Annotated in this window: 44 protein-coding genes (1 of these 44 running past the window's edge); 29 read left to right on the forward strand and 15 right to left on the reverse strand. The window is 70.5% G+C overall.

Annotated elements, in window-relative coordinates:
* Window positions 1-202: 202 nt before the first annotated feature.
* The gene (locus tag ACFYX4_RS26650; protein WP_389338360.1) at window positions 203-598 is read right to left on the reverse strand and encodes a winged helix-turn-helix transcriptional regulator; all 396 of its coding nucleotides are present in this window, start codon (window positions 596-598) and stop codon (window positions 203-205) included.
* A gap of 168 nt (window positions 599-766) precedes the next feature.
* Between ACFYX4_RS26650 and ACFYX4_RS26655 the strand changes: the two genes are divergently transcribed.
* From ACFYX4_RS26655 to ACFYX4_RS26665, 3 genes are all read left to right on the forward strand, one after another.
* Window positions 767-1,498 carry an alpha/beta fold hydrolase gene (locus ACFYX4_RS26655; protein WP_389338363.1) on the forward strand — a complete coding sequence of 244 codons (732 nt, stop codon included), beginning with the start codon at window positions 767-769 and terminating at the stop codon, window positions 1,496-1,498.
* A gap of 191 nt (window positions 1,499-1,689) precedes the next feature.
* Window positions 1,690-2,199: a hypothetical protein gene (locus ACFYX4_RS26660; RefSeq protein ID WP_389338366.1), complete on the forward strand. Its 510-nt coding sequence runs from the start codon at window positions 1,690-1,692 to the stop codon at window positions 2,197-2,199.
* 156 nt (window positions 2,200-2,355) lie between these two features.
* The gene (locus ACFYX4_RS26665) at window positions 2,356-2,664 is read left to right on the forward strand and encodes a peptidase M23 (protein ID WP_389338369.1); all 309 of its coding nucleotides are present in this window, start codon (window positions 2,356-2,358) and stop codon (window positions 2,662-2,664) included.
* 149 nt (window positions 2,665-2,813) lie between these two features.
* Here ACFYX4_RS26665 and ACFYX4_RS26670 read toward each other — a convergent pair whose 3' ends face one another.
* Both ACFYX4_RS26670 and ACFYX4_RS26675 read right to left on the reverse strand, forming a co-directional pair.
* Window positions 2,814-4,343 carry a helix-turn-helix domain-containing protein gene (locus tag ACFYX4_RS26670; RefSeq protein WP_389338372.1) on the reverse strand — a complete coding sequence of 510 codons (1,530 nt, stop codon included), beginning with the start codon at window positions 4,341-4,343 and terminating at the stop codon, window positions 2,814-2,816.
* 65 nt (window positions 4,344-4,408) lie between these two features.
* A complete protein-coding gene (locus ACFYX4_RS26675; protein WP_389338375.1) occupies window positions 4,409-4,609 on the reverse strand; it encodes a DUF4236 domain-containing protein in 201 nt (66 codons plus the stop codon).
* A 392-nt stretch (window positions 4,610-5,001) separates the two neighbouring features.
* Here ACFYX4_RS26675 and acnA point away from each other — a divergent pair, with 392 nt between their 5' ends.
* From acnA to ACFYX4_RS26695, 4 genes are all read left to right on the forward strand, one after another.
* A complete protein-coding gene (gene acnA, locus ACFYX4_RS26680) occupies window positions 5,002-7,719 on the forward strand; it encodes an aconitate hydratase AcnA (RefSeq protein WP_389338378.1) in 2,718 nt (905 codons plus the stop codon).
* Window positions 7,720-8,364: 645 nt separating this feature from the next.
* Window positions 8,365-8,724 (forward strand): hypothetical protein, encoded by a 360-nt coding sequence (locus ACFYX4_RS26685; protein ID WP_389338381.1) that lies wholly within the window; start codon window positions 8,365-8,367, stop codon window positions 8,722-8,724.
* A 232-nt stretch (window positions 8,725-8,956) separates the two neighbouring features.
* Entirely contained in the window at window positions 8,957-10,033 is a 1,077-nt protein-coding gene (locus tag ACFYX4_RS26690) for a lytic polysaccharide monooxygenase (RefSeq protein WP_389338384.1), read from the forward strand.
* A 278-nt stretch (window positions 10,034-10,311) separates the two neighbouring features.
* Window positions 10,312-12,066, forward strand: a complete 1,755-nt coding sequence (locus ACFYX4_RS26695; RefSeq protein WP_389338387.1) for a TlrC/CarA/OleB/SrmB family ABC-F type ribosomal protection protein — start codon at window positions 10,312-10,314, stop codon at window positions 12,064-12,066.
* Window positions 12,067-12,079: 13 nt separating this feature from the next.
* On the opposite strand, the gene ACFYX4_RS26700 is transcribed toward ACFYX4_RS26695, so the two are convergent.
* On the reverse strand, window positions 12,080-13,093 hold the full coding sequence (locus ACFYX4_RS26700) for an acetylxylan esterase (protein WP_389338390.1): 1,014 nt from the start codon (window positions 13,091-13,093) through the stop codon (window positions 12,080-12,082).
* 279 nt (window positions 13,094-13,372) lie between these two features.
* On the opposite strand from ACFYX4_RS26700, the gene ACFYX4_RS26705 reads away from it, so the two are divergent.
* The 6 genes from ACFYX4_RS26705 (at window position 13,373) to ACFYX4_RS26730 (ending at window position 21,232) form a co-directional block, all read left to right on the forward strand.
* Window positions 13,373-14,359 carry an ABC transporter permease gene (locus ACFYX4_RS26705; protein WP_389338393.1) on the forward strand — a complete coding sequence of 329 codons (987 nt, stop codon included), beginning with the start codon at window positions 13,373-13,375 and terminating at the stop codon, window positions 14,357-14,359.
* Entirely contained in the window at window positions 14,353-15,234 is an 882-nt protein-coding gene (locus ACFYX4_RS26710; protein ID WP_389338396.1) for a carbohydrate ABC transporter permease, read from the forward strand. Before ACFYX4_RS26705 ends, ACFYX4_RS26710 begins: the two co-directional genes overlap by 7 nt.
* Before the next feature lie 44 nt (window positions 15,235-15,278).
* Window positions 15,279-16,931, forward strand: coding sequence for an extracellular solute-binding protein (locus ACFYX4_RS26715; RefSeq protein WP_389338399.1), 1,653 nt, complete (start codon window positions 15,279-15,281; stop codon window positions 16,929-16,931).
* Window positions 16,928-18,439, forward strand: coding sequence for a glycosyl hydrolase (locus ACFYX4_RS26720; protein ID WP_389338402.1), 1,512 nt, complete (start codon window positions 16,928-16,930; stop codon window positions 18,437-18,439). Before ACFYX4_RS26715 ends, ACFYX4_RS26720 begins: the two co-directional genes overlap by 4 nt.
* Before the next feature lie 76 nt (window positions 18,440-18,515).
* Window positions 18,516-19,211, forward strand: a complete 696-nt coding sequence (locus ACFYX4_RS26725; protein WP_389338405.1) for a hypothetical protein — start codon at window positions 18,516-18,518, stop codon at window positions 19,209-19,211.
* The gene (locus ACFYX4_RS26730; RefSeq protein WP_389338409.1) at window positions 19,208-21,232 is read left to right on the forward strand and encodes a beta-galactosidase; all 2,025 of its coding nucleotides are present in this window, start codon (window positions 19,208-19,210) and stop codon (window positions 21,230-21,232) included. The genes ACFYX4_RS26725 and ACFYX4_RS26730 overlap by 4 nt, the downstream gene beginning before the upstream one ends.
* Here ACFYX4_RS26730 and ACFYX4_RS26735 read toward each other — a convergent pair.
* Entirely contained in the window at window positions 21,226-23,211 is a 1,986-nt protein-coding gene (locus ACFYX4_RS26735; RefSeq protein ID WP_389338412.1) for an alpha-glucuronidase, read from the reverse strand. The genes ACFYX4_RS26730 and ACFYX4_RS26735 overlap by 7 nt on opposite strands.
* Window positions 23,208-27,110: a GH92 family glycosyl hydrolase gene (locus ACFYX4_RS26740; RefSeq protein ID WP_389338416.1), complete on the reverse strand. Its 3,903-nt coding sequence runs from the start codon at window positions 27,108-27,110 to the stop codon at window positions 23,208-23,210. The genes ACFYX4_RS26735 and ACFYX4_RS26740 overlap by 4 nt, the downstream gene beginning before the upstream one ends.
* A gap of 349 nt (window positions 27,111-27,459) precedes the next feature.
* On the opposite strand from ACFYX4_RS26740, the gene ngcE reads away from it, so the two are divergent.
* From ngcE to ACFYX4_RS26785, 9 genes are all read left to right on the forward strand, one after another.
* Window positions 27,460-28,908, forward strand: coding sequence for an N-acetylglucosamine/diacetylchitobiose ABC transporter substrate-binding protein (ngcE, locus tag ACFYX4_RS26745; protein WP_389338419.1), 1,449 nt, complete (start codon window positions 27,460-27,462; stop codon window positions 28,906-28,908).
* 27 nt (window positions 28,909-28,935) lie between these two features.
* Window positions 28,936-29,862, forward strand: a complete 927-nt coding sequence (locus ACFYX4_RS26750) for a carbohydrate ABC transporter permease (RefSeq protein ID WP_389338422.1) — start codon at window positions 28,936-28,938, stop codon at window positions 29,860-29,862.
* A 2-nt stretch (window positions 29,863-29,864) separates the two neighbouring features.
* The gene (locus ACFYX4_RS26755; protein WP_389338426.1) at window positions 29,865-30,791 is read left to right on the forward strand and encodes a carbohydrate ABC transporter permease; all 927 of its coding nucleotides are present in this window, start codon (window positions 29,865-29,867) and stop codon (window positions 30,789-30,791) included.
* Window positions 30,792-31,098: 307 nt separating this feature from the next.
* Complete coding sequence (locus ACFYX4_RS26760; protein WP_389338999.1) at window positions 31,099-32,298, forward strand: ROK family transcriptional regulator; 1,200 nt, start codon at window positions 31,099-31,101, stop codon at window positions 32,296-32,298.
* Between the two features lie 123 nt (window positions 32,299-32,421).
* Entirely contained in the window at window positions 32,422-33,513 is a 1,092-nt protein-coding gene (locus ACFYX4_RS26765) for a sugar ABC transporter substrate-binding protein (protein ID WP_389338429.1), read from the forward strand.
* A gap of 316 nt (window positions 33,514-33,829) precedes the next feature.
* The gene (locus ACFYX4_RS26770; protein ID WP_389338432.1) at window positions 33,830-34,621 is read left to right on the forward strand and encodes an ATP-binding cassette domain-containing protein; all 792 of its coding nucleotides are present in this window, start codon (window positions 33,830-33,832) and stop codon (window positions 34,619-34,621) included.
* Entirely contained in the window at window positions 34,618-35,964 is a 1,347-nt protein-coding gene (locus tag ACFYX4_RS26775) for a sugar ABC transporter permease (RefSeq protein ID WP_389338435.1), read from the forward strand. Before ACFYX4_RS26770 ends, ACFYX4_RS26775 begins: the two co-directional genes overlap by 4 nt.
* A gap of 238 nt (window positions 35,965-36,202) precedes the next feature.
* Window positions 36,203-38,167 (forward strand): 1-deoxy-D-xylulose-5-phosphate synthase, encoded by a 1,965-nt coding sequence (dxs, locus tag ACFYX4_RS26780; RefSeq protein WP_389338438.1) that lies wholly within the window; start codon window positions 36,203-36,205, stop codon window positions 38,165-38,167.
* A 152-nt stretch (window positions 38,168-38,319) separates the two neighbouring features.
* Window positions 38,320-39,831 carry an amino acid permease gene (locus tag ACFYX4_RS26785; protein ID WP_389338441.1) on the forward strand — a complete coding sequence of 504 codons (1,512 nt, stop codon included), beginning with the start codon at window positions 38,320-38,322 and terminating at the stop codon, window positions 39,829-39,831.
* Window positions 39,832-39,880: 49 nt separating this feature from the next.
* Here the strand turns inward: ACFYX4_RS26785 and ACFYX4_RS26790 are convergent, their stop codons facing one another.
* A complete protein-coding gene (locus ACFYX4_RS26790) occupies window positions 39,881-40,252 on the reverse strand; it encodes an NTP pyrophosphohydrolase (RefSeq protein WP_389338444.1) in 372 nt (123 codons plus the stop codon).
* A gap of 50 nt (window positions 40,253-40,302) precedes the next feature.
* On the opposite strand from ACFYX4_RS26790, the gene ACFYX4_RS26795 reads away from it, so the two are divergent.
* The 3 genes from ACFYX4_RS26795 to ACFYX4_RS26805 all read left to right on the forward strand — a co-directional run bounded on the left by ACFYX4_RS26795 (window position 40,303) and on the right by ACFYX4_RS26805 (window position 42,308).
* A complete protein-coding gene (locus tag ACFYX4_RS26795; protein ID WP_389338447.1) occupies window positions 40,303-41,337 on the forward strand; it encodes a hypothetical protein in 1,035 nt (344 codons plus the stop codon).
* A 69-nt stretch (window positions 41,338-41,406) separates the two neighbouring features.
* The gene (locus ACFYX4_RS26800) at window positions 41,407-42,147 is read left to right on the forward strand and encodes a hyaluronoglucosaminidase (RefSeq protein ID WP_389338450.1); all 741 of its coding nucleotides are present in this window, start codon (window positions 41,407-41,409) and stop codon (window positions 42,145-42,147) included.
* Window positions 42,148-42,161: 14 nt separating this feature from the next.
* Window positions 42,162-42,308 (forward strand): hypothetical protein, encoded by a 147-nt coding sequence (locus ACFYX4_RS26805; protein ID WP_389338453.1) that lies wholly within the window; start codon window positions 42,162-42,164, stop codon window positions 42,306-42,308.
* A gap of 78 nt (window positions 42,309-42,386) precedes the next feature.
* Here the strand turns inward: ACFYX4_RS26805 and ACFYX4_RS26810 are convergent, their stop codons facing one another.
* The 4 genes from ACFYX4_RS26810 to ACFYX4_RS26825 all read right to left on the reverse strand — a co-directional run bounded on the left by ACFYX4_RS26810 (window position 42,387) and on the right by ACFYX4_RS26825 (window position 49,299).
* Window positions 42,387-44,519, reverse strand: coding sequence for a 3-hydroxyacyl-CoA dehydrogenase NAD-binding domain-containing protein (locus ACFYX4_RS26810; RefSeq protein ID WP_389338456.1), 2,133 nt, complete (start codon window positions 44,517-44,519; stop codon window positions 42,387-42,389).
* Complete coding sequence (locus tag ACFYX4_RS26815) at window positions 44,516-45,736, reverse strand: thiolase family protein (RefSeq protein WP_389338459.1); 1,221 nt, start codon at window positions 45,734-45,736, stop codon at window positions 44,516-44,518. The genes ACFYX4_RS26810 and ACFYX4_RS26815 overlap by 4 nt, the downstream gene beginning before the upstream one ends.
* Before the next feature lie 114 nt (window positions 45,737-45,850).
* Window positions 45,851-46,894 carry a LacI family DNA-binding transcriptional regulator gene (locus ACFYX4_RS26820; protein ID WP_389338463.1) on the reverse strand — a complete coding sequence of 348 codons (1,044 nt, stop codon included), beginning with the start codon at window positions 46,892-46,894 and terminating at the stop codon, window positions 45,851-45,853.
* Window positions 46,891-49,299 carry a glycoside hydrolase family 2 protein gene (locus ACFYX4_RS26825; protein WP_389338466.1) on the reverse strand — a complete coding sequence of 803 codons (2,409 nt, stop codon included), beginning with the start codon at window positions 49,297-49,299 and terminating at the stop codon, window positions 46,891-46,893. The genes ACFYX4_RS26820 and ACFYX4_RS26825 overlap by 4 nt, the downstream gene beginning before the upstream one ends.
* A 217-nt stretch (window positions 49,300-49,516) precedes the next feature.
* Here ACFYX4_RS26825 and ACFYX4_RS26830 point away from each other — a divergent pair, with 217 nt between their 5' ends.
* Genes ACFYX4_RS26830 through ACFYX4_RS26840 form a run of 3 tightly spaced genes read left to right on the forward strand, consistent with a single transcriptional unit; the run spans window position 49,517 to window position 52,607 of the window.
* Entirely contained in the window at window positions 49,517-50,830 is a 1,314-nt protein-coding gene (locus tag ACFYX4_RS26830; RefSeq protein ID WP_389338469.1) for an ABC transporter substrate-binding protein, read from the forward strand.
* Entirely contained in the window at window positions 50,830-51,780 is a 951-nt protein-coding gene (locus tag ACFYX4_RS26835) for a carbohydrate ABC transporter permease (protein WP_389338472.1), read from the forward strand. The genes ACFYX4_RS26830 and ACFYX4_RS26835 overlap by 1 nt, the downstream gene beginning before the upstream one ends.
* Window positions 51,777-52,607 carry a carbohydrate ABC transporter permease gene (locus ACFYX4_RS26840; RefSeq protein WP_389338475.1) on the forward strand — a complete coding sequence of 277 codons (831 nt, stop codon included), beginning with the start codon at window positions 51,777-51,779 and terminating at the stop codon, window positions 52,605-52,607. Before ACFYX4_RS26835 ends, ACFYX4_RS26840 begins: the two co-directional genes overlap by 4 nt.
* On the opposite strand, the gene ACFYX4_RS26845 is transcribed toward ACFYX4_RS26840, so the two are convergent.
* The 3 genes from ACFYX4_RS26845 to ACFYX4_RS26855 all read right to left on the reverse strand — a co-directional run bounded on the left by ACFYX4_RS26845 (window position 52,585) and on the right by ACFYX4_RS26855 (window position 55,646).
* Window positions 52,585-53,877: a ribonuclease D gene (locus ACFYX4_RS26845; protein ID WP_389338478.1), complete on the reverse strand. Its 1,293-nt coding sequence runs from the start codon at window positions 53,875-53,877 to the stop codon at window positions 52,585-52,587. The genes ACFYX4_RS26840 and ACFYX4_RS26845 overlap by 23 nt on opposite strands.
* Before the next feature lie 172 nt (window positions 53,878-54,049).
* Complete coding sequence (locus tag ACFYX4_RS26850; RefSeq protein ID WP_003972894.1) at window positions 54,050-54,712, reverse strand: response regulator transcription factor; 663 nt, start codon at window positions 54,710-54,712, stop codon at window positions 54,050-54,052.
* Between the two features lie 265 nt (window positions 54,713-54,977).
* On the reverse strand, window positions 54,978-55,646 hold the full coding sequence (locus tag ACFYX4_RS26855; protein ID WP_389338481.1) for a DUF3000 domain-containing protein: 669 nt from the start codon (window positions 55,644-55,646) through the stop codon (window positions 54,978-54,980).
* 186 nt (window positions 55,647-55,832) lie between these two features.
* Between ACFYX4_RS26855 and hemE the strand changes: the two genes are divergently transcribed.
* The gene (gene hemE / locus ACFYX4_RS26860) at window positions 55,833-56,900 is read left to right on the forward strand and encodes a uroporphyrinogen decarboxylase (RefSeq protein WP_389338484.1); all 1,068 of its coding nucleotides are present in this window, start codon (window positions 55,833-55,835) and stop codon (window positions 56,898-56,900) included.
* A 16-nt stretch (window positions 56,901-56,916) separates the two neighbouring features.
* Here the strand turns inward: hemE and ACFYX4_RS26865 are convergent, their stop codons facing one another.
* Window positions 56,917-57,671, reverse strand: the 3' portion of a protein-coding gene (locus tag ACFYX4_RS26865; RefSeq protein ID WP_389338487.1) for a rhomboid family intramembrane serine protease. 58 nt of this gene lie beyond the right edge of the window; the window shows 755 of its 813 coding nt (coding positions 59-813); its start codon lies beyond the right edge, outside the window; its stop codon occupies window positions 56,917-56,919.

Consider the following 57,671-nt stretch of genomic DNA (forward strand, 5'->3'; position numbering starts at 1 on the left):
AGGCCCGACCGTCTCGCCGACCCACTCACCCATCGCCACATGACGAGTCTGGCCCTGCCGCTGACGCGGCAGGGCCAGAACCCCAAGATCTTCATGAGCCTTCTAGGGCCTGTGTGCGGTCGTGATCAGTATGGGTATTTCGCTGCCCTGGTGAGGCTCATCGAGCCGTGCCTGCCGATGGGTGGGTACGGCCGGGCGGGGGTCAGGCGGGCGGGGTGTCGGGGCGAGCGTCGTACACGGCGCGGGCGGCGTCGATGTGCGCCAGGTGCGTGATGCTCCACTCCAACAGGGGTGCGGTGGCCTCGCGGAGGGTCCTGCCCATCGGAGTGAGTTCGTAACTGACGTGCGGCGGCATGACGTTGCGGACGGTCCGGGTGAGGATCCCGTCGCGTTCCAGGCCGCGCAGGGTGACGGTGAGCATACGCTGGCTGATCCCGTCGACGGCGCGCTTGAGTTCGGTGAAGCGGCGCGGCCCCTGGCTGAGGTTACGCACGATCAGCAGCGACCACTTGTCGCCGACGATGCCGAGGACTTCACGGGCCTGGCACGGGTCCTCCGGCCGGGCCGGCTGCGACTCGCCGCCCGCTGTGCCGCTCATGGTTACCTCCAGAGAACCGGGGCACCGAAATGTGCCTTATTGATCGGGGTGCGGCAGGTGCAGCACGATGAAATCGGTTCCTGAAGAGTACCGAGGCACGAACAGGAACCGTAATGGTCCCGCTCCTCCACGCCCCGCCACGCCCCGAAGAGAAAGAACGTTCCCCTCATGTCAACTTTTCTGCTGGTACACGGCGCCTGGCACAGCGGCCGGTGCTGGGAGCGGGTGGTCCCGCTGCTGGAGTCGGCCGGACACCGCGTGTTCGCACCCTCGCTGACCGGCTACGGCGACAAGGCACACCTGCTCGGTCCCGAGGTCGGGCTGGACACGCACGTCGCGGACGTCGTGCAGCTGATCCACGAGGAGGACCTGACCGAGGTGGTGCTCGTGGGTCACAGCTACGCGGGGCTGGTCGTCTCGTCCGTGGCCAACGAGGTACCGGAACGGATCGCGCACCTTGTGTACCTCGACGCGATGGTCCCGGAGCACGGCGAGACCGCCGTCGACGTGCAGCCCATGACCCAGAGCCTGATCGACCTGGCCGCCAGGTCCGACAACGGCTGGCGCATCCCGCCGTTGCCCGAGATGCCTCCGCCCCTCGGCCTGTTCGGGGTCACGGACCCGGCGGACGTCGCATGGCTGCGTGCGATGCTCTCCGACCATCCAGTGCGCTGCCTGCGGCAACCGGTCCGGCTGGACAACCCTGCCGTGGACTCGGTTCCGCGCACGCACATCCACTGCGTCGGCGCAGAGCCGGAAGGCATCGTGCGGAGGCCCGTCCCCGCAGCACAGCCCAACGGCTCCCCGGCACGGATACGGGAACTGCCGACCGGGCACGACTGCATGATCACCATGCCGGCAGACCTGAGCGAACTGCTGCTTGAATCCACCCTTCGGTAGCCACCGGACCGGGTAGGGGCCGTACTCGCAGCGAAATACGCATACTGATCACGACCGCACACAAGCCCTGGTCCGGCGAACCGGCGCCCCTCGTCGGCCGGCCGCGCTCATACGGACCCCGCTCACCGCCCGTCTCCCGGTCGGACAGCGCGGCACTCGCCGTCGCTGCCGCTTCGGGGAAGGAACCCACGATGACGCACACGGCACCGGTCACGATCGAGCAGGAACGTCACGAACTCGAGGCCGATGGGGGACAGGCGACCGGTCGGGGCGGCGAGCGCCGTCGGGGCGGTCTCGTCGGCAGGGCGCTGCGGACGTTCGCCGGCCTGCTGGCGGTCGTCGCGTCGATCCTCGTCGTCGGCGCGCAGCCGGCCGCCGCGCACCCGCCCACCGGATCGGTGTACGTGTGGGCCAGCGACGTGCGGGTGCGCACCTGCCAGAGCACCACCTGCTCCCTCGCCACCAACGAACGGCTGACCAGGGTCAGGGTCCAGGCGTACTGCCAGATGGACAACGGCGCGGCAGGCCGCGTGACGGACGGCCCGTACACCAACACCTACTGGGTGCAGGTCATCACGCCGGGCCGGACGCTGGGCTGGATCTCGGCGGTGTACGTCAGCGGCGGCTCCAACAACTCCCCGGTGCCCGGCGCCCCGGTCGACGGCCCGTCGGACCCCACCATCGACTGCGAGTTCATCTGACCGTCCCGGCAACCCACAGACGACCGAGGTCCCATGAACACGAGAAGTCCGGCCAGGGCGATCGCGACGGCCGCCGCGGTGGCCGCCACCCTCTTGACCATGTCCCCGGCGGCCTCAGCGGCCCCCGCAGCCCCCGCGGCGCCGGCGCCTGTCCCTGTGACCGCACGCGCCGCCCTGACCTCGGTCTACATCTGGGCCTCGAACGTGAACGTCCGCCACGACGGAGCCGACGCGGACTGCGTCTTCCACCCCTCCCGGGCCTCCTGCCCGACGGTCGTGGCCACCGTCTCGCGCACGACGGCACAGGGCCACTGCCAGCGGCAGGGCGAGACCATCCACGACAGCGGCTACAGCAACCGCTGGTGGACCCTGGTCGAGCTGGCCGACGGGAGGATCGGCTGGGTCAACAACATCTACATCCGGGGCGGCGAGAAGATCGCCGGAGTGCCCGACTGCTCCTGGTGACCCTCGGCAACCGCCCCGCACGGAGGTGCCGGCACCCGTACTGGACGGGTGCCGGCACCCAGCCCCAGTGACTGCCGGGGGGCTCGGGATACGTCCACCGGCTGCGGACATGAGCGGCCGTGGACGACAGGAGCGGCGGGGCCGGGGACTCAGATGTCCCGGAACGTCTCGATCTGTGCGCCGATCGAGTTCAGGCGTTCCGCCAGGTCCTCGTAACCCCGGTTGATGACGTACACGTTGCGCAGGACGGACGTTCCCTCCGCCGCCATCATCGCCAGCAGGACGACCACCGCGGGGCGCAGGGCGGGTGGGCACATCATCTCGGCGGCGCGCCAGCGGGTGGGGCCCTCGACCAGGACGCGGTGCGGGTCCAGCAACTGGAGCCGTCCGCCGAGGCGGTTGAGGTCGGTGAGGTAGATCGCGCGGTTGTCGTAGACCCAGTCGTGGATGAGGGTCTTGCCCTGGGCGACGGCCGCGATGGCCGCGAAGAAGGGCACGTTGTCGATGTTCAGGCCGGGGAACGGCATCGGGTGGATCTTGTCGATCGGCGCCTCCAGCTTGGAGGGCCGGACGGTGAGGTCCACCAGGCGGGTGCGGCCGTTGTCGGCGGGGTACTCCGGCGTGCGGTCGTGGTCGAGCCCCATCTCCTCCAGGACGGCCAGCTCGATCTCCAGGAACTCGATCGGCACCCGGCGCACCGTCAGCTCCGACTCCGTGACGACGGCGGCGGCCAGCAGGCTCATCGCCTCGACCGGGTCCTCGGAGGGGGAGTAGTCGACGTCGGCGTCGATGTCCGGCACGCCGTGCACGGTGAGCGTGGTCGTGCCGATGCCCTCGACCTTCACGCCGAGCGCCTCCAGGAAGAAACACAGGTCCTGGACCATGTAGTTGGAGGAGGCGTTGCGGATGACGGTGACGCCGTCGTGCCGGGCGGCGGCCAACAGCGCGTTCTCGGTGACCGTGTCGCCGCGCTCGGTCAGCACGATCGGACGGTCCGGGCGCACCGAGCGGTCGACCTGCGCGTGGTACTGCCCCTCCGTCGCCGCGATGTCCAGCCCGAACCGGCGCAGCGCGATCATGTGCGGCTCGATCGTCCGCGTCCCGAGGTCGCAGCCACCGGCGTACGGCAGCTTGAAGTGGTCCATGCGGTGCAGCAGCGGGCCGAAGAACATGATGATCGACCGGGTGCGGACGGCGGCGTCCGCGTCGATCGCGTCCATGTCCAGCTTGGCCGGCGGGACGATCTCCAGGTCCACGCCGTCGTTGACCCAACGCGTGCGTACGCCGATGGAGTTGAGGACCTCCAGGAGGCGGTAGACCTCCTCGATCCGGGCGACCCTGCGCAGCACCGTGCGTCCCCGGTTGAGCAGGGACGCGCAGAGCAGCGCCACGCAGGCGTTCTTGCTGGTCTTGACGTCGATGGCGCCGGACAGCCGCCGGCGCCCCACGACGCGCAGATGCATCGGCCCCGCGTAGCCCAGAGAGACGATCTCGCTGTCCAGCGCCTCGCCGATTCGAGCGATCATCTCAAGACTGATGTTCTGGTTTCCGCGCTCGATGCGGTTGACGGCGCTCTGGCTGGTTCCTAGCGCGTCGGCCAGCTGTGCCTGTGTCCAGCCCCGGTGCTGACGGGCGTCACGGATGAGCTTGCCGATGCGTACGAGGTAATCGTCTGCCATGGGGTTGAGGTTATCTCAGATATGAGATTGCACCTCGCTGGGGGGGCCATTCGGGTGATGGCGTGTCAGCGGCGTTTGGCGTTACGGGTCCGGCGCCAGCCGAACGGCCCCGGCAGATCCATGGACGTCGTACGGCGTCCGGTGCTGCTGTGGGTGTGGCGCGGGCCGTGCGAGCCGCCCCCGGTGGTGATGGACCAGGAGCGCCGGTTGATGTTCAGGCGCACGCCGGGCAGGATCCGGAAACTCTTGCGGAAGGTGAGGGGCATCGGGCCTCCTTGGTCGGGTCGAGCGGCGGTCGGGTCGCGCCGGGTCGCGCTGCTCGCGCTGGGTCGTGCAGCGGGAAGCGTTCTCGCTGTCGTCTACCCCGGGTCCGCCGTGACATGGCCACGCGTATCGCCCGTACTGCCGCGCGCGGGGGCCTCGCCCCGCCTCCGGGCCGCGCTCGCGCACGCCGTCGTAGGGGCATGGCGCGGCCCCGGGCATGACCAACCAGCCCTCATGTACTAGAGTTATCTCGACATCGAGATATCTGCCGAGGCGCACCGCAGCCGCCCACTCCAGTAAGGGTTACCTAACTTAGCCTGACCTTAGCGGATCGGCCAAGCTCGCGTGGCGGCAGGATGCGGTGGTACGCGCACATGGAATGAAGGAGACTGTCGTGTCGGCGAACAGCTTCGACGCCCGCAGCACGCTGCAGGTGGGCGACGAGTCGTACGAGATCTTCCGGCTGGACAAGGTGGAAGGCTCGGCTCGCCTTCCGTACAGCCTGAAGGTGCTGCTGGAGAACCTTCTCCGTACCGAGGACGGCGCGAACATCACCGCCGACCACATCCGGGCCCTCGGCAACTGGGACTCGCAGGCCCAGCCCAGCCAGGAGATCCAGTTCACGCCTGCCCGCGTGATCATGCAGGACTTCACCGGCGTCCCCTGTGTGGTGGACCTCGCCACCATGCGTGAGGCCGTCAAGGAGCTCGGCGGCGACCCGGCGAAGATCAACCCGCTGGCCCCGGCCGAGCTGGTCATCGACCACTCCGTCATCGCCGACAAGTTCGGCACGAACGACGCCTTCGCGCAGAACGTCGAGCTGGAGTACGGCCGCAACAAGGAGCGCTACCAGTTCCTGCGCTGGGGCCAGACCGCGTTCGACGAGTTCAAGGTCGTACCGCCCGGCACCGGCATCGTCCACCAGGTGAACATCGAGCACCTGGCCCGCACGGTCATGGTCCGCAACGGCCAGGCGTACCCCGACACCCTCGTCGGCACCGACTCGCACACCACCATGGTCAACGGCCTCGGCGTCCTCGGCTGGGGCGTCGGCGGCATCGAGGCCGAGGCCGCGATGCTCGGCCAGCCGGTCTCCATGCTCATCCCGCGTGTCGTCGGCTTCAAGCTCACCGGTGAGCTCACCCCCGGCACCACCGCCACCGACCTGGTGCTCACGATCACCGAGATGCTGCGCAAGCACGGCGTCGTCGGCAAGTTCGTCGAGTTCTACGGCGAGGGCGTGGCCGCCACCTCCCTCGCCAACCGCGCCACCATCGGCAACATGTCGCCGGAGTTCGGCTCCACCGCGGCGATCTTCCCGATCGACGGCGAGACGATCAACTACCTGAAGCTGACCGGCCGCAGCGAGCAGCAGGTCGCGCTCGTCGAGGCCTACGCCAAGGAGCAGGGCCTCTGGCTGGATCCGCAGGCCGAGCCGGACTTCTCCGAGAAGCTGGAGCTGGACCTGTCGACGGTCGTCCCGTCGATCGCCGGCCCGAAGCGTCCGCAGGACCGTATCGTCCTCGCCAACGCCGCCGAGCAGTTCAAGCAGGACGTCCTCAACTACGTCGACTCCGTGGACGAGTCCGGCAAGGAGTCCTTCCCGGCCTCCGACTCCCCGGCCGTCGCCCCGAACGGCTCCCCGTCCAACCCGGTCACCGTGACCGCCCCCGACGGCTCGACGTACGAGATCGACCACGGCGCGGTGACGGTCGCGGCCATCACCTCCTGCACCAACACCTCCAACCCGTACGTCATGGTCGCCGCCGCGCTCGTCGCGAAGAAGGCCGTGGAGAAGGGCCTGACCCGCAAGCCGTGGGTCAAGACCACCCTCGCCCCGGGTTCGAAGGTCGTGACGGACTACTTCGACAAGGCCGGTCTGACCCCGTACCTCGACAAGGTCGGCTTCAACCTGGTCGGTTACGGCTGCACCACCTGCATCGGCAACTCCGGCCCGCTGCCGGACGAGGTCTCCAAGGCCGTCAACGACCATGACCTGGCCGTGACTTCGGTCCTCTCCGGCAACCGCAACTTCGAGGGCCGGATCAACCCCGACGTCAAGATGAACTACCTGGCCTCCCCGCCGCTGGTCGTCGCGTACGCCCTCGCGGGCTCCATGAAGGTGGACATCACGCGCGACGCGCTCGGCACGGACCAGGAGGGCAAGCCGGTCTTCCTGTCCGACATCTGGCCCTCCGAGGCCGAGGTCAACGACGTCGTCGCGAACGCCATCGGCGAGGACATGTTCAACAAGTCCTACCAGGACGTCTTCGCGGGCGACGCCCAGTGGCAGGCGCTGCCGATCCCGAGCGGCAACACCTTCGAGTGGGACCCGCAGTCGACGTACGTCCGCAAGCCCCCGTACTTCGAGGGCATGACGATGGAGACCACCCCGGTCTCGGACATCGCCGGCGCCCGCGTCCTCGCCAAGCTGGGCGACTCGGTCACCACCGACCACATCTCCCCGGCCGGCGCGATCAAGGCCGACACCCCCGGAGGCAAGTACCTCACGGAGCACGGTGTCGAGCGTCGTGACTTCAACAGCTACGGCTCGCGCCGAGGCAACCACGAGGTCATGATCCGCGGCACGTTCGCCAACATCCGTCTGCGCAACCAGATCGCGCCGGGAACGGAAGGCGGCTACACTCGCGACTTCACCCAGGACGGCGGTCCGGTGTCGTTCATCTACGACGCCTCCCGCAACTACATCGAGCAGGGCATCCCGCTGGTCATCCTGGCCGGCAAGGAGTACGGCTCCGGCTCGTCCCGTGACTGGGCGGCCAAGGGCACGGCCCTCCTCGGCGTGAAGGCCGTCGTCGCCGAGTCCTACGAGCGCATCCACCGCTCGAACCTCATCGGCATGGGCGTCCTCCCGCTCCAGTTCCCCGAGGGCGCCTCCGCCCAGTCCCTCGGCCTGACCGGCGAGGAGACCTTCTCCATCGCGGGCGTCACCGAGCTGAACGAGGGCACCACGCCGCGCACGGTGAAGGTCACCACCGACACGGGCGTCGAGTTCGACGCGGTCGTCCGCATCGACACCCCCGGTGAGGCCGACTACTACCGCAACGGCGGCATCATGCAGTACGTGCTGCGCAGCCTGATCCGCAAGTAAGCGATCAACTGAGCGGTCAAGTAAGCGGTACGGAACGGCAGTTGAGGGCCGCATCCCCGAGGACGGGGGTGCGGCCCTTCGCCGTGTTCGTCCCGGGTCATCACCCACCCTCTGGCTGAGCACAGCATTCCCCCAGCCGACCGGGACACGATCGGGACATGACTGACACCACCGGGTCCCGAACCGGGCGTATCCGAGTGATCGAGGCGGAGGAGGGGAGATGAGCGCCGAACGTCACGGCCGACGGCTCGCGCACCGGCTACGCAACCACGCTTCCCGCAGCCGTGCTTCCCTCAGCCGCGCTGCCCGCAACAGCGCTTCCGGCAACGGCGCTCCCGGATACCGCCTTTCCAGCAACAGCGCTCCCGGATACCGCCTTTCCAGCAACAGCGCTCCCGGATACCGCCTTTCCAGCAACAGCTCTTCCGGCAGCCCCTCTCCCCTCAGTCGTCCCGGCCGCAGCCGCTCCCTGTGCCGTGGTGCCCCGCGTGACCGCGCCCCGGCGACGACCAGTCCCCCCGCTCCTCTGACCCGAACCGGGCCCGGGGCGACGCTTCACCCCGTCGAGTGAAGTGCCGTCGGTTCGCATGAGGCTGCGCAGGACTGCCGCTATCGTTCTCTCCCCGACAGCGAGGGGGGATCGTCGTGGCGCGAGCGAAATCGGATACTTCGGCCAACTCCATCTGGCCGCCCGCAGAGTTCCTGGAGGCGTTCAACAAGCTGGGCGAGGGTGACAAGGCGCTTGTCCTCGGCCTGATCGAGCAACAAGTGGCGGCCCGCGAGCGGGAAGACCGCCGCAGGGCGTGGCTCGCGGTCGTCCTCGGTCTCGCGTTCGCCTGCCTGGCCTTCTATCTGGAGACGAGGGGCGACCCGTACGTCAGCCTCGGAGTCGTCGCACTGGCGGTCATCCTCGTCTGGTGGCTGATGAACAGATCGAGCCGTGACGCCTCCGGCGGGGCGCCGCTCGCCCTGGTGCGCGGTATCTCCCAGCCCCCGCAGGTGTGAAGGCTCCGGCCGGCCCTTCCCCACTTTACAAGTCGGCCGCCTGGCGCTACCTTCCGCCTCAGGTGGGGTGGGAGCGCTCCCATTTCGGTGGACCGGAACCCGCCCCCGGGTTCGCTCCCGCTTCACGTCTCGCACTCCCTACATGCGCACCCTGCGACGGCAGTCGTGCCGTCCTGTAGCACCCGCACTCCCCCCACCCGCACGGTCCGTACACGGAAGGACGGACTCCCTCATGCGAAGTGTCATGATCATGGCAAAAACGGGGCTGAGCTTACGCACCAGGGCTCTTCTCCTCGTCTTCGTCTCGCTCCTGGCCACCGTCCCGGCCGTCGGCCTCATCGTCTCCGCCGGCGGCAGGGCCGAGGCCCACGGCACCCCCATGAAGCCCGGCAGCCGCACCTTCCTGTGCTGGCAGGACGGGCTCACCGACACCGGTGAGATCAAACCGATCAACCCGGCCTGCCGGAACGCCCAACAGGTCAGCGGCACCACGCCGTTCTACAACTGGTTCTCGGTGCTGCGCTCCGACGGAGCCGGCCGCACCCGCGGCTTCGTGCCCGACGGTCAGTTGTGCAGCGGCGGCAACACCAACTTCACCGGCTTCAACGCCCCCCGCAACGACTGGCCGCTGACCCACCTCACCGCCGGCGCCACAGTCGACTTCTCCTACAACGCCTGGGCCGCGCACCCGGGTTGGTTCTACGTCTACATCACCAAGGACGGCTTCGACCCGACCAGGACCCTCACCTGGAACGACATCGAGGACCGCCCCTTCCTCTCCGTCGACCACCCGCCGCTCAACGGCAGCCCCGGCACGGTCGAGGCCAACTACTCCTGGTCCGGCCGGCTTCCGGCCAACAAGTCGGGCCGCCACATCGTCTACGTGGTCTGGCAGCGCTCCGACAGCCAGGAGACCTTCTACTCCTGCTCCGACGTCGTCTTCGACGGCGGCAACGGCGAGGTCACCGGCATCCACGAGCCCGGCAACCCCACCGAGCCCGTCCCCGGCACCTGCACCGCCACCCGCAGGACGACCGGCTCCTGGAACGGCGGCTACCAGTCCGAGGTGACCGTCACCAACTCCGGGAACGTGCCCATGCTCGGCTGGATGGTCGACTGGTCACTGCCCGCGGGCCAGCGGATCGACAGCCTGTGGAGCGGCAACGCCACCTACAACGGCCAGGCGGTGATGGTCCACAACGCCAACTGGAACGGCTCGTTGAGTCCGGGCCAGAGTGCGACGTTCGGCTACGTCGTCGCCGGTTCCGGCGGTGACAGCACCACCAGCCTGCCCTGCCGCGTGGGTTAGCCGACCCGCTTCGGCGGATCACCGGACCCGGATCCGGTGGGCGGTGCGCCTCCCCGCCCACCGGATCCGCATGCGCGTCCGCAACCGGCCTCGCGTCCCGGTCGCCGTAAAACCCCTTGCACGGCCACCGCGCGCTCGCCTACATTCGCTCACATGGGAACTCTGTGATCGCCCCCCGCCCGACCGTGTAGAGCTCAGCTCCGCCGTCGTGGCGTGCCGATTCGTCCTCGAATCCGTTCTACCGGCCGTTCCGCGCGGCCGAGAACAGGGGCTTTCGCATGCGTGCGCCTTTTTCTGCTGTTCCCGGTACATCGCCGTCTTCGTCGTCGGCCTCCCCCTCGTCGTCCTCCTCCCCGTCCTCCTCCCCGTCTCCCTCCCAGCTCTCCCTGCACGGCGTCATCAAGCGCTACGACGACCGTGCCGTCCTCGACCAGGTCGCCTTCGCGCTCGCCCCCGGCGAGAAGGCGGGCGTGATCGGCGAGAACGGTGCCGGCAAGTCCACGCTGCTGCGACTCCTCGCCGGGGAGGAGCGGCCCGACGCCGGGGAGGTGAACGTCGTCGCGCCCGGCGGAACCGGTTACCTCGCCCAGAGCCTCGGTCTGCCGCCGGAGGCCACCGTCCAGGACGCCGTCGACCTGGCGCTCGCGGAGCTGCGCGGGCTGGAGGCGGCGCTGCGGCGCACGGAGGCCGCGCTGGCCGAGGCGTCCGAGGGCCCTGAGCTGACGGCCGCCCTCGACGCGTACGCGCGGCTCACCGAGCGGTACGAAGCCCGTGAGGGCTATGCCGCCGACGCCCGTGTCGACGCCGCCCTGCACGGCCTGGGTCTGCCCGACCTGTCCCGGGGCCGTCGCCTGGGCACCCTCTCCGGCGGCGAGCGCTCCCGGCTGGCGCTGGCCGCCACACTGGCATCGCGCCCCGAGTTGCTGCTGCTCGACGAGCCGACCAACGACCTCGACGACCGCGCCGTCCACTGGCTGGAGGAGCACCTGCGGGCCCACCGCGGGACCGTCGTCGCCGTCACCCACGACCGTGTGTTCCTGGAACGGCTCACCGCCACGGTCCTGGAGGTCGACGCCGGTCGCGTCACCCGCCACGGCGACGGCTACGTCGGCTACCTCGCCGCCAAGGCCGCCGAACGCCGGCGCAGGCAGCAGCAGTACGACGAGTGGCGTGCCGAACTCGACCGCAGCCGTCGGCTCGCAGCCTCCAACGTCGTACGACTGGACGCCATACCGCGCAACATGGCGAAAGCCGCCTTCGGACACGGCGGCTTCCGTCTGCGGGGGCGGGCGCACGGCGCGATGAGCCGCATCCGCAACGCCAAGGAACGGGTCGAACGGCTCACCGCCCACCCGGTGGCGCCGCCGGCGGAGCCGCTGACCTTCACGGCCCGCATCGCCACAGCCAAGGACGGGACGGGGACCGCGGGCGGTTCGGACGCGCCGCACGGAGCACCGGCCGTGCGGCTGGACGGTGTCGTCGTGGACGATCGTCTGCGGGTGCCGGAGTTGAGCATCGGCCCAGGGGAACGCGTGTTGGTCACCGGGCCCAACGGCGCGGGCAAGACAACCCTGTTGCGGGTTCTGGCCGGTGAACTGCGCCCGGACGAGGGCGCGTCGATCGTACTCGGCCGGGTGGGTCACCTCCGGCAGGAGGAGACGCCGTGGCCGCCGGGGCTGACCGTGCTGGAGGCCTACGCCCAGGGCCGCCCCGGCGACCGGGACGAGCACGCCGAACTGCTGCTGTCCACCGGCCTCTTCGCGCCGACGGAACTACGCCGGCGCGTGGGGGAGTCGTCGTACGGCCAGCGACGCCGCATCGAACTCGCCCGGCTGGTCCGCGGACCGGTGGACCTGCTCCTGCTGGACGAGCCCACCAACCATCTCTCCCCGGCGCTCGTCGAGGAGCTGGAGGCGGCGCTGGCCGGCTACGGGGGCGCGCTCGTGCTCGTCACCCACGACCGCCGGATGCGGGCCCGCTTCACCGGCAGGCGGCTCGAGATGCGCGAGGGGGCGGTGGTAGGCGACCGGTGAGGAGGGGCGCGCGTCACCCGTCCAACACGCCCCGCAACCAGCTCAGTTGCCGCCGCACATGCTCCGCCTCGCCCCCCTCGTGCCCGTTGTACGGATACGCGTGCAGCTCCTTGCGAGGGGCCTCGCCCCGCAGCTCCCCGTACCGGTTGAACGCCGCGTACACCCCGCTCGGCGGGCACACCGTGTCCCGCAGGCCCGTTCCGAAGTGGGCCGGGGCGTGGGCGCGGCGGGCGAAGGAGATCCCCTCGACGTAGGAGAGGGTGCGGTACGCGGGCCCCTCCGCGCCCCGGTGGACGGCGAGATACGCCGCGATCTCGCCGTAGGGACCGGCGTCGGTCAGTTCCAGGGCGCGGCGGATGCCGCACAGCAGGGGCGCGGTGACCAGGGCGGCGGCCAGGTCGGGGACCAGGCCCGCGACGGCCAGGGCGAGACCGCCGCCCTGGCTGTTGCCGACCGCGGCGATCCGCGTCCCGTCCACGCCCGGCAACGCCCGCACCGCGGTCACCGCGCGCACCGCGTCGGTGATCAGCCGGCGGTAGTGGTAGTCGTGCGGCGCGAGGAGCCCGCGGACGGCCGGACCGGGACCGCCGGGCGCGGCGGCGTACGGGTCGGGGGTGTCGCCCCCGTTGCCGTACTGGTCGCCCTGGCCGCGGTTGTCCATCAGCAGGTGCGCGTACCCGGCGTTCACCCAGGTCAGACGCTCGTGAGGGAGGCCGCGGCCACGGCCGTAGCCGACGTACTCGACGACCGCTGGGAGCGCGGGAGGCGCTTCGTGCGGCTCCGCGCCGGGCGTCCGCGCGGGCCGGCTGTACCAGGCCCGCACCGGTTCGCCCGCGAAGCCGCGGAACGTCACGTCCCAGGTCTCGGTCAGGCGCAGGCCGGTCTGCACGGGCCGGACCGCGACCAGCGGCTCGTGCTGCGCGGCGTCCTTCAGGGTGTCGCGCCAGAACGTGTCGAAGCCGGCGGGCTCGTCCAGGTCGGGACGGTGGCGTTCCAGCTCGGGCAGGGGCAGGTCGAACGCGGGCACGGGCGGCACCTCGCAGGTCGTGGGCGATCGATCGTTGCGTACGACGTCCAGAAATTTGCGGAGGACAGTACCACTCGACTCACCCGTTCTACCCCGCACTTCGACGTTTCCAACGCCCGTCCCGCCTCAACGGCCGCCCGTGCAGCACCCATTGACAGCGCTTTCCGTGTGCCCGTACGTTGCCGCAGAGTTACCGGTAAGGGCACGAAAGTTTCGAGGCGCGCCAGTCGGGGCGTCCGGAGATCGAGCGTTTCTGATGACGCCCCGGGAGGCCCGAGCATGAGCACCTCCACCACATCGGCCCCACCGCCGGGCACCCGGCAGCCGCCGAAGACCCGGCACGGTCCACCGGTTCCGCCCGCTCGGCGCGGCCTGCGGCGGGCCCTGCGCCGCGACTGGCAGCTGTACTCGCTGGTCGTGCTGCCGCTGCTGTTCTTCCTGGTCTTCCGCTATCTGCCGATGATCGGCAACGTGATCGCCTTCCGCCGCTTCGAGCCGGGCGGTTCGATCCTGGGGGAGCAGTGGGTCGGGCTGCGGTACGTGGAGATGTTCCTGAGCGACCCCACCTTCTGGCAGGTCTTCCGCAACACGCTGTGGCTCGGCGCGCTCACCCTCGTCTTCTGCTTCCCGATCCCGATCGTGCTGGCGCTGCTGCTCAACGAGGTGCGCCGCACCGCGCTCAAGCGGTTCGTGCAGTCGGTGTCGTATCTGCCGCACTTCCTGTCGATCGTGATCGTCGCCGGCATCACCATGCAGATGCTCGCCACGGACGGGCCGCTCAACCACGTGCTCGGCTGGTTCGGCCACGACCCGATCCGGTTCGTCCAGGAACCCGAGTGGTTCCGCACGATCTACGTCGGCTCCGAGATCTGGCAGACCGCCGGCTGGGGCACCATCCTCTACCTCGCCGCGCTCACCACGATCGACGACGACCTCTACGAGGCCGCCCGCATCGACGGCGCGAACCGCTGGCGGCAGATCTGGCACGTCACCCTGCCCGGCATCCGCCCCACGATGGTCACGCTGCTGATCCTCAACATCGGCACCTTCATGGCGGTCGGCTTCGAGAAGATCCTGCTGCTCTACAACCCGCTGACCTACCCGACGGCCGACGTGGTCTCCACGTACCTCTACCGGGCCGGCGTCGAGTCCAACAGCTTCAGCTACGCCGCGGCGATCGGTCTGTTCGAGGCGGTCATCGGACTGGTGCTGATCACCTCCGCGAACCAGCTGTCGCGCCGCACGGTGGGGACGAGCCTGTGGTGACCCGCGACCGGCCGACGCGCGGCTATCGCGTCTTCCAGGGCGTCAACGGCGTCGTCCTCACCTTCGTCGTGCTGGTGACCCTCTACCCCTTCGCCAACATCGTCGCCCGCTCCTTCAGCGGCGAACGCCAGATCCGGGCCGGTGAAGTGACGCTGTGGCCCAAGGGGTTCGACCTCACCACCTACGAGATCGTCCTCCGCGACTCGATGTTCTGGCGCAACTACGGCAACACCGTGCTGTACACGGTGCTGTCGACGGTCGTCGCCATGGTCCTGACGACCTGCTACGCCTACGTGCTGTCGAAGAAGCACCTGCGCGGACGCGGAGTCCTCGTCGGCGTCGCCGTGTTCACCATGTTCTTCTCCGGCGGACTCATCCCGCACTACGTCCTGATCACCAGCCTCGGCCTGAAGAACTCCGTGTGGGCGATCGCGCTGCCGAACGCGATCAGCGTCTTCAACCTGCTGGTGATGAAGGCCTTCTTCGAGAGCCTGCCGGCCGAGCTGGAGGAGGCCGCCGAGATCGACGGGCTGAGCACCTACGGCGTGCTGCTCAGGATCGTGCTGCCGCTGTCCAAGGCGGTCATCGCGACGATGGTGCTGTTCTACTCGGTGTCGTTCTGGAACTCCTGGTTCTCGGCCTACCTCTACATGGACCGCAACGACCTGATGCCGGTCACCGTCTATCTGCGCAACCTCATCGCGGGCGCCACCGGCGCCACCAACGCCGGCGCCACCACCGAGCAGGGCAGCCAGGTCGCGGCGAGCATCCAGGCCGTCACCATCGTGCTGACCTCCCTGCCCATCCTCTGCGTGTACCCGTTCGTCCAGCGCTACTTCGTCTCGGGCGTGATGCTCGGCGCGGTCAAGGGCTGAGCGCCGCCACCGGCCCAGGCGGCCTACGGAACAAAGGAGTGTCCGTGAAGAACCGAGGAAACCTGTCACGACGTCAGATCCTGTCCGCCGCCGGCTTCGCCGGCCTCGCCGTCCTCACCGGCTGCGGCAGCGGCGACGACGGCGGCGGCAAGGACCTGTCGAAGAAGCAGAACGGCGCGATGAAGGACTACCGGGCCGGCCAACAGTTCAAGGCGGCCAAGCCGCTCTCCTTCTCGCTCCTGCACAACGACAATCCGAACTACCCGATGAAGGGCGGCTGGTTGTTCTGGCAGGAGCTCACCGAGCGCACCGGGATCACCCTGAAACCGGTGTCGGTCCCGCTGAGCGACTACGAGAAGAAGCGCAGCCTCCTCATCGGCGCGGGCGACGCCCCGTTCCTGATCCCCAAGACGTACCACCCGTCCGAGGTCGCGTTCGTGTCGTCGGGCGCGATCCTCCCGGTCAGCGACTACGTCCGGCTGATGCCCCACTTCCAGGACAAGGTCAGGAAGTGGCGGCTGGAACCCGAACTCGACTCCATCCGCCAGTCCGACGGCAAGTACTACCTGCTGCCCGGCCTGCACGAGAAGGCCAAGTCCGGCTACTCGCTGTCCCTGCGCACGGACGTCCTCGACCGGCTCGGCCTGACCCTGCCCACCACCTGGGACGAGGTGTACACCGTCCTCAAGGCGATCAAGGCGCGGTACCCGGACCGCTACCCCTTCACCGACCGCTGGAGCACCAACACCCCCTTCCCCGCCGGCGCCCTCTTCGGTTACCTCGGCCAGGCGTACGGCGTCCGGGCCGGCTGGACCTACGACAACATCAGCTGGGACGGCGCGCGGAAGACGTTCGTCTTCACCGGCGCCACCGACGGCTTCCGCCAGATGACCGACTATCTGAGGAAGCTGGTCGCCGAGAAGCTGATGGATCCCGAGAGCTTCACCCAGACCGACGACGACGCGGTGAAGAAACTGCTCTCCGAGAAGTCCTTCGTGATCAGCGCCAACTCCCAGGAGCTGGTGCAGAACTACCGCTACAACCTGGAGAAGCAGGTCCAGGGCGCGCGGATCGAGATGATCCCGGTGCCGCTCGGACCCGCCGGGCCCGTGGTGATCGGCGGCGCCCGTCTGGAGAACGGCGTCATGATCTCCAGCAAGGCGCTCAAGAGCGACACCTTCGTCGCCATGATGCAGTTCGTGGACTGGCTCTGGTACTCGGACGAGGGCCAGCGGTTCGCCAAGTGGGGCGTGGAGGGCACCACTTACACCCACACCGGCGGGCAGTACCGGCCGGCGGACGGCATCTCCCTCATGGGTTCCGACCCCGACGCCCCGAAGGACCTCCAGAAGGACTACGGCTTCTTCAACGGAGTCTTCACCTACGGCGGCAGCTGGGAGCTGGTCTCCTCCTCCTTCGGCCCGGACGAGAAGAAGTTCCAGGACGCCATGGCCCAGCGGCGGGAACTGCCGATCGGACCCGCGCACCCCTTGCGGTCCGTGGAGCAGGAACAGGCCACCCTGTGGGACACCCCGCTCCGCGACCATGTCATCCAGAACACGCTGAAGTTCGTCCTCGGCAAGCGCCCGCTGTCCGAATGGGACGCCTACGTCGCCGAGTTGAAGGCCAAGAACATGGACCGGCTCGTCGACCTGCACAACAAGGCGTACGAACGCTACAAGAAGGAGAACGGGTGATCCGCGTCCCCGCCGAGGCGAGGGGGCGGCTCCCCGAGGCATGGCGTCACTGCGTCGGCACCGGCCGCGTCGAACTCGCCCTGCGCCGCGACTACCAGGACTCCCTGGCCCTCCTCCAGCGCGAGATCGGCTTCCGGCACATCCGCGGCCACGGCCTGCTCTCCGACGGCATGGGCGTGTACCGGCCCTACGAGCACGAGGGCGCCCGCCAAGTCCATCACTCCTTCACCTACGTCGACCAGGTCGTCGACTCCTACCTGGCCCTCGGTATCCGGCCCTTCCTCGAACTCGGCTTCATGCCGTCCGAGTTGGCCGCCGGCGAGCAGACGGTGTTCTGGTGGCGGGGCAATGTCACCCCGCCCCGCTCCCACCGGGAGTGGGCGGCCCTGGTCACGGCCACCCTGCGCCATCTCGTCGACCGCTACGGCCTCGACGAGGTCCGCGCCTGGCCGATCGAGGTGTGGAACGAGCCCAACCTGCCCGACTTCTGGCAGGGCGCGGACGAGAAGGCCTACCACCGGCTGTACGAGGTGACCGCGCACGCCGTGAAGGAGGTGGACGCCGGACTCCAGGTCGGCGGCCCGGCGATCTCCCCGGGCGCGGACGACTGGCTGGACCGGTTCGCCGAGCACTGCGACGACCGGGACGTGCCCGTCGACTTCGTGTCCAAGCACGCCTACACCTCCGGACCCGCCCGCCACGTGCCGTTCGGCGTCCACCAGACCCTGGCCCCGGCGAGTGGCTTGCTCGACCAGTTCGCCACGCCCCGCGAACGGCTCAAGGGCTCACGCCTCGGTGAACTCCCCGTCCACATCACCGAGTTCAACTCCTCCTACCGCCCCGACAACGCCGTTCACGACACCGCCTTCCACGCCGCCTACCTGGCGCCGGTGCTCGCGGCCGGCGGGGACCTCGTCGACTCCTTCTCCTACTGGACGTTCAGCGACGTGTTCGAGGAGATCGGCGTCCCCACCGCGCTCTTCCACGGCGGCTTCGGCCTGCTCACCCACCGGCAGGTGCGCAAACCGGCCTACCACCTGTACGCGTTCATGGCCCGGATGGGAGCCGAGCTGCTCGCCCGCGGCGACGACCATCTCGTCACCCGGCACCCCGACGGCCGGGTCACCGTGCTGGCCTGGGCGCCCGTCGACCACACCGGCGCGACCCCCGGCCCCGACCGGCACGAACTGCGCCTCTCCGTGCCGGTCGCGGGCCGGGGCGAGGCGTTCCTGCGGCGGTCCACCGTCGACGAAGAGCACGGCAACGCCCGCACCGCCTGGCGGCACATGGGCAGCCCGCGCTCACCGAAGCCCGCCCAGCTGGACGTCCTGCACGAGGCCGCCGAGCCCGCCCGCAGCCACCGCCGCACCCCCCTCGCCGACGGCCGCGCCGACCTGCGGCTGACCCTGGCCCGCCACGAGATCACCCTCGTCGAACTGACCCCGCTCACCGACGAGACCCCACCCTGGTGGAACGAACGCCGCCTGCTCGACGGGGAGACGCCATGAGGGCCGTACGCCCGGCCGACGGCACGGCAGCCGCCACGAGCCCCCCTCGCCGCTCGGCCGACGGCACGGAGACCTCATGAGCACCGCCCCCGCCGCCGACTTCGGCACCGGCGTCCTCTCCCGTGCCGCCGCCCTCGTGCACACCCTCCTCACCGTCGAAGCCCTGTTCCTCGCCGCCTCCGCCCCCGGCCTCGCCGGGCTGCTCCTGCTCGGCCTCGGCCCCGGCCCCGACGCCGCCAACCTGCCGCTCGCCGCCCTCTGCCTGCTCCCCGTCGGACCGGCCGCCTCCGCCGCCGTCTACGCGCTGCACCACCGCGGCCGCGACCTCACCGACCTCCATCCCGCCCGCGTCTATCTGCGCGGCTGGCGGCTCAACGCCCACTCCGCGCTGAAGCTCTGGGCCCCCCTGCTCGCCTGGCTGACCGTGATCGCCTTCACCCTCACCCACTTCGCCGCCACCGGACTGCCCGGCTGGTGGGCGGTGCTGCTCGGCGCGATCGGCGTGGTGCTGCTGCTGTGGGGCGCCCACGCCCTCGTCCTCACCTCGCTCTTCACGTTCCGCGCCCGCGACACCGCCCGCCTCGCCGCCTACTTCCTGCTCCGGCACGGCCGCGCCACCCTCGCCGCCGCCTCCCTGCTCGTCCTGGCCGGCGCGTCCACCGCGCTGCTCACCGAGGCCCTGCCCGCCCTGTTCGCCGCACCCCTGCTGCTGTCGCTGCTGCACTCCGGCCGCACGGTGATCGCCGAGACCCAGGAGGACTTCACCGCATGACCACGCCGCACACCCCGAAGATCCCGTACGGCGGCGACTACAACCCCGAGCAGTGGCCGCGGCATGTCCACGACGACGACCACCGCCTGTTCACCCGGGCCCGCATCGACACCCTCACCGTCGGCGTCTTCTCCTGGTCTCTCACCCAACCCGGCCCCGACGTCTACGACTTCACCACTCTCGATCGCATCATGGACCGCGCGGCCGACGAGGGCCGCCGTGTCTGCCTGGCCACCGGCACCGCGGCCCTCCCGCCCTGGCTCGCCAAACGGCACCCGGAGGTCAACCGCACCGACTTCGAGGGCCGCCGCCACCGCCACGGCCAGCGCCACAACTTCTGCCCCAGCTCACCGGCGTACCGCGACCACGCCACGGCCATGGCCGCCCGCCTCGCCGAACGCTACGCACACCACCCGGCGTTGCTGGCCTGGCACATCAACAACGAGTACGGCGGGGCCTGTTACTGCGAGCTGTGCGCCGAGGCGTTCCGGGCATGGCTCAGGGACAAGTACGGCACCCTCGACGCCCTCAACGACGCCTGGTGGACGGCCTTCTGGTCCCACCGCTACTCCGACTTCGCCGAGATCGAACCGCCCAGCGCCCTCACCGAGCACTGGCGCGGCCCCGACCACACCGCCTTCCAGGGCATCACCCTCGACTACTTCCGCTTCACCACCGACGCGCTGCTCGGCTGCTTCCTCGCCGAGAAGGAGGTGATCCGCGCCCATGACCCCGACACCCCCGTCACCACCAACTTCATGGGCATGTTCCGCCCCCTCGACTACCACCGCTGGTCGCCCCACCTCGACTTCGCCTCCTGGGACAGCTACCCGCCCCTGGACGCCCCGCCCACCTGGTCCGCCCTCGCCCACGACCTGATGCGGGGCCTGAAGGACGGCGCTCCCTTCTGGCTGATGGAGCAGACGCCGTCCACGACGGCCTGCCGTGACGTCAACCCCCTCCGCCGCCCCGGTGAACTCCGCCTCGCCACCTTCCAGGCCCTCGCCCACGGCGCCGACGCGGCCCTCTACTTCCAGCTGCGGGCCTCGCGCGGGGCCTGCGAGAAGTACCACGGCGCGGTGATCGGCCATGCGGGCCGTGACGACACCCGCGTGTTCCGTGAAGTGGCCGAACTGGGCGGGGAGTTGGAATCGCTCGGCGACGCGACCCTCGGCGCGCGCACCCCGGCTCGCACCGCCCTGCTCTTCGACTGGGACAGCTGGTGGGCCCTGGAGATCTCCGACGGCCCGTCCCGGCTGGTCAAGTACCAGGAGGTGGTCCACGCCTACTACCGCGCCGCCCGTGAGGCCGGCGCGGACGTGGACGTCGTCCCGGTCACCGCGGACCTCACGGCGTACGACGTGATCTTGGCCCCCGTCCTGCACATGGTCAAGGGCGACCTGGCGCGACGACTGGAAGCCGTCGCCGCGCGCGGCGGAACCGTGGTGACGACCTTTCTCTCCGGCCGAGTCGACGAGCACGACCGCGCCTTCCTCGCCGACGTCCCCGGCCCGCTCGCGCCCCTCATGGGCGTCCGCGTCGACGAGTGGGACTCCCGCCCACGGGACGTCGTTCAGCCCGTCCACCTGGGGGAGGAGACCTACGAGGCCCGCCTGGTCTTCGAGATCGTGCTGCCGCGCGGCGCAGAGCCGGTCGGCACCTACGGCGACGACTTCTACGCCGGCACCCCGGCCGTGACCCGCAACCGCTTCGGCGACAGCGGCGGCGAAGGCTGGTACATCGCCACCGCCCTCGACCAGCCCGGCGTCGACAAGGTCGTCCGCACGGTCCTGGCCCGCCATGACCTGCTCGGCCCCCACGCCGATCAGCCGGCCGTCGAGACGGCGACCCGAGTCGCCCCCGACGGCACCCGCCTCCTCTTCCTCCTCAACCACGCCCCCCGACCGGCCCGTCTGACGGCCCGGACTGCCGCCACCGACCTGCTGACCGGCAAACGGGTCGAGGCGGGCGAGCCGCTGACCCTCGACCCGCTGGGCGCGGCCGTCCTCCGCCTTCAGTAGATCCGGCGCCCATGTGCGTCGGGCACACCCGACTTCCGGAAGAAGTAGCTGTTCACCTGGTCGCGCCACTCGCGGGCGCTCCGGAGCTGCTCCTCGAACCGCTCCGACCCCCGCGCGTGGCGCGCCGCGTCCACGAGGTCCACCAGCGAGGCCCATACCTCCCGGGCCGCCGCCACCTCCTCCACGCCCTCGAAGTGCGTGTCGTAGATGTGCTGGATCACCGTCTTGCCGCTGTGCAGCATGTGCCCGTACGACACGTGGTGGAAGAACAGCAGCAGCTCGTCCGGGCAGGTGTCCGGCGACTCGTACAGCTCGGCCCACGGCTTGGCGTACTGCCCCGCGAACCCGGTCCCGGCCGCCGCGCTCCGGTCGACGCCGATGCCGTCGCGGTCGGCGAAGTGGTAGGTGCCCCAGGGGCTGTACTCGTAGCCGTCGACGCTCGGCCCGTAGTGATGACCGGGCTGCACCATCCAGCCCACCCCGAGCGGGGCGGTGTACTTCTCGTACGTCGCCCAGGAGCCGTCCAGCACCCGGCGCAGGCCGGTGACCAGCCGCTCGGGGGCGGACGGGAAGCTGAGCGCGATCCACTCGTCCAGGATCCCGAGCGGCTCGGCGTCCGGCTGCCAGGCCAGCCGCCCGAAGGTGTACAGGTTGGCCTGGGCCAGCGGATGCCCGGTCCAGAACGGGTCGTCGCCCACGTTGGACACCGCCACGATCCCGCCCCGCGCCGACTCCCCGACGGACGGCCCGCCTTCGCCCCGCGGCCGGAACCGCAGCACCTCGCTCCACATCGGCCCCAGCCAGCACACGTGCCGCTGCTGCCCGGTGTACTCCTGCGTGGCCTGCACCTCCACCGCGAGCCGGGTCCGCGGCAGCGCGCCCAGCACGGGCGAGACGGGCTCCCGCACCTGGAAGTCCATCGGCCCGTGCTTCACCTGGAGCACCGCGTTGTCCGCGAACTTCCCGTCCAGCGGCGCGAAATGGTCGTACGCCGCCCGCGCCCGGTCCGTCGTCCGGTCCCGCCAGTCCTGCCGGTGGTCGTAGACGAACGCCCGCCAGTGCACCGTGCCGCCGTGCGGGGCGAGCGCGCCGGCCAGCAGGTTCGCGCCCTGCGCGTGCGAGCGCCCGTAGGTGAACGGCCCCGGCTGGCCCTCCGAGTCGGCCTTCACCACGAACCCGCCGAAGTCCCCGATCGCCGCGTACACCCCGCGCACCGCCCGCTCCCACCAGGCGCGCACCTCCGCGTCCAGCGGGTCGGCCGTGGACAGCCCCCCGAGCACGACCGGCGCGGCGAAGGTGACCGACAGATGCGTCCGGATCCCGTACGGCCTCAACACGTCCGCTATCGCGGCGACTTCACCGATCCGGTCGGTCAGCAGCCGGGCCTCGGTCGCGTGCACGTTGACGTTGTTGACGCAGACGGCGTTGATCCCGCAGGCCGCGAGCAGCCGCGCGTACGCCCGGACCCGCTCCGGCTCGCCGCGCGCCCGCCCGTCCCGCCAGAACAGCGAGCCGCCGGCGTACCCGCGCTCCACCTGGCCCATGACCGGGTGCACGGCCACGTTGTCCCAGTGGTCCAGCATCCGCAGGTCCGTCGCCGGCCGGTGCACCTCACGCGGACGCACACCCTGGAACGCCTCCTCGCCGAGCCGCACGACGTGGAACAGGCCGTACAGCAGCCCGCGCCCGCCGCAGGCGGTGACCGTCGTCGTACCGCCGTCCCGGGCGAACGCGAACCCCTCGTCCCCGAGCCCGAGTCCGCCGTCGGCAGCCTCCACCACATCGGCCGCCTCGACCAGGTCGAGCAGCAGGTCGTACGCGCCGTCCCGTACGACCTCCCCGCCGAACCGCCCACAGGCGTCCGTCACTTCATCGCGCACCGTCCCGACCAGGGGGCCGGAGCCCCTGACCAGGGTGCGCCGGGTCCCCAGCGGCCGGAAGGCCTCCGGGGGCAGCCAGCCGGGATCGATCCCGTTCAAGACAGCAACTCCACTTCGGCCAGACGGACTTGGCCGTCGACGACGAGGCGGTACGCCGCGTACGTACCCGGCGACCTCACGCTGAACGCGCGGGTATGCCGGTCCCACGCGAAGCTCTCCCCTGAACGCCGGTCCAGCGTCTTCCAGGTCCTCCCGTCGGAAGACCCCTCCAGCCGCCAGCCCGCCGGGGCCTTCGCACGGTCGGCGGAAGTCAGCGTGTACTGCACCGCCTTCGTGCCCGTGCTCGCCTTCGCGCCCGCCTCCCTGCCCGACGCGACCGGCAGCTCGACCGCGCCCGTCACCTCCGCCACCGTCGCCGACGTGTCGTCGAACAGCGCGCCCCCGCCCCGCAGCGCGTCCGTGCGCGGGGTCGGCGCCCTGTCGTCCCGGGTGATCGAGACGGGCCCCGCCTTCTTCCCGCTGCCCCACGCCGAGGGCCTCGGGCCCATGTCGAAGTCCAGCACCGCACCCTTGGCCAGCAGCGAGTGCGGGAGCGAAGTCGACGTCCAGGCGCGCCCGTTGACCTTCAGGCCCTGGACGTACACGTTCCGTGCGCTGTTCTTCGGCGCCCGGATCACCAGGTCCCGGCCGTTCTCCAGATGGACGGTCGCCTTGGTGAACAGCGGGGAGCCGACGGCGTATTCGCCGCCGCCCATCACCAGCGGGTAGATGCCGAGCGCGGAGAACAGGTACCAGGCCGACTGCTCGCCGTTGTCCTCGTCGCCGTGGTAGCCCTGTCCGATCGAGCTGCCGGTGTAGAGGCGGGAGAGCACCTCGCGCACCTTGGCCTGCGCCTTCCAGGGCTGCCCGGCCGCGTCGTACATGTAGATCGCGTGGTGGGCGACCTGGTTGGAGTGCCCGTACATGCCCATCCGCACGTCCCGCGCCTCGGTCATCTCGTGGATGACCCCGCCGTAGGAGCCGGCGAACTCGGGGGAGGCGGTCTCCGGGGTGGTGAAGTAGGCGTCGAGCTTCTTCGCCAGGCCGTCGCGGCCGCCGTACAGGTTGGCCAGGCCCCGGCTGTCCTGCGGGGCGGTGAAGGCGTAGCCCCAGCCGTTGGTCTCGGTGTAGTCGTATCCCCACACGCGCGGGTCGTAGGAGTCGGACGGGACGCGCCAGTCGCCCTCGGCGTCCCGGCCCTGGAAGAAGCCGGCCTTCGCGTCGAAGAGATGGACGTAGCCCCGGGCGCGGTTGAGGAAGTAGTCGGCCTCCTCGCGGTAGCGCGCGACGCCCGTCCGCTCGTACAGGGCCTGGCCCATCCGGGCGATCCCGTAGTCGTTGAGGTAGCCCTCCAGCGCCCACGACAGGCCTTCGTGGGTGGCGGTGCTCGTGTAGCCGAGGAAGGGGGAGGTCGCCATGCCCTTGCGGCCGACGCCAGACGACGGGGGCACGACCGTGGCGTTCTTCAGCGCCGCCTCGTAGGCCGTCCTCGCGTCGAGTCCGACGCCCTTCACATAGGCGTCCGCGAAGGCCACGTCCGAGGAGGTGCCGGTCATCAGGTCGGCGTACCCGGGGGAGGACCAGCGCGAGGTCCAGCCGCCGTCCTTGTAGTGCTGCACGAAACCGTTCGCCAGCGCGCCCGCCCGCGTGGGCGTGAGCAGCGAGTACGCCGGCCAGGTCGTCCGATAGGTGTCCCAGAAGCCGTTGTTGACGTACACCTTGCCGTCGACGATCTTCGCGCCGGTGCGCGTCGGGGTGTCGGGCCCCGTCGCCGGCGAGAACGGGGAGGCGTACCGGCACTTCGAACCCACCTTCTCGAAGCCGGAGTTGGGGTACAGGTACAGCCGGTACAGGCTGGAGTACAGCGTGGTCAGCTGGTCCGGCGTCGCGCCCTCGACCTCGACCTTCCCGAGGAGGCGGTCCCACTGCCGCCGGGCGTCGGACCTCACCTTCTCGAACGGCGTGCCCTCGGGGATCTCCTGGCGGAGGTTGTCGCGGGCCTGGTCGACGCCGATCAGCGAGGTCGCCAGCCGCAGGGTGACGCTCCGGTCGGCGCCCGCGTCGAACCGCAGCCAGCCCCTGCCCCCGCCCGACGCCTCGCCCGAACCCTCGCCCGACGCCCCGCCCGACCCTCCGCCCGACCCCCCGCCCGAAGCCCCGTCCGTCACCGGCGCGTCGAACTCGCCGTACACGAAGAGCCGGGTCGCGCCGGTCGACAGCCCGGACTTCACGTCCGAGTAGCCGGTCACCACCCCGTTCTCATGGTCGAGCGTCAGCCCCGCCTGGTCGGAGACGTTGTCGAAGACGACGCTCGCGTCCGCGCCCGGATAGGTGAAGCGCAGGGCGGCCGCGTGGTCGGTCGGCGCCATCTCCGCCGTCAGCCCGTTCTCGAACCGCACCCCGTAGTAGTACGGCCGCGCCGTCTCCCGCTCGTGCCGGAACGGCAGCGCCCGCGCCGTGCGCCCGGTGTCGGGGACGCCCGCCGCAGCCGACGGCATCACCTGGAACGTCTGCCGGTCGCCCATCCAGGGGCTCGGCTCGTGGCTCGCGCCGAACGCCTGGATCGTCGGCAGGTTGTCCGCGTCGTTCCCGCGGGCGTAGTCGTACAGCCACCCCAGCGAGGACGCGTTCGTCACCGGGGTCCAGAAGTTGAAGCCGTGCGGCACGGCCGTCGCCGGGAAGGTGTTGCCGCGCGAGAAACTCCCGCTGGAATGCGTGCCGCGTGTGGTCACCGCGTAGTCCGACACATGGGCCCTCGGCGCCTCGGGCGCGGCGGTGCGCAGCGCGATGTCGTCCACCCAGCCCCGGAACCGCGCGGGCCCGCCGGGGGAGTCGTAGGCGACGAGGATCCGGTCGACGGTCTTCCCGGCCGCCACCGCGCCGACCCCCGCGACCACGTCGTTCCACTGGTTCACGTAGAGCGCCTTGGCCGCGCCCTGTCCGCGCGGCGACAACGGGAAGCCGTACCGGTCCCGCGCGCCGAGCCCGCTCAGATACGTCCCGTCGGTGAACGCCAGGTCCACCGACACGTGCGTGGCCGCGTAGTCCCGGTCGCCGTCGGCCATCGCCGGGAAGATCCGGTACGCGAGCTGTGTGCGCGGGCCGATCCTGACGTCGACGTCGAAGACCTTGTTGTAGGAGTGGCCCGGCCCGGACGCGGTGTGCCGCCCGGCGTAGCGCAGGGCGCGCAGGCCGGTGAAGCCGGCGCGCGCCTTCGCGGTGGGGGAGCCGCTCGGGCCGCGGTCGACGACGGTGAGCATGTCCGGCGGCACCGGGCCGTCGCCGCCGCCCGTGCCGAACCGCACGTCGGCGAGCTGGAGGAGGCCCGCGCCGTGGTTGCGGGTGATCTCCAGGCGGAAGTGCCGGTAGGCGGTCGCCGGGCCGGCCAGGGCGTACGTCTGCGTCCGGAACCGTTCCGCGAAGGACTCCCCGGCACGGGTGTCGAGGGTCGTCCAGGCCGTGCCGTCCGCCGAGCCGCTGAGCGTCCAGTCCGCCGGGTCGCGTACGGGGAAGTCGTTGGCGGAGGTGAGCGCGTACGTGGTGACGGCGGCCGGCGCGGCGAGGTCGAACTCGATCCAGCCGGTGGCCTGGAAGGTCAGCCACTTCGTGCCGGCCTCGCCGTCGACGAGGTTCTCCTTCACCTCGCCGCCCGCGGTGTTCTCCGCGCCGGCCCGCAGCGCCGTCACCCGGTCGGTCACATCGCCGGGGAGCCCGCCGCCGTAGCCGCCGTCGACCCCGAAGGCGCGTTTGCCGCCGTCCGGCGTCGTCTCCACGGTGCTCTCCCAGTCGGGCGCGGGCTGGTCCGGCTCGAACGAGGAGGCGAAGTCCCGGTCGGCGGCCGGGGCACGGGGCGGCGCCGCGACCGCCGCTCCCGGTGTGGCCGCCGCCATGACGAGCGCGGCCGTGACCACGACCGCCCGAGCCCTCGCGAACCTCGCGAACCGTCGTAACCGCTGCATGCGTGAGCATCCTCCCCGCGCCGGACCGCGCCGGACAACGTTGTCTCCCTGGTCGCGCAGACATCAGTAGGGAGCAAGTGGCCAGGGGTGTCAAGGAGGTTGATTGCGCCACGCGGGGCCGAAGTCATGCGATTCCCCGGTCGCCGTTTTCCGGGTTTCCGCATTTCCGCCAGGTCTCAACTCGGAAAAGACCCGCGGCCAACCTTGCCTTCGATCTTGATCCGCTGACGGGAAGTGGACTATACCTGTCGGCAATTCACGCGATCCGCACGACCCTGCTTGACCTGACCGCGGTGCCGGGAAGGATCCGGTTCACCGCCTGAGTCCTGGAGAAGGCGAGGACTTGAGCATGGGATCCACCTCGGAGAACAACGGTTCCACGGGTTTCGGCCGGCGCGATCTGATCAGGAGGTCCGCCGCGCTGGGCCTGATCTCCGTACCGACGATGAGCTTCCTCGCGGCGTGCGCCAGCAGCGGAGGAGGCGGCGGCGAGAAGGCCGAGTCCGGAAAGAAGACCGCGAAGAACCCGCTCGCGGTCAACGACACCGCGCTGATGGAGTTCGTGCTGTTCGACGGCGGTTTCGGCAAGGAGTACGCCGAGGACGCGGTCAAGATCTACGAGAAGGACTTCCCGAAGGCGAAGGTGAAGTTCTCGGCCACCCAGAAGATCCAGTCCACCCTCCAGCCGCGGTTCAACCAGGGCACCCCGCCCGACCTCATCGACAACTCCGGCGCGGAGCAGATGGACATGGGCGTCCTCGTCGGCAAGAAGCAGCTCACCGACCTCACCCCGCTGCTCGACGCACCCTCCTACGACGACCCGGCCAAGAAGGTCCGCGACACCCTGCGGCCCGGCATCGTCGAGATGGGCCAGTTCGACGGCGACCCGGTCTGGATCATGTACTACGCCTACACCGTCTACGGCGTGTGGTACTCGCAGAAGGCCCTGGACTCGCTGGACGCCGCCTATCCCGAGACCTGGGACCAGATGCTCGCCGTCTGCGAGAAGGCCAAGAAGAAGGGCATCGCGGGCTGGACGTACGCGGGCAAGTACCCGTACTACATTCCCTTCTCGCTGTACCCGATGATCGGCAAGGTCGGCGGCCGGGAGGTCCTCGACGCCATCGACAACCTGGAGCCCAAGGCCTGGGAGCACCCGGCGGTCAAGACCTGTTTCGAGGCGTACTACGAGCTGTACAAGAAGGGTTATGTCCTCCAGGGCACCCCGGGTCTCGACCACATCCAGTCGCAGACCGCCTGGGCCCAGGGCAAGGCCCTGTTCATCCCCAACGGCTCCTGGGTGGAGAACGAGGCGGCGAACGTCATCCCGGCCGACTTCGGCCTCGCCGTCTCCGCGCCCACCGGCATCGACTCCTCCGACAAGATGCCGTTCGGCACCATCTGGGCGTCCGGCGGCGAGCCGTTCATCGTGCCGGCCAGGGCGAAGAACGCCGCGGGCGGCATGGAACAGCTGCGCATCATGCTCAGCGAGGCCTCGTCCAAGAACTTCACCGCCAAGGTGAAGTCGCTGACCGCGTACAACGGCGGCACCGACGGCATCACCCTCACCCCTGGCCTGAAGTCGGGCGTCGCCGCGCTGGACAAGGCCGGCGAGAACGTGGTGAATCCCCGGTTGCAGGACTGGTACGTCCAGTTGCAGAAGGAGAAGATCGGCGTTTCCGGACTCGGCGAGATGATGGCCGGCCGGCTCACCCCGGCGGAGGCGGTGAAAAGAATCCAGGGATACGCGGACGAGGCCGCCAAGGACCCGTCCATCAAGCACTACAAGCACCAGTAACCGCATTCTCACGGCACCGGAGTGGCGATGCAGCACGGCAAGTACCGGTTCATCGTGGGGTTCCTGGCGCTGCCCCTGGGACTGTACGCGCTCTTCGTGGTATGGCCGTTCATCCAGTCCATCTACTACTCGTTCACGGACTGGACCGGACTGAGCCCCGAATTCGAGATGGTCGGACTGGACAATTACCGCAGAATGCTGGACGACGACGTCTTCTGGAAGTCCTTGCAGCACAGTTTGCTGTTCGCTCTCGTGCTGCCGGTGGTGACGATCGGTCTGGCGCTGTTCTTCGCCTTCATGATCAATGTCGGCGGGCGGAGAAGGAAGGGCGGACCGGTCGTCTCCGGGGTCCGGGGCTCCTCCTTCTACAAGATCGTGTATTTCTTTCCGCAGGTGCTGTCGATCGCCATCGTCGCGCTGCTGTTCGCCTTCGCCTACAACCCGGACAGCGGCGCGATCAACTCCTTCCTGCGGGGGATCGGCCTGGACGGCGTGCAGCCGCTGTGGCTGGGCGATCCGGACCTGGCGCTGTGGTGCGTGATGGCGGTGCTGGTGTGGTCCACGGTCGGTTTCTTCGTGGTCCTGTTCTCCGCCGGCATGGCCTCGATCCCGGCGGACCTGTACGAGGCGGCCCTGCTCGACGGCGCGAACCGGGTCACGACGTTCTTCCGCGTCACCCTGCCGCTGCTGTGGGACACCGTGCAGTCCGGCTGGGTCTACATGGGCATCCTCGCGCTCGGCGCGGAGTCGTTCGCGGTCGTGCAGATCATGACGACCGGGCCCGGCGGCCCCGACTACTCGACCACTGTCATGGTCCTGTACGTGTACCAGAAGGCGTTCCGCGACGGTCAGGCCGCCTACGCCACCACGATCGGCGTCGCCCTTCTCATCGTGACGCTGGCCTTCGCCGCGATCGTGATGCGGCTGGGCCGGCGCGAGCGGCTGGAGTACTGACCTTGAAGACGACGCAGACCCCCGCCCCGGTGCCGGCCGAGTCCGGCACGCCCGTCACGCAGACCGCCCCGCCCGCGCCCCGGCCGCCGCGCGGGCCGAGACCGCAGGGGCAGGTCCTCAACGCCTTCTCGCACGGCATCCTCGTCCTGTGGGCGATCATGGTCGTGCTGCCGCTGCTCTGGGCGGTGATGACCTCCTTCAAGGACGACGGCTCCATCTTCGGCTCGCCCTGGTCGCTGCCCGACAAGCTGCGTTTCGACAACTGGTCGCGGGCCTGGACCGAGGCCAACATGAGTGACTACTTCCTCAACACCGTGCTGGTGGTGGGGGGTTCGCTCATCGGCACGCTGGTCCTCGGCTCGATGGCGGCCTACGTCCTGGCCCGCTTCGACTTCCCGGGCAACCGGTTCGTCTACTACCTCTTCGTCGGCGGCATGAGCTTCCCGATCATGCTCGCGCTGGTCCCGCTGTTCTTCGTCGTGAACAACATGGGGCTGCTGAACACGATCCACGGGCTGATCCTCGTCTACATCGCCTACTCGCTGCCGTTCACCGTGTTCTTCCTCACGGCGTTCTTCCGCACGCTGCCCACCTCGATCGCGGAGGCGGCCTTCGTCGACGGCGCCTCCCACAGCCGCACGTTCTTCCAGATCATGCTGCCCATGGCCAAGCCCGGTCTGATCAGCGTCGGCATCTTCAACTTCCTCGGCCAGTGGAACCAGTACATGCTGCCCACGGTCCTCAACACCGATCCCGACAAGCGCGTCCTCACCCAGGGACTGGTCCAACTCGCCGTCAGCCAGGGCTACAAGGGCGACTGGTCCGGCCTCTTCGCCGGACTGGTGATGGCGATGCTGCCGGTCCTCGCCGCCTACGTCGTCTTCCAGCGGCAGGTGGTGCAGGGGTTGACGGCGGGGGCCGTGAAGTAAACCTCGCGCCTTCAGGCGGCGTACGCGGACTCCCGGTTCACCGGGATCGGCGTACGCCGCTTTTCGTGTGCTTGCCTCCGGTGATGTCCCGCTATGTGAGGGGCGCGCGAGCGGATTCCCGCGACACCGCGCACCCGCCCCCGTACACCCCGCAACCTCCGATCGGGTTCCTGTGCGCCCAAGTGTTCGACCACGCGGAAACCGTTCAACCTCTTGACGGGAGGCGACCCGAACAGCTCAGCTTAGAGTTCACTAGTTGGACATAGACGGGGCCTCGTTGAAGCGGTCCCGCGCGCAGGAGGTCGTCGTGGAGACTCCGGGGTCGCAGTCGTCGCTGCACCGAGCAAACCTGGAGCGAGTCGTACGGGCCGTGCGTCTGGCCGGGTCCCTCACGCAGGCGGAGATCGCCCGGACGACCGGACTGTCCGCGGCGACCGTCTCCAACATCGTCCGCGAGCTGAAGGACGGCGGGACGGTCGAGGTCACGCCCACTTCGGCGGGGGGCCGCCGGGCCCGCAGCGTATCGCTGAGCGGAGACGCGGGCATCGTCATCGGTGTCGATTTCGGCCACACCCATCTCCGGGTCGCCATCGGCAATCTCGCCCATCAGGTCCTCGCCGAGGAGTCCGAGCCGCTGGACGTGGACGCGTCCGCGACGCAGGGCTTCGACCGGGCGGAACAGCTGGTCAGCCGGTTGATCGAGGCCACCGGGGTGGACCGTTCGAAGATCGCCGGAGTGGGGCTCGGCGTCCCCGGGCCGATCGAGCTGGAGTCCGGCACGCTCGGCTCCTCCGCCATCCTGCCCGGCTGGATCGGCACCAGACCGGCGGAGGAGCTCAGGGGCCGCCTCGGCGTGCCCGTGCACGTGGACAACGACGCCAACCTCGGAGCCCTCGGCGAGATGGTCTGGGGCAGCGGCAGAGGCGTGCGTGATCTTGCTTACATCAAGGTCGCGAGCGGTGTCGGCGCCGGCCTGGTGATCGAGGGGAAGATCTACCGCGGGCCCGGCGGGACCGCCGGGGAGATCGGGCACATCACGCTCGACGAGTCCGGCCCGGTCTGCCGCTGCGGCAACCGCGGCTGCCTGGAGACCTTCGCCGCCGCGCGGTACGTCCTGCCGCTCCTCCAGTCCAGCCACGGAACGGACTTGACCATGGAGGGCGTCGTACGGCTGGCCAGGGACGGGGATCCGGGCTGCCGTCGGGTGATCGCCGACGTCGGGCGCCATGTCGGCAGCGGAGTCGCCAACCTCTGCAACCTGTTGAACCCGAGCCGGGTCGTGCTCGGCGGCGATCTCGCCGAGGCCGGTGAGCTGGTGCTCGGGCCGATCAGGGAGTCCGTCGGCCGCTACGCGATCCCCAGCGCCGCACGGCAGCTCTCCGTGCTCCCAGGGGCACTTGGGGGCCGCGCCGAGGTGCTCGGGGCGCTCGCTCTGGCCCTCAGCGAGATGGGTGATTCGACCCTTTTGGACGGCACCCTCGCCGCCGCGGCACCCGCCTTCACTTAGAGAACGCATGACGCCGTTGCCATCTCGTTAAGTATTTACTTCTTGACGTCGAACTTGCGGCCGAGTTGACTTCGAGCCACCTCGGCCGCAGCGTTGCGGCCCTGTCAGGGAGGCACACCCCAAATGAACGCAACGATGCGTAGAGTCGTGATCGGCGCCACCGCCGTTTCCATGGCCCTGTCGATTGCCGCGTGCGGCAAGGCGGGCGACGACGACTCCGGCAGCAGCAACTCCGACAGCAAGTCCATCGGCCTGCTGCTCCCCGACAGCGTCACGGCGCGCTACGAGAAGTTCGACAAGCCGCTCTTCGAGGCCAAGGTCAAGGAGCTGTGCTCCGACTGCGACGTCCAGTACGCGAACGCCGCCGCCGACGCCGCCAAGCAGGCCCAGCAGGTCAGCAGCATGGTGACCAAGGGCGTCAAGGTCATCGTGATCTCGGCCCAGGACTCCGCCGCGATCAAGTCCTCGATCCAGTCCGCGGTGGACAAGGGCGTCAAGGTCGTCGCGTACGACCGCCTCGCCCAGGGCCCGGTCTCGGCCTACGTCTCCTTCGACAACGTGAAGGTCGGCGAGCTCCAGGGCCAGGCCCTGGTCGACGCCCTCGGCGCCAAGGCCACCACCGCGTCGAAGGTCGTCATGATCAACGGTGACGACGCCGACCCGAACGCCGCGCAGTTCAAGGAAGGCGCGCACAAGGCCCTCGACGGCAAGGTGACCATCGCCTACGAGCAGTCGGGTCTGTGGAAGGACACCGTCGCCGCCGAGAAGATGTCCGCCGCGATCACCCAGATCGGCGCGAAGAACATCGCGGGCGTCTACGCCGCCAACGACGGCATGGCCGGCGGCATCGCCAACACCCTCAAGGGCGCCGGCATCGGCAGCATCCCGCTGACCGGCCAGGACGCCGAACTCGCGGGCATCCAGCGGATCGTCGCCGGCACCCAGTCCTCCACGGTCTACAAGGCCTTCAAGCCGGAGGCCGACGCCGCCGCCCAGCTCGCGGTCAACCTGCTCCAGGGCAAGGACATCAAGTCCCTTGCCACGCAGACCCTGACGAGCGGCTCCGGCGACAAGGTGCCCTCCCAGCTGCTGACCCCGGTGTCGGTCACCAAGGCCAACATCAAGGACACCGTCCTCAAGGACAAGGTGTACACGGTCGAGGAGATCTGCACCGCCGCCTACGCCGCCGCCTGCAAGGCCGCCGGCCTCCAGTAGGCACGCGCACACCGCGCCACCGGCCCGGGTCCCGCGAGGGATCCGGGCCCCGGCCGCCGAACGGCTCCGGGCCCAACGGCCCCACCGCCCGACGGCCCCCGGACCGCGCGGCCCCGCGAGACCCCGACGACGCTCGCCCCGCCCAACACCCCGCTGCGGGGCGGGCGTCGGACGGAACCGTTGCCAACGGCGACGGACTCGCGCATGTTCATTCTGTAAACCTCGTGCGCCGACGCCGCATGTCCGCGAGCGTCCCGCACATCCCTCCGCGCCTGTTCCACAGCGCGGCATCCCCGCCGGTCAGGCGGCGAAGGAGATGGTTCACGTGTCCGCTACGCCCGTGCTGGCGTTGCGCGGAGTCTCCAAGCGATTCGGTGCGGTCCAGGCACTCACCGACGTCGAGCTGGAGGTCCACGCCGGAGAGGTCGTCGCCCTGGTGGGCGACAACGGCGCAGGAAAGTCGACCCTGGTCAAGACGATCGCGGGCGTTCACCCCATCGATGAGGGCGTCATCGAGTGGGAGGGCCGGCCGGTCAGCATCAACAAGCCGCACGACGCCCAGGGTCTCGGCGTCGCGACCGTCTACCAGGACCTCGCCCTGTGCGACAACCTCGACGTGGTCGGCAACCTCTACCTCGGGCGCGAGCTGCTGCACCGCGGCGTCATCGACGAGGTGACGATGGAGAAGAACGCCCGCGAGCTGCTGTCCACGCTCTCCATCCGCATCCCGAGCGTGCGCATCCCGATCGCGAGCCTCTCCGGCGGTCAGCGCCAGGTCGTCGCCATCGCCCGCGCCCTGATCGGCGACCCGAAGGTCGTCATCCTCGACGAGCCCACCGCCGCCCTCGGCGTCGAGCAGACCGCGCAGGTCCTCGACCTGGTCGAGCGGCTGCGCGAGCGCAACCTCGGCGTCATCCTCATCAGCCACAACATGGCCGACGTCAAGGCGGTCGCGGACACCGTGGCCGTACTGCGCCTGGGCAAGAACAACGGCTCCTTCCCCGTGAAGGACACCAGCCACGAAGAGATCATCGCCGCGATCACGGGTGCCACGGACAACGCCGTCACCCGTCGTGCGGGGCGTCGCACCGCGGAGGCGGCCAAGTGAGCGACACGTCCAAGACCGTCAAGAGCGACACCGCGCAGGCCGTCAAGGCCGACGGCGTCGTGGAGGGGCAGACCACGGTCGCGCCCGCCGACGACCCCACGGCCGCGCCGGTCGCCGTCGTCGACCCGCGCCTGCTGGTCCGCGAAGAGGGCCTCAAGGGCTACGTCACGGAGTTCAAGCGCAAGATCAAGGGCGGCGAGCTCGGCACCCTGCCGGTCGTCCTCGGTCTGATCGTCATCTGGGTCATCTTCCAGGCGAAGAACGACCGCTTCCTGAGCGCCGACAACCTGTCCGACATCAGCTACTTCATGTCGGCCACCGGCATGCTCGCCATCGGCCTGGTGTTCGTCCTCCTGCTCGGCGAGATCGACCTCTCCGTCGGCTCCGTCAGCGGTCTGGCCTCCACACTCTTCGCCGTCTTCGTCGTCGAGAACGGCATGAACGGCTGGCTGGCGCTGGTCCTCGCCATCCTCACGGGCGTCGGCATCGGCGCGCTGCACGGCTGGTTCTTCGCCAAGATCGGCGTACCCGCGTTCGTGGTCACCCTGGCCGGCTTCCTCGGCTGGAACGGCTTGATGCTGTGGCTGCTCGGCTCGACCGGCACCATCAACATCCCCTCCGACGACGGCCCCGTGCACATCCTCGGCCAGAGCTCCTTCTTCATGGACCAGGCCATCATCGGCGCCTACGTGCTGGCCGCCCTCGGCGTCGTGCTGTCGCTGGTCGGCAACTTCGGCGAGCAGCGCCGCCGCAAGGCCGCGGGCGTGCCCTTCAAGCCCACCGGCGAGATCCTCGTCCGGGTCGGCCTGCTGGCCATCGCCTCCTTCGTCGCCGCGGCCGTGCTGAACAACGCGCAGGGCGTGTCCAACGCGCTGGTGATCTTCCTGGCGGCCCTGGTCGTCGTGGACTTCGTGCTCCGTCGCACGACGTACGGCCGCAAGGTGTTCGCGGTCGGCGGCGGCATCGAGGCCGCGCGCCGCGCCGGCATCAACGTGCCGATGATCCGGATCACCGTGTTCGCCATCTCCGGCGGCTTCGCGGCGATCGGCGGCATGTTCTTCGCCGGCCAGACCGCGTCCGCGACGCTGAACGCCGGCGGCGGCAACACGCTGATGCTGGCCATCGCCGCGGCGGTCATCGGCGGCACCAGCCTCTTCGGCGGACGCGGCTCCGTGTGGTCCGCGCTGCTGGGCATGCTGGTCATCCAGTCGATCACGACCGGACTGAACCTGCTGAACATGAACACCTCGATCCAGTACATGATCACCGGCGGCGTCCTGCTGGGCGCGGTGGTCATCGACTCGGTGTCGCGCCGCAGCCAGAAGGCCGCAGGGCGCGGGTAACGAGCCCCGCAGGCAGTCAGCTGTGCCCGGTACTCCCCTGTACCGGGCACAGCTGTGTCATGAGGGCCGCAGCCGCTGTGTCATGACGGCCGCCGCCGCCGTGTCATGAGGGCCGCCGTCCCGGGTACCGCCGAGGCGTGACGTACGACGCATGGGGTGGGCGACGTCCGCTCGGGCGGAACATTAGACTCGATGCGCCCGGAAACAGCTCGATCAGCTCTACTGCAAGGAGGCACGGGTGCCGCTGCTGACCCGCATCAGGGGACCGCGCGATCTGGACCGGCTCAGCCCGGAGGAGCTGGACCTGCTGGCCGGGGAGATCCGGGGCTTCCTCGTCGACGCCGTCTCCAAGACCGGCGGCCACCTCGGCCCCAACCTCGGCGTGGTCGAGCTCACCATCGCCCTGCACCGTGTGTTCGAGTCCCCGAAGGACAAGGTCCTGTGGGACACGGGCCACCAGTCCTACGTGCACAAGCTGCTCACCGGGCGGCAGGACTTCTCCCGGCTGAAGATGAAGGGCGGCCTGTCCGGCTACCCCTCGCAGGCCGAGTCCGAGCACGACGTCATCGAGAACAGCCACGCTTCCACGGTGCTCGGCTGGGCCGACGGCATCGCCAAGGCCAACCAGCTCCTCAAACGCGACAGCCACGTCGTGGCCGTCATCGGCGACGGCGCCCTGACCGGCGGCATGGCCTGGGAGGCGCTGAACAACATCGCCGAGGCCAAGGACCGCCCGCTCGTCATCGTCGTCAACGACAACGAGCGCTCCTACGCCCCGACCATCGGCGGCCTCGCCAACCACCTGGCGACGCTGCGCACCACCGACGGCTACGAGCGCTTCCTCGCCCGGACCAAGGACATCCTCGACCGCACGCCGGTCGTCGGAAAGCCCCTCTTCGACACCCTGCACGGCGCCAAGAAGGGCCTGAAGGACTTCATCGCCCCCCAGGGCATGTTCGAGGACCTCGGCATCAAGTACGTCGGCCCCATCGACGGCCACGACCTCGAGGCCCTGGAGTCCGCGCTGGCCCGCGCCAAGCGCTTCGGCGGCCCCGTCATCGTGCACTGCCTCACCGAGAAGGGCCGCGGCTACCAGCCCGCCCTCCAGGACGAGGCCGACCGCTTCCACGCCGTCGGCAAGATCCACCCCGACACCGGTCTGCCGATCTCCTCCTCCGGCGCCGACTGGACCTCCGTCTTCGGCGACGAGATGGTCGAGCTCGGCAAGGAGCGCGAGGACGTCGTCGCCATCACCGCCGCGATGCTCCAGCCCGTCGGCCTCGACAAGTTCGCCAAGGCCTTCCCCGAGCGCGTCTACGACGTCGGCATCGCCGAGCAGCACGGCGCCGTCTCCGCGGCGGGCCTCGCCCACGCGGGTGTGCACCCCGTCTTCGCCGTCTACGCCACCTTCCTCAACCGCGCCTTCGACCAGGTGCTGATGGACGTCGCCCTGCACAAGTGCGGGGTCACCTTCGTCCTGGACCGGGCCGGCGTCACCGGCACCGACGGCGCCTCCCACAACGGCATGTGGGACATGTCGATCCTCCAGGTCGTGCCGGGGCTCCGGCTGGCCGCGCCGCGCGACGCCGACCAGGTCCGCGCCCAGCTGCGCGAGGCCGTCGAGGTCGACGACGCGCCGACCGTGGTCCGCTTCTCCAAGGGCGCCGTCGGCCCCGCCGTGCCGGCCGTCGGCCGGGTGGGCGGCATGGACGTGCTGCGCGAGGCCGGGACGGACCGGCCCGACGTGCTGCTCGTCTCCGTGGGCGCCCTCGCGCCGATGTGCCTGGAGATCGCCGCGCTGCTCGACCGGCAGGGCATCACCACCACCGTCGTCGACCCGCGCTGGGTCAAGCCCGTCGACGAGGCACTGGCCCCGCTCGCCGACGGCCACCGCGTCGTCGTCACCGTCGAGGACAACTCCCGCGTCGGCGGCGTCGGCTCCGCGATCTCCCAGGCCCTGCGCGACGCCGGCGTCGACGTCCCGCTGCGCGACTTCGGCATCCCGCCGAAGTTCCTCGACCACGCCTCCCGCGCCGAGGTCATGGCCGAGATCGGGCTGACCGCCCCCGACATCGCCCGCCAGGTCACCGGCCTGGTCTCCCGGCTCGACGGCCTCCCCCACTCTCGGCTCCGCTCGAGCGGGGGGACCCCCACCGACGACCCGGCGGCCGAGGCGGACCCGGTGGAGTCCGCACGCGACTGACACAGCTGACGCGCCCTAACGGGCCGGTTGTGCCACTGTGAGGAGTGGTGCGACCGGCCCCTCCGCGTGACAGCCCCCACGCCGGGCATACGCACTACGCGCCCTCTCGATCATGTCTGGACGTCGAGGACGACAAGCGTGGAGGTAAGCCCGTGAGCAGCACCCTCTTCCGGACGAAGAAGGTCGAGCAGTCCATCCTCGACACCGAGGAGCCAGAGCACGCGCTCAAGAAGTCCCTGTCCGCGCTGGATCTGACCGTCTTCGGCGTCGGCGTCATCATCGGCACCGGCATCTTCGTGCTCACCGGCACCGTGGCCAAGAACAACGCCGGCCCCTCCGTGGCCCTGGCCTTCCTGGTGTCCGGCGTCGTCTGCGCGCTCGCCGCGCTCTGCTACGCCGAGTTCGCCTCCACCGTCCCGGTGGCGGGCTCCGCGTACACGTTCTCGTACGCCTCCCTCGGCGAGCTGCCCGCCTGGATCATCGGCTGGGACCTCGTCCTGGAGTTCGCGCTCGGCACGGCGGTGGTCGCCGTCGGCTGGTCCGGGTACATCCACTCGCTGCTGGACAACGCGGGGATCCACCTGCCCGCGGCGCTCAGCGGGCGGGACGGGGCCGAGGGCTTCGGCTTCGACATCCTCGCCGCGCTGCTGGTGCTGGTGCTCACCGCGATCCTGGTGGTCGGCACCAAGCTCTCCGCGCGCGTCACCTCGGTCGTCGTCGCCATCAAGGTGACCGTCGTCCTCACCGTGATCGTCGCGGGCGCGTTCTTGATCAACGGCGACAACTACGACCCGTTCGTCCCCAAGTCGCAGGCGGTGCCGGCGAGCGACAGCCTCCAGGCCCCGCTGATCCAGCTGATGTTCGGCTGGGCGCCGTCCAATTTCGGCGTGATGGGCATTTTCACGGCCGCCTCCGTCGTCTTCTTCGCCTTCATCGGCTTCGACGTCGTCGCCACGGCCGCCGAGGAGACCAAGAACCCGCAGCGGGACATGCCCCGCGGCATCCTCGGCTCGCTCTTCATCTGCACCACGCTGTACGTGCTGGTGTCGATCGTCGTGACCGGGATGCAGCACTACAGCGAGCTGTCGATCACCGCGCCGCTCGCCGACGCCTTCAAGGCCACCGGGCATCCCTGGTTCGCCGGGTTCATCAGCTTCGGCGCCGCCGTCGGCCTCACCACGGTCTGCATGATCCTGCTGCTGGGCCAGACCCGGGTGTTCTTCGCGATGAGCCGCGACGGGCTGCTGCCGCGCTTCTTCTCGCAGGTCCACCCGCGGTTCAAGACCCCGCACCGGCCGACCATCCTGCTCGGCGTGCTGATCGCGGTGCTGGCCGGCTTCACCCCGCTGAGCGAGCTGGCCGAGCTGGTGAACATCGGCACGCTGTTCGCCTTCGTGGTCGTCGCGATCGGCGTGATCATCCTCCGCCGCACCCGCCCCGACCTGCACCGCGCCTTCCGCACCCCGTGGGTCCCGGTCATCCCGCTCCTGTCGGTGGCCGCCTGCCTGTGGCTGATGCTCAACCTCCCCGCCGAGACCTGGCTCCGCTTCGCGTTCTGGATGGCGCTCGGCATCGTGGTCTATTTCCTCTACGGCCGCTCCCACAGCCGCCTGGGCCGCCACGAGGAGACCACGGCCCCCACCCCGACCGACCCCCAGAACTGACGAGCCCACCCGGCAGAGCCCGCCGCCGCCGACACGGGGGCGGGGCGCGTCAGCCGTGTACCGTTCGGGGGCCCGTGACCTCCGCGCCCAGGTCCGTCACCCGGCGGCGCAGTTCTCGGTCGGCGGTGACGACCAGGCGGGGGCGGTCGGCCGCGGCGGCCACCAGGGCGACGATGTGGTCGTCCCCGCTGCCCGGTGCCGATTCCACGCGGACGCCGGGCACCGCCTCCACCCCGCGGGCCGCACCCTCCACGACGAGGACGATCTCCTCGGGCCCGGCGTGCCCCGGGAGCCCGTCCACGGCGAGCCGGTCCCGCAGCCGTTCCGCCGCGCCGTGCCGGTCCCGCCACCATCCGTCGGGCACCGACCCGACCACGTTCGCGGCGTCCACGATCACGAGCAGCGGGGCGTTGTCGTCCATGCGCCCAGGGTCGCACGAGGGCCCCCGCGCGGCGTGGCTAGAGTGAGCGGATGAACGGCGACTGGCTCATACGCGGCCGCGACGGGCGGCTCTGTGTCTACCTGACGTCGGACGACGCTGTCCTGTGCCGGGCCGAGCAGGCCCCGGGCGGGGCGTGGCAGACGTCCCGCAGAGTGGGCGGGGACCAGAAGGTGCACCCGGTCCTCGCCGTCGGCCACGGCGTCGACGCCTACGCCCACTTGGTCTCCTGGCGGCCCACCGCGCCGGGGGAGTCGGGCGTGGTGCACTCCACCCACTTCCGTCCGCTCCTCTCCCCGATGGACTGGTCCTCCCTCGGCCACCCGGACCGGACGGGCGACCGCACCGGCACGCCCGCCGTGGCCGTGGACGCCCAGGGGCGGGCGCACGTCTTCGTGGCGGCCGGCGACGGCGCGCTGCGCATGATCGCGCAGAAGGAGAAGGGCGGCTGGGGGCCCTGGCGCGAGCTGGAGGAGCGGCCGGAGACGGAGGGGGCCGCGACGCAGGGGCCGCCGGTCGCCGTGGTGGGGGAGTCGGGGTGCGTGGAGGTGTACACCGTGGCCGGCGGCGGGATCCTGCGCCGACGGCAGGCTGAGCCGGCCAAGCGGGTGGCGGCGGCCGGGTTCCTCCGGACGCCGGTCCGGCCCGGCACCCTCCGGGCCCTGCCCACCTCTGCCGAGGACACCACGCTCTTCTACGCCGACGACTCCGGCGACCTGCGCGCCTGGCGCCCGGGCAGCGAGCCGGTCACGGTGCTGCCGGTGGCGGGCCCCGGCCCGGTGGCCGCCGTGCGCTGCGAACTCGACGGCCGCGAGGCCACGTTGCTCGCCCAGCGCACCACCGACGGCCGCGCCGCCTTCGCCGTGCACCGCGACGGTGAGGAGCCGGCCGACGGCTGGACCGAGTCCGGACCGGCGCTCCCCGACGACGCCGAGGTGGCCCTGGCGAAGGACGACGAGGGCCGAGTGACCGCGGCGGCCCTGTCCCCGTCGACCGGCCGCCTCCTCGTCGCCCGCCTCCAGCCCGGCGAGCCGGCCCCCGCGCCGACGGCCTGGCAGGAGGTCTGAGCGGACGAACCCCCGCCTCCGGCCCGGCGGCCGGAACGTCGTTGTGCTCGGCCCGTGCGGAGTGGTCACATGATCTCTTCCGCACGCAACGACACGACGACGAAAGCGAGTTCACCCATGGCAGTGGGACGAAGAGTGTTCCTCGGCGCCTTCACCGCGGGCGCGGTGACGGTCGCCGCGGGCTCGGAGGCCTCGGCCGCCGACGACGAGTACACGCAGTACACCGCGCCCGCGAAGTTCTACGGGGACTCCCCGACGGCATACGTCGTCGCCATCAACTACAAGGCCACCTCAGGTGACAAGGCGGCGCTGAACGTCACCTCCGACAACCCTGCCTCGTCCGCGATGTACATCTCCGGCAAGGAGCAGGCCGCCCGCGGCACGCTGAAGATCGCCCACGTCGGGTACGCCGACGGCTCGGACAGCGGTGCCTCCGGTCTGTCGATCGACCTCCAGACGCCGGGCACCGCCGCCCAGGGCATCTACGTCACCGCGACCCAGGGCCCGACCAAGGGCGCGCTGCTGGTCCTGCGCAACAACGCCGGCCTGGAGGACTTCGTAGTCAAGGGCACGGGCCTGATCGGCGTCGGCATCGACCGCGGCGGCACGGCCAAGGGGCAGCTCCACGTCGTCCAGCGCACCAAGGCCCCCGCGCTCGCCGTCGAGGGAGTGACACACCTCGCCGACGTCGGCACACCCCCTGCCAAGCTGGAGGAACCGGGGCTCGGCGGCGGCCTTCTCTACGCCGAGGGCGGCGCCCTGAAGTGGCGCAGTTCCCAGAACAAGGTCACGACGATAGCGCCCGCCTAGCAAGGAAGACGACCATGCAACTCACCCCCGAGGAACTCATCTCCGAGTTCCACGACGCCGTGATGGAGCTGTACTTCGCCCGCAAGCGGATCGTCGCCCTGGAGGCGGAGAACGCCGAACTCAGGGCCAGGCTCGACGCGGCCGGGACGAACGACGCATGACGGAGGGCCTCCGCCGACCGGCGGAGGCCCTCTTCATGTTCGTACGTCCGTACTTCCGTGCGGCGTACTGCGGTTGTGCTACGCCGGGACCGACGCCACGCCCGGAGCCAGGAACGGCTTGCCGTTCACGCGCTCCGACACGCCCTCGCGGTCCAGGTACGGCGTGATGCCGCCCAGGTGGAAGGGCCAGCCCGCGCCGGTGATCAGGCAGAGGTCGATGTCCTGGGCCTCGGCGACGACGCCCTCGTCGAGCATGAGCCCGATCTCCTGCGCCACCGCCTCCAGCACGCGCGCCCGCACCTGCTCCTCGGTGAGGACGGAGTCGCCCTGCTTCAGCAGCGCGGCGACCTCCGGGTCCAGCTCCGGCTTGCCGCTGTCGTAGACGTAGAAGCCGCGCTTGCCCGCCTCGACGACCGCCTTGAGGTTCGCGGAGACCGTGAAGCGGTCCGGGAACGCCCGGTTGAGCGTCTCCGAGACGTGCAGACCGATCGCCGGACCGACCAGCTCCAGCAGCACCAGCGGGGACATCGGCAGGCCGAGCGGCTCCACCGCCTTCTCCGCGACCTCGACCGGGGTGCCCTCGTCGATGACGTTCTGCACCTCGCCCATGAAGCGGGTCAGGATGCGGTTGACGACGAACGCCGGGGCGTCCTTCGTCAGCACCGCGGTCTTCTTCAGCTTCTTGGCGACGGCGAACGCCGTGGCCAGCGAGGCGTCGTCGGTCTGCTCGCCGCGGACGATCTCGAGGAGCGGCAGGACGGCGACCGGGTTGAAGAAGTGGAAGCCCACGACCCGCTCGGGGTGCTTCAGCTTCGACGCCATCTCCGAGACCGACAGCGAGGAGGTGTTGGTGGCGAAGATCGCGTGCGCCGGGGCGACCGCCTCGACCTCGGCGAACACCTGCTGCTTGACGCCGATCTCCTCGAACACGGCCTCGATGACGAAGTCCGCGTCCGCGAAGCCCTCGGCCTTGTCCAGGACACCGCTCACCAGCGCCTTGAGGCGGTTGGCCTTGTCCTGGTTGATCCGGCCCTTGCCGAGCAGCTTGTCGATCTCGGCGTGGACGTAGCCCACACCCTTGTCGACGCGCGCCTGGTCGATGTCGGTCAGCACGACCGGCACCTCGAGGCGGCGCAGGAACAGCAGCGCGAGCTGCGAGGCCATCAGACCCGCGCCCACGACGCCGACCTTGGTGACCGGACGGGCCAGGTTCTTGTCCGGGGCGCCCGCCGGACGCTTGCCGCGCTTCTGCACCAGGTTGAACGCGTAGATGCCGGCGCGCAGTTCACCGCCCATGATCAGGTCGGCGAGCGCCTTGTCCTCGGCGTCGTAGCCCTGCTGGAGGTCGCCGTTCTTGGCGGCGGCGATGATGTCCAGGGCGCGGTAGGCGGCCGGGGCCGCGCCGTGCACCTTGGAGTCGGCGACGAACCGGCCGCGCGCGACGGCCTGGTCCCAGGCCTCGCCGCGGTCGATCGCCGGGCGCTCGACGACGATCTCGCCCTTGAGGACGGACGCCGTCCACAGCAGCGACTGCTCCAGGAAGTCCGCGCCCTCGAACAGCGCGTCGGCGATGCCCAGTTCGTAGACCTGGGCGCCCTTGAGCTGCTTGTTCTGGTTGAGCGAGTTCTCGATGACCACCGAGACGGCCTTGTCGGCGCCGATCAGGTTCGGCAGCAGCGTGCAGCCGCCCCAGCCGGGGACCAGGCCGAGGAAGACCTCGGGCAGTGAGAAGGCGGGCAGCGCCGCGGACACCGTGCGGTAGGTGCAGTGCAGGCCGACCTCGACGCCGCCGCCCATGGCCGCGCCGTTGTAGTACGCGAAGGTCGGCACACCGAGGCCGGCGAGGCGCTTGAACACCTCGTGGCCGCCCTTGCCGATGGCGAGCGCGTGCTCGTGCTCCTTGAGGAGCTCGACGCCCTTCAGGTCCGCGCCGACGGCGAAGATGAACGGCTTGCCGGTGACGCCGGCGCCGACGATCTCGCCGTCCGCCGCCTCCTTCTCGACCTGGTCGATCGCGGTGTTCAGGTTCGCGAGGGACTGCGGGCCGAAGGTGGTCGGCTTGGTGTGGTCGAAGCCGTTGTCCAGCGTGATCAGGGCGAAGCGCCCGGCGTTGAACGGCAGGTCCAGGTGGCGTACGTGCGCCTGGGTGACGACCTCGTCCGGGAAGAGCTCGGCCGCGCCCTTCAGAAGCTCAGCGGTGGTGGTGCTCACTTGTCGCCTCCGTTGAAGTGCGGGTTCTCCCAGATGACCGTCGCGCCCATGCCGAAGCCGACGCACATGGTGGTGAGGCCGTAGCGGACCTGCGGCTGCTCCTCGAACTGGCGGGCCAGCTGCGTCATCAGACGGACGCCGGAGGAGGCGAGCGGGTGACCGAAGGCGATCGCGCCGCCGTACTGGTTGACGCGCTCGTCGTCGTCCGCGATGCCGTAGTGGTCCAGGAAGGCCAGGACCTGCACGGCGAAGGCCTCGTTGATCTCGAAGAGACCGATGTCGGAGATGGACAGGCCCGCCTGGGCGAGCGCCTTCTCCGTGGCCGGGATCGGGCCGTAGCCCATGACCTCCGGCTCGACGCCCGCGAAGGAGTAGGAGACCAGACGCATCTTGACCGGCAGGTCGTTCGCGCGGGCGAAGTCCTCGGAGGCGATGAGCGAGGCGGTGGCGCCGTCGTTCAGACCGGCCGCGTTGCCGGCGGTGACCCGCCCGTGCACGCGGAACGGCGTCTTCAGACCGGAGAGGTTCTCCAGCGTGGTGCCCGGGCGCATCGGCTCGTCGGCGGTGACCAGGCCCCAGCCCGTCTCACCGGCCTCGGCGTTGGTGCGGCGCACCGAGATCGGCACCAGGTCGGCCTGGATCTTGCCGTTGGCGTACGCCTTGGCGGCCTTCTCCTGGGAGCGCACGGCGTACTCGTCGGCGCGCAGCTTGGTGATCTGCGGGTAGCGGTCGTGCAGGTTCTCCGCGGTCATGCCCATGAACAGGGCGGACTCGTCGACCAGCTTCTCGCTGACGAACCGCGGGTTCGGGTCGACGCCCTCGCCCATGGGGTGGCGGCCCATGTGCTCGACGCCGCCCGCGACGGCGATGTCGTACGCGCCGAAGGCGACGGAGCCGGCGACCGAGGTGACGGCGGTCAGGGCGCCGGCGCACATGCGGTCGATCGAGTAGCCGGGGACGGACTGGGGGAGACCGGCCAGGATTCCCGCGGTGCGGCCGATGGTCAGACCCTGGTCGCCGATCTGCGTGGTCGCGGCGATGGCGACCTCGTCGATCTTCTTGGGGTCGAGACCGGGGTTGCGGCGCAGCAGCTCCCGGATGGCCTTCACGACGAGGTCGTCGGCCCGGGTCTCGTGGTAGATGCCCTTCGGGCCCGCCTTGCCGAACGGGGTACGGACGCCGTCGACGAAGACGACGTCCCTGACGGTACGAGGCACGATGGCTCTCCTCCAGGGTGCGGGACGCTGAGCGCTTGCTCAGACCATGCTACTTCTGAGTAACGTAGCTGCCCAGCCCCGGAAGGGCGAGCGGCGAAGGTCACACCCGTACTTCTATCCCGGTTCCCCCGGCGGAGCCGTCGACCCACGAGGGACCAGTACCGGCGTCGGGACGGGATGCGATCCCGGTCCTTCCCCGGTGATCACGCCGAACAGCGTACGGGCCGCCTCCGCGCCGAAGCCGAAGACGTCGTGGCTCATCGCGGACAGCGTCGGATGGGTCAGCCGGCACAGCTGGGAGTCGTCCCAGGCGAGCAGGGACACGTCCCTCGGCACGCTCAACCCCATCTCGGCGGCCACCGCCAGCCCGGCCACCGCCATGATGTCGTTGTCGTAGACGATCGCCGTCGGGCGGTCGGGCGGCGCGGCCGTCAGCATCGAGCGGGTCGCCCGCGCCCCCGCCTCCCCGGAGTAGTCCGTGGCGACCTGGCGCGCACCCGCAAGTCCCAGCCCGCGCGCCGCCGCGTCGAACGCGGCCGTCCGCATCACCGTGTGCCCGAGCGCCGCCGCGCCCCCCACCCGGGCGATCCGGCGATGGCCGAGCGCCGCCAGGTACCGCACCGCCTCCGTCACCGCCGTGGCGTCGTCGGTCCAGACGGACGTCAGGCTCCCGGTGAGCGAGGGATGCCCCACGGCCACGACCGGGATCCCGAGGCGCTCGGCCGCCGGCACCCGGGGGTCGTCGGCCCGGAAGTCCACGAGGATCGACCCGCCGATCTGCCGCCCCCGCCACCACGACTCCTGGAGGCCGACCTCCTCGTCCAGGTTCCGCACCAGCCGCAGCAGCAGCGAGCAGGAGTGCTCGGTCAGCACACTCTCCACGCCCGAGACGAACTCCATGTAGAACGGCTCCAGCCCCAGCATCCGCGCCGGACGGCAGATCGCCAGCCCCACCACGTCCACCCGCGAGCTCGACAGCGACCGCGCGGTGAGGTTCGGCTCCCAGCCCAGCTCCCGCGCCGCCGCGAAGATACGGTCCCGGGTCGCCTCCGACAGCCCCGGCTTGTGGTTGAAGGCCAGGGAGACGGCGCCCTTGGACACGCCGGCGCGCGCGGCGACGTCCTTGATGGTGACGCGGGGGGCCGGGGACGCGGTCATCGAGGAGGCTCCTGGCAGTACAGCGCGGAACGCGCGGCGTCGGCGTCGGGAGTCTCCCAGCCCCGGACCCCGATGGTGACCCGCTCGCCGGGGAGCAGCGTCACCAGCCCCCGGTCGGCCCGTGCCCCGGGGGCCAGCCGGTCGGCCTGGAGCAGCAGATCCCGGACGAGCGTACGGGCGCGCACCTCGACACCGCCCGGGACGAGCGCCACGTCGAACTCCGGCCGGGGGTAGGGGATCTTGCGGTCCGGCACCGGGAAACGCACGGCCCGCAACCGCTCCGAGCGGCCACCCGCGCCCGCGTTCCCGGCCGCGTTCGCGTCCGCCACCAGGAACTCCTTCGCCCCGACCGGCTCCAGCTCCGCCGGCACCCGCACCTCGGCCACCGTCCGCGCCGTGGCGCTGAGTTGCACCTCCGTCGCGCCGAGCTCGTCCCCCTCGACGGACATCCGCCGCAGCGACACCGCGCCCTTCCACGGCTCGCCGGACTGGTTGACGGCCGCCAACACCAGGGCACCGTCCCGCACTTGCAGCGTCAGCAACCGGTCCGCGTACAGCCGCCGCAGCTCGTGGTAGAGCGGCTTCTCCCGCCCGTCGCCGTCGATCGCCGCCCAGGACGTCACCGGCCAGCAGTCGTTGAGCTGCCAGACGACCGTGCCCGCGCACACCGGCCAGTGCGCCCGCCAGTGCTCGATCCCGGCGGCCACCGCCCGCGCCTGGTTGACCTGGGTGAGGTAGTGCCAACGGTCGAAGTCCCCCTCGGGAAAGGCGAAATGCCGCTCCAGCCCCCGCCGGAGCTTGCCGTTGCCGTCCTCCGCCTTCTGGTGGTGCAGCATCCCGGGGGAGTCCGCGGCGAGCGTCTCACCCGGCAGCGCCCGCCGCAGCGTGGCGTACGCGGGCGGCGCCTGCCAGCCGAACTCCGCGACGAAACGCGGCACTTCATCGAGGTAGGCGGCGTAGTCCTCCCGGTTCCACACCTCCCACGAGTGGTGCGTGCCGTGCGCCGGATCGTTCGGGTGCCGCTGCCACGACCCCGACCAGGGGCTCCCCGCGGAGTACGGCCGCGTCGGATCCAGCTCGGCCACCACCCGGGGCAGCAGCCCCAGGTAGTAGCCCTCCCCCCACGAGTCCCCGGCGAGCCGCTCCTCCCATCCCCAGTCGCGGAACCCCCACAGGTTCTCGTTGTTGCCGTTCCACAGCACCAGCGAGGGATGCGGCATCAGCCGGACGACGTTCTCCCGGGCCTCCGCCTCCACCTCGCCGCGCAGCGGCTGCTCCTCGGGATAGGCCGCGCACGCGAACGGGAAGTCCTGCCACACCAGCAGCCCCGACTCGTCGCAGGCGTCGTAGAAGTCCTCGCTCTCGTAGATCCCGCCGCCCCACACCCGGACCAGGTCCACCCCGGCGTCGGCGGCCTGCCGCAGCCGCTCCCGGTAGCGCTCACGGGTGATCCGGGAGGGGAACGCGTCGTCCGGGATCCAGTTCACGCCTCGCGCGAAGAGCCGCTCCCCGTTCACGACGAGGGTGAACCCGGTGCCGTGCGCGTCGGCGGACGTGTCCAGCCCGACCGTCCGGAAGCCGATCCGCCGACTCCACGCGTCCAGCGGGGAGTTCCCGTGGCTCAGCGTCAACTCGACCTCGTAGAGCGGCTGTTCGCCGTACCCGCGCGGCCACCACAGCTCCGCGTCCGGCACCTCGACCCGTACGACCCCGCCCGTCCCCGCCACCTCGGCGCGCGTCCGGCGGTCGCCGACCCGGGCCTCCAGGGTGAGCGCGGCCTCCACCCGGGTGCGCTCCACCTCGACGTGCAACTCGACGACTCCCGTGCCCTGTTCGACGGTGACGAGCGGGCGCACCCGGGCGATCCGCGCCGTCGACCAGCGCTCCAGCCGCACCGGCCGCCAGATCCCGGCCGTCACCAGGGTCGGCCCCCAGTCCCAGCCGAAGGAGCAGGCCATCTTGCGGACGTACTGGTACGGCTCGGCGTACGCGCCCGGCCGTTCGCCCAGCCGGCCGCGCACGGCCTCCGCCTCGGCGTAGGCGGAGCGGAACCGGACGGCCAGCGGGCCGCTCAGCCCGGTCACGTCGAAGCGGTGGGAGCGGTGCATGTTCCGCACGGCGCCGACGAGCCGGCCGTCCACGAGGATCTCGGCGGCCGTGTCCAGCCCGTCGAAGACCAGGTCGGTCTGCTCGTGCCCGGACCCCGCCTCCGGCAGTCGGGTCTCGTACGTCCACTCCCGCCGCCCCACCCACGCGACCTCGCTCTCGCCGCGGCCGAGGAACGGGTCGGGGATCACCCCCGCCGCGAGCAGATCGGTGTGCACACAGCCCGGCACCACGGCCGGCAGCGCCTCTCCCTCGTGGTGCAGGATCCATCCGTCGGTGAGCGGTGTGGCCTCCAGCATGCGCACTCCCTAAACCGGTCAACCCTGGTCTGCCCCAGCATTGCGCGCCATCTGTCCATGCTTGGCGGGAATGAGACTTTACCGGTTGAGAAAGCGCTGTCAGAGTGCCGAACCAGCCATCCCGTACGTGCCCGACCACCCCGCACGCGCTCGACGACCCCGTACGCGCTCCCCCACCCGCAAGTGCTCGTCCGTCCCGAGAACGGAAGTGATGCACATGAACCGCCGTACACTCCTCGCCGTCGTCACGGGAGCCGCCCTGCTGCTCCCGGGCTGCACCGGAACCGCAGGCACCTCGAAGGGCGCGGACGCCAAGGCGCCCACCGACCCCGCGCAGGTGAGCGGAGACATCACGGTGCTCACCGTGCGCACCGACCTGGTGCAGGACGGCACGATGAAGAAGTACGCCGCCGAGTTCAACAAGACCTATCCCAAGGTCAAGGTCGAGTTCCAGGCCCTCACCAACTACGAGGCCGAGATCAAGATCCGCATGAACACCGAGGACTACGGCGACGTCCTGCTGATCCCCGCGGTCATCAAGAAGGACGACTACCCGAAGTTCTTCGCCTCGCTGGGCACCGAGGCCGAACGCGCCAAGAAGTACCGCTTCACCGACTTCAGCGCCGTCGGCGGAAAGGTCTACGGCCAGAGCCCGGTCGGCGTGATGCCCGGCTTCGTCTACAACAAGCGCGTCTGGCGCGAGGCCGGCGTGACCGAATGGCCCACCACCACGGCCGAGTTCCTCGCCGCCCTGAAGGCGATCAAGACGAAGACCGACGCGACGCCCTACTACACCAACTTCGCCGCCCAGTGGCCGCTGACCTCCTGGACCTACGTCAACGGCTCGGTCCACTGCGACCCGCAGGCCACCACGAAACTCGCCGAGGGCGACCCGTGGGCGCAGGACTCCGACCTGCGCGTCGGCGACCGGCTGCTCTACGACATCGTGAAGCAGGGCCTCGCCGAGAAGGACCCGACGACCACCAACTGGGAGCTGTCCAAGCCGCAGTTGGCCAAGGGCGAGATCGCCACCCAGTGGCTCGGCACCTGGGCGATCGTCCAGTTCCAGGACGCGGCCCGCAAGGCCGGGGCCGACCCGGACGACATCGGTTTCATGCCGTTCCCGGCCCAGACGGACGGCACGTTCTGCTCGACCGTCGGCCCCGACTACAACCAGGCCGTCAACGTCCACTCGAAGCACAAGGAGGCGGCCCGCGCCTGGATCGACTGGTTCACCGACAAGTCGGGCTACGACCGCGACAACCTGGCCGTCTCCCCGCTCCAGAACGCCGCGATGCCCCAGGTGCTCAAGCCGTACGAGGACGCGGGCGTGAAGCTCATCGAGCTGGACGACGCGGCCGGCGCCGAGGTCAAGCTGATCGACGACGAGTCGGAGGTCGGCATCTACAAGCCCGACTACCGCCAGGACCTGGTCGACCTGGCGCGCGGCGCGAAGAAGGGCAGCCTCGACGACTTCCTCGCCGGCCTCGGCGAGAAGTGGACCAAGACCCAGCAGAACGTGGCCGACTGATGACGCACACCACCGAGCAGGCGACCTTCGAGGCCGTGACCCCGGCCTCGAAGCGCGCCGCTCCCGCACGCGCCCACCGCCGCGCCCGGACCTGGCGGCTGCTCACCCCCTGGCTGTTCCTGCTCGCGCCGCTCGCCCTGCTGATCACCTTCACCTACGCGCCGATCGCCAACATGGTCGCGTACAGCTTCACCGACTGGGACGGCGTGAGCCCCGCACCGCACTACACGGGCGTCGAGAACTACACGGAGATCTTCACCCGGGAGGACCTCTTCCAGGTGTTCTTCGTCAGCGGCTACTACCTGGCCGCCTCGGCGGTCCAGATCGTCGCCGCGCTCTACTTCGCGACGGTCCTCAGCTTCGACCTGCGCTTCCGCAACTTCTTCAAGGGCGTGCTCTTCTTCCCGTCCCTGGTCAACGGCGTCGCGATCGGCTTCGTCTTCCTCTACTTCTTCCAGGACGGCGGCACCCTCGACACGGTGCTCGGCTTCTTCGGCGTCCACACCGACCACGCCTGGCTCGGCACGCCGGTCTCCGCGAACACCTCGCTCGCCGGCGTCTCGGTCTGGCGCTACCTGGGCATGAACTTCGTCCTGTTCCTCGGCGCGATCCAGTCCATCCCCGGGGAGCTGTACGAGGCGTCCGAACTGGACGGGGCGAGCCGATGGCACCAGTTCCGGTACATCATCCTGCCCGGCATCAAGCCGGTGCTGACGCTGACCGTGATCCTCTCGGTCTCCGGCTCCCTCGCCGCCTTCGAGATCCCGTACATCATGACCGGCGGGGCCACCGGCACCGAGACCTTCGTGATCCAGACCGTGAAGCTGGCCTTCCAGTTCAACAAGACGGGCCTGGCCTCCGCGGCCGCCGTGGTCCTGCTGCTGATCGTCCTGGCGGTGACCTGGGTGCAGCGGCGCCTCGTCCCCGACGACAGGGTGGACCTCGTATGACGCGCCGCACCGCTTCCCGCGCCCTCGTGTACCTGTCGCTGGTCCTCGCGGCGGCGGTCGTCCTGCTGCCGCTCGGCGTGGTCTTCCTGACCTCCCTCAAGACCGAGTCCGAGACGGCGAACGACGGCGGCGCCCTCACCCTGCCGCGCGACCCGCTGAACTTCGACAACTACGTGACCGCGTTCCAGGACGGCGGCATGCTGACCGCGTTCGCGAACACCGCGTTCATCCTGCTGGTCTCCGTCGGCGGAACGGTGCTCATCGGCTCGATGACGGCCTACGCGATCGACCGCTTCACCTTCCGGTTCCGGAAACTCGTGGTGGCCCTCTTCCTGCTCGCCGCGCTGGTCCCCGGAGTGACCACGCAGGTGGCCACCTTCCAGATCGTCCACAGCCTCGGCATGTTCGACACCCGCTGGGCCCCGATCGCCCTCTACATGGGCACGGACATCGTGTCGATCTACATCTTCCTCCAGTTCGTCCGCTCGATCCCGGTCTCCCTGGACGAGGCGGCCCGTCTGGACGGAGCCAACGCGTTCACCGTCTACCGCAAGATCATCTTTCCGCTGCTGAAGCCGGCGATCGCGACGGTCGTGATCGTGAAGGGGATCGCCGTCTACAACGACTTCTACATCCCCTTCCTGTACATGCCCTCTCAGGATCTTGGCGTGATCTCGACGTCCCTGTTCCGCTTCAAGGGCCCCTACGCGGCCCACTGGGAGACGATCTCGGCAGGAGCCGTCCTGGTCATCCTGCCGACGCTGATCGTCTTCCTGGCGCTCCAGAAGTACGTCTACAACGGCTTCATGCGCGGGGCGTCGAGGTGAGAGCGGCGGCCAGGGGCGCTGTGACCTGCTCCACCTGCCACGGCCGCGCGCCCAGTCCCGTGAGGGCGGCGGCGACCGCCTCCTCGTCGGCCGGGGCGGGCGGCTCCCAGCAGACCCGCCGCACGGTGTCCGGAGCGATCAGGTTCTCCTGAGGCATGTTCAGCTCCTCGGCCAGCGCCGACACCGCGGTCCGCGCGGCGGACAGCCGCGCGGCGGCCTCCGGGTCCTTGTCGGCCCACGCCCGCGGCGGCGGGGGCCCGGCGACCGGCTGCCCCGGCTGCGGCAGCTGCGCCTCGGTCAGCGCCTTCGCCCGGTCGACGGCCGCCTGCCACTGCTCCAGCTGCCGCCGCCCCATCCGGTGCCCGAAGCCGTTCAGCGCGGCGAGCGCGTGCACGGTGGCGGGAAGGGCGAGCGCCGCCTCCACGATGGCCGCGTCCGAGAGCACCTTGCCCGGCGACACGTCGCGCCGCTGCGCGATCCGGTCCCGCGTCTGCCACAGCTCCCGCACGACGCCGAGCTGCCGCCGCCGGCGCACCTTGTGCATGCCCGACGTACGGCGCCAGGGGTCCTTGCGGGGCTCCGGCGGCGGGGCCGAGGCGATCGCGTCGAACTCCTGGCGGGCCCACTCCAGCTTGCCCTGCCGGTCGAGCTCCTTCTCCAGCGCGTCCCGCAGATCGACGAGCAGCTCGACGTCCAGGGCGGCGTAGCGCAGCCACGGCTCCGGCAGCGGGCGGGTCGACCAGTCGACGGCGGAGTGACCCTTCTCCAGGACGAAGCCGAGGACGCCCTCGACCATCGCGCCGAGGCCGACCCGCGGGAACCCGGCCAGCCGTCCGGCCAGCTCGGTGTCGAACAGCCGCGTCGGCATCATGCCTATCTCGCGCAGACAGGGCAGGTCCTGGGTGGCGGCGTGCAGCACCCACTCGACGCCGGACAGGGCCTCGCCCAGCGAGGACAGGTCGGGACAGGCGACGGGGTCGATCAGCGCGGTGCCGGCGCCCTGGCGGCGCAGCTGCACGAGATACGCGCGCTGTCCGTAGCGGTAGCCGGAGGCGCGCTCGGCGTCCACGGCGACGGGGCCGGAGCCGGCGGCGAAGGCGGCGACGGCCGCGGCGAGCGAGGCCTCGTCGGCGATCACCGCGGGAATGCCCTCGCGCGGTTCGAGGAGAGGTGTCGGCGCCCCGGAAGCAGTCGATCCGCCGTCGTCCGGAGGGGCGCCTCCGGTGGTTCGCAGTGAGCTGGCTGCTGCGGTTTCTTGGGCGTCGGTCACCTGTCAAGGGTATCCGTGTGGGGACGGCACCCGCCGACGGAACGTTCCGTCGGCGGGTGCCGTGGGGTCGTAAACCAGTCAGGTCGGTGAATGATCGGGAAGGCGGACGGTCGGGACGGTGGTCGGTCGACGGGAGGGAAGCGGTGGTCGGTCGACGGGACGGGAGCGGTGGTCAGTGGATGATGCCGGTCCGCAGGGCCACCGCGACCATGCCTGCGCGGTCGCCCGTGCCCAGCTTGCGGGCGATGCGGGCGAGGTGGCTCTTGACGGTCAGCGCGGACAGGCCCATGGAGACGCCGATCGCCTTGTTGGACTGGCCTTCGGCGACGAGTCTGAGCACCTCCACCTCGCGGCCGGAGAGCTCGCGGTAGCCGCCCGGGTGGCTCGGAGCACCCGGGGGGCGGCGGTGGAGACGGGCGGCGGCAGCTCCGATGGGGGCGGCGCCGGGCCGGGTGGGGAGCCCGACGTTGGTGCGGGTGCCGGTGACGACGTAGCCCTTGACGCCGCCCGCGAGGGCGTTGCGCACGGCTCCGATGTCGTCGGCGGCGGACAGGGCGAGGCCGTTGGGCCAGCCGGCGGCACGGGTCTCCGACAGCAGGGTCAGGCCGGAGCCGTCGGGAAGGTGGACGTCGGCGACGCAGATGTCGCGGGGGTTGCCGATGCGGGGACGAGCCTCCGCGACGGACGAGGCCTCGATGACATCGCGCACACCGAGCGCCCACAGATGGCGGGTGACGGTGGAGCGGACGCGCGGGTCGGCCACGACCACCATCGCGGTGGGCTTGTTCGGGCGGTAGGCGACCAGGCTTGCGGGCTGCTCGAGGAGAACGGACACCAGGCCTCCTGGGGTGCGGGAAGGGGCCGGCTCATGGGGAGTGGAGCCGGGACGAGCCGTGCTTTCAAGGTCACAGTCGTCTTCGGCACCGGGCCCGGTGTCCTTTAGAGAATGATCACGATCTAGTGAGTAACAATCTGTGCAATTCGGACACGCGATCGATCATCCGAAGATCGAGTCGGTTTGAGTGGGTGTCGTACGAGATCGAAAGTGGCCGTATCGACAAAGAGATGGTCAATGAGAAGGGGGAGAGGGAGGGACGGCGTCAGCGGGACTGGGGATCACGCCGCTGCGGAAGCGTCACCACCGACGCGTCCCCGGGACCGGCCGGCGGCAGCCCCGCCACCTGCGCCAGCAGATCGCACCACGACGCCAGATGCGCCCCCGTGTCCGGCACCCCGCCCAGACCCTCGCGGGGCGTCCACGAGGCCCGGATCTCGATCTGCGAGGCCGCCGGACGCTCCGACAGCCCGCCGAAGTAGTGCGAACTCGCGCGCGTCACGGTCCCGCTCGGCTCGCCGTACGTCAGCCCGCGCGCCTGGAGCGCGCCGGTCAGCCAGGACCAGCACACCTCCGGCAGCAGCGGGTCGACGGCCATCTCCGCCTCCAGCTCCGCCCGGATCAGCGTCACCAGCCGGAACGTGCCGTGCCAGGCGTCGTGCCCGGCCGGGTCGTGCAGCAGCACCAGCCGGCCGTCGGCCAGGTCCTGCTCGCCGTCCACGACGGTCGCCTCCAACGCGTACGCGTACGGCGCGAGCCGCTGCGGGGCGGGCGTCGGCTCCACCTCGATCTGTGGTCGCAGCCGGGCCGCCCGCAACGCGTCGACGGCGGCCCGGAAGGGCGGCGGACCCGACCTGGTCCCATCCCGGTCCTCCTCGTTCCCCTCGTCCATTCCGCCCGTGCCGTCCGACAGTCGTCCCTGAGCCGCAGCCATGCGGGGAAGATTAAGGGGAACGGGGCCTTCGCGCAGGGCAAGACACCCGTGCGCGGGACGCGGGCGGGTGCGCGCTGGGCGAACACCCGCACGGGTTTCGGAACCGGAAAGCCGGGTGCGGACGGGGCGACGGGGTGCGGACGGGGCCGGTCCCGGCGGATCCGGCGCCGTGCGAGACTTGCCGTCGTGAGCGTGAACGAGAGCCCCGCGGGCCGGCAGCCGACAGCGACGTACGACAGCCCCTTCCTGAAGGCGTGCAGGCGCGAACCCGTCCCGCACACTCCCGTGTGGTTCATGCGCCAGGCCGGGCGCTCCCTGCCGGAGTACCGCAAGGTCCGCGAGGGCGTCCCGATGCTCGAGTCCTGCATGCGGCCCGATCTGGTCACCGAGATCACCCTCCAGCCGGTCCGCCGGCACGGCGTGGACGCGGCGATCTACTTCAGCGACATCGTCGTCCCGCTCAAGGCCATCGGCCTCGACCTCGACATCAAGCCCGGCGTCGGCCCGGTCGTCGAACAGCCGATCCGCACCCGCGCCGACCTCGCCCGGCTGCGCGACCTCACCCCCGAGGACGTCTCCTACGTCACCGAGGCGATCGGCCTGCTCACCGGCGAGCTCGGCTCGACCCCCCTCATCGGTTTCGCCGGCGCGCCTTTCACCCTCGCGAGCTACCTCGTCGAGGGCGGCCCCTCGCGCACGTACGAGAACGCCAAGGCGATGATGTACGGCGACCCCGAGCTCTGGGCCGACCTGCTCGACCGCCTCGCCGACATCACGGCCGCGTTCCTCAAGGTGCAGATCGAGGCGGGCGCCTCCGCCGTCCAGCTCTTCGACTCCTGGGCCGGCGCCCTCGCCCCGTCCGACTACCGCCGCTCGGTGATGTCCGCCTCCGCGAAGGTCTTCGACGCCGTCGCCGGATACGGCGTCCCGCGCATCCACTTCGGCGTCGGCACCGGCGAACTGCTCACGCTCATGGGCGAGGCCGGCGCGGACGTCGTCGGCGTCGACTGGCGCGTCCCGCTCGACGAGGCCGCCCGCCGCGTCGGCCCCGGCAAGGCGCTCCAGGGCAACCTCGACCCGACGGTCCTCTTCGCCGGCCGCGAGGCCGTCGAGACGAAGACCCGCGAAGTCCTCGACTCCGCCGCCGGCCTGGAGGGCCACGTCTTCAACCTCGGCCACGGCGTCATGCCCTCCACCGACCCGGACGCCCTGACCCGCCTCGTGGAGTACGTCCACACGCGGACGGCCCGCTAGGCCTTCGGCGCACCGCTCACCATGTGTGCCGGGGCCGGGCGCGTCTGCCGAAGAGCAGGCCGCGCGGTTCCGGCGGCGGCGGTGTGCCCGGCTTGAGGGGCCAGGCGAGCAGCATGCCGGCGAGGAAGCCGACGATGTGCGCCGCGTACGCCACGGTGCCCGCCTCGGAGACGCCCTCGCCGGAGGAGTACACCGCCTGGAGCACGAACCAGGAGCCCAGCACCAGCCAGGCCGGCAGCCGCAGCGGCAGGAAGATCAGGAACGGCACCAGGACCCACACCCTGGCCTTCGGATACAGCACCAGATAGGCGCCCAGCACTCCCGCTATCGCCCCGGACGCGCCGATCAGCGGGTCGGTGGAGTCGGCGTTCAGCAGCGCGAAGCCGTACGACGCCGCGTAGCCGCAGGCGACGTAGAACAGCGCGAAGCGGATGTGGCCCATGCGGTCCTCGATGTTGTTGCCGAAGATCAGCAGGAACAGCATGTTGCCCAGCAGATGCAGCCAGCCGCCGTGCAGGAACATCGCGGTGAGCACGCTCAGCGCGGGGGACTTGTCGTAGCCGGGCGGGCCCAGCACACAGCCGCCGCCCCGCGCGTCGCCCGTGGGGACGAGCTGCGGCAGCTGACCGTGGATCAACTCGCGCGGCACGGCGGCGTACTGCTCCAGGAACGCGTGCAGATTGCAGGTCTGCACCAGGGTGCTGTCGCCGGCCACCGAGCCGGACAGGCCGGGCATGAAGAGGAACACGAAGACGTTCACGCCGATCAGCG

It is taken from the genome of Streptomyces sp. NPDC002328 (assembly GCF_042890065.1).
In the GTDB taxonomy this organism is placed as follows: Bacteria; Actinomycetota; Actinomycetes; order Streptomycetales; family Streptomycetaceae; genus Streptomyces.

Bases quoted from the DNA above. Each gene is read 5' to 3' on its own strand.
- ACFYX4_RS26705 (WP_389338393.1), top strand. From the start codon at position 13,373: ATGAGCACCTCCACCACATCGGCCCCACCGCCGGGCACCCGGCAGCCG.
- ACFYX4_RS26675 (WP_389338375.1), bottom strand. From the start codon at position 4,609: ATGCCCCTCACCTTCCGCAAGAGTTTCCGGATCCTGCCCGGCGTGCGC.
- ACFYX4_RS26795 (WP_389338447.1), top strand. From the start codon at position 40,303: ATGAACGGCGACTGGCTCATACGCGGCCGCGACGGGCGGCTCTGTGTC.
- ACFYX4_RS26825 (WP_389338466.1), bottom strand. From the start codon at position 49,299: ATGCTGGAGGCCACACCGCTCACCGACGGATGGATCCTGCACCACGAG.
- ACFYX4_RS26840 (WP_389338475.1), top strand. From the start codon at position 51,777: ATGACGCGCCGCACCGCTTCCCGCGCCCTCGTGTACCTGTCGCTGGTC.
- ACFYX4_RS26820 (WP_389338463.1), bottom strand. From the start codon at position 46,894: ATGACCGCGTCCCCGGCCCCCCGCGTCACCATCAAGGACGTCGCCGCG.
- ACFYX4_RS26655 (WP_389338363.1), top strand. From the start codon at position 767: ATGTCAACTTTTCTGCTGGTACACGGCGCCTGGCACAGCGGCCGGTGC.
- ACFYX4_RS26830 (WP_389338469.1), top strand. From the start codon at position 49,517: ATGAACCGCCGTACACTCCTCGCCGTCGTCACGGGAGCCGCCCTGCTG.
- ACFYX4_RS26725 (WP_389338405.1), top strand. From the start codon at position 18,516: ATGAGCACCGCCCCCGCCGCCGACTTCGGCACCGGCGTCCTCTCCCGT.
- ACFYX4_RS26740 (WP_389338416.1), bottom strand. From the start codon at position 27,110: ATGCAGCGGTTACGACGGTTCGCGAGGTTCGCGAGGGCTCGGGCGGTC.
- ACFYX4_RS26790 (WP_389338444.1), bottom strand. From the start codon at position 40,252: ATGGACGACAACGCCCCGCTGCTCGTGATCGTGGACGCCGCGAACGTG.
- ACFYX4_RS26695 (WP_389338387.1), top strand. From the start codon at position 10,312: ATGCGTGCGCCTTTTTCTGCTGTTCCCGGTACATCGCCGTCTTCGTCG.
- ACFYX4_RS26690 (WP_389338384.1), top strand. From the start codon at position 8,957: ATGCGAAGTGTCATGATCATGGCAAAAACGGGGCTGAGCTTACGCACC.
- ACFYX4_RS26730 (WP_389338409.1), top strand. From the start codon at position 19,208: ATGACCACGCCGCACACCCCGAAGATCCCGTACGGCGGCGACTACAAC.
- ACFYX4_RS26855 (WP_389338481.1), bottom strand. From the start codon at position 55,646: ATGGCTGCGGCTCAGGGACGACTGTCGGACGGCACGGGCGGAATGGAC.
- ACFYX4_RS26770 (WP_389338432.1), top strand. From the start codon at position 33,830: ATGGTTCACGTGTCCGCTACGCCCGTGCTGGCGTTGCGCGGAGTCTCC.
- ACFYX4_RS26650 (WP_389338360.1), bottom strand. From the start codon at position 598: ATGAGCGGCACAGCGGGCGGCGAGTCGCAGCCGGCCCGGCCGGAGGAC.
- ACFYX4_RS26660 (WP_389338366.1), top strand. From the start codon at position 1,690: ATGACGCACACGGCACCGGTCACGATCGAGCAGGAACGTCACGAACTC.
- ACFYX4_RS26750 (WP_389338422.1), top strand. From the start codon at position 28,936: ATGCAGCACGGCAAGTACCGGTTCATCGTGGGGTTCCTGGCGCTGCCC.
- ngcE (WP_389338419.1), top strand. From the start codon at position 27,460: ATGGGATCCACCTCGGAGAACAACGGTTCCACGGGTTTCGGCCGGCGC.
- ACFYX4_RS26800 (WP_389338450.1), top strand. From the start codon at position 41,407: ATGATCTCTTCCGCACGCAACGACACGACGACGAAAGCGAGTTCACCC.
- ACFYX4_RS26835 (WP_389338472.1), top strand. From the start codon at position 50,830: ATGACGCACACCACCGAGCAGGCGACCTTCGAGGCCGTGACCCCGGCC.
- ACFYX4_RS26670 (WP_389338372.1), bottom strand. From the start codon at position 4,343: ATGGCAGACGATTACCTCGTACGCATCGGCAAGCTCATCCGTGACGCC.
- ACFYX4_RS26765 (WP_389338429.1), top strand. From the start codon at position 32,422: ATGAACGCAACGATGCGTAGAGTCGTGATCGGCGCCACCGCCGTTTCC.
- ACFYX4_RS26805 (WP_389338453.1), top strand. From the start codon at position 42,162: ATGCAACTCACCCCCGAGGAACTCATCTCCGAGTTCCACGACGCCGTG.